The sequence below is a fragment of the Flavobacterium galactosi genome, assembly GCF_048158585.1.
Lineage (GTDB): Bacteria > Bacteroidota > Bacteroidia > Flavobacteriales > Flavobacteriaceae > Flavobacterium > Flavobacterium galactosi.
Genome location: NZ_JBLNKV010000001.1, coordinates 519,044 through 576,714, shown reverse-complemented (window position 1 = coordinate 576,714; position 57,671 = coordinate 519,044). Strand labels below are relative to the sequence as shown.

Annotated in this window: 55 protein-coding genes and 1 tRNA gene (2 of these 56 running past the window's edge); 32 read left to right on the top strand and 24 right to left on the bottom strand. The window is 35.6% G+C overall.

Annotated features, from left to right (window positions below; genetic code table 11):
• From ACM55M_RS02490 to sufD, 3 genes are all read left to right on the top strand, one after another.
• Positions 1-49: the final stretch of a Txe/YoeB family addiction module toxin gene (locus tag ACM55M_RS02490; protein WP_416855907.1), read on the top strand. The gene continues 224 nt to the left of window position 1, outside the view; only the last 49 of its 273 coding nucleotides appear in the window; the start codon falls outside the window, past its left edge; it ends in the stop codon at positions 47-49.
• 12 nt (positions 50-61) lie between these two features.
• Complete coding sequence (sufC, locus tag ACM55M_RS02485) at positions 62-814, top strand: Fe-S cluster assembly ATPase SufC (protein ID WP_416842285.1); 753 nt, start codon at positions 62-64, stop codon at positions 812-814.
• Between the two features lie 81 nt (positions 815-895).
• Positions 896-2,212: a Fe-S cluster assembly protein SufD gene (sufD, locus tag ACM55M_RS02480; RefSeq protein ID WP_416855906.1), complete on the top strand. Its 1,317-nt coding sequence runs from the start codon at positions 896-898 to the stop codon at positions 2,210-2,212.
• A gap of 62 nt (positions 2,213-2,274) precedes the next feature.
• On the opposite strand, the gene ACM55M_RS02475 is transcribed toward sufD, so the two are convergent.
• The gene (locus ACM55M_RS02475) at positions 2,275-3,621 is read right to left on the bottom strand and encodes a serine hydrolase domain-containing protein (protein ID WP_416855905.1); all 1,347 of its coding nucleotides are present in this window, start codon (positions 3,619-3,621) and stop codon (positions 2,275-2,277) included.
• 253 nt (positions 3,622-3,874) lie between these two features.
• Here ACM55M_RS02475 and ACM55M_RS02470 point away from each other — a divergent pair, with 253 nt between their 5' ends.
• From ACM55M_RS02470 to ACM55M_RS02440, 7 genes are all read left to right on the top strand, one after another.
• On the top strand, positions 3,875-5,089 hold the full coding sequence (locus ACM55M_RS02470; protein WP_416855904.1) for an aminotransferase class V-fold PLP-dependent enzyme: 1,215 nt from the start codon (positions 3,875-3,877) through the stop codon (positions 5,087-5,089).
• Positions 5,090-5,099: 10 nt separating this feature from the next.
• Positions 5,100-5,534, top strand: coding sequence for a hypothetical protein (locus ACM55M_RS02465; RefSeq protein WP_416855903.1), 435 nt, complete (start codon positions 5,100-5,102; stop codon positions 5,532-5,534).
• Complete coding sequence (locus ACM55M_RS02460; RefSeq protein WP_416855902.1) at positions 5,534-5,953, top strand: SufE family protein; 420 nt, start codon at positions 5,534-5,536, stop codon at positions 5,951-5,953. Before ACM55M_RS02465 ends, ACM55M_RS02460 begins: the two co-directional genes overlap by 1 nt.
• Before the next feature lie 6 nt (positions 5,954-5,959).
• A complete protein-coding gene (locus ACM55M_RS02455) occupies positions 5,960-6,286 on the top strand; it encodes an SUF system Fe-S cluster assembly protein (RefSeq protein ID WP_035669120.1) in 327 nt (108 codons plus the stop codon).
• Positions 6,287-6,367: 81 nt separating this feature from the next.
• A complete protein-coding gene (locus tag ACM55M_RS02450; RefSeq protein ID WP_416855901.1) occupies positions 6,368-6,877 on the top strand; it encodes a DUF2480 family protein in 510 nt (169 codons plus the stop codon).
• 50 nt (positions 6,878-6,927) lie between these two features.
• Positions 6,928-7,773, top strand: coding sequence for a DUF3078 domain-containing protein (locus ACM55M_RS02445; RefSeq protein ID WP_416855899.1), 846 nt, complete (start codon positions 6,928-6,930; stop codon positions 7,771-7,773).
• Between the two features lie 248 nt (positions 7,774-8,021).
• Positions 8,022-8,492, top strand: coding sequence for a nuclear transport factor 2-like protein (locus ACM55M_RS02440; protein ID WP_416855898.1), 471 nt, complete (start codon positions 8,022-8,024; stop codon positions 8,490-8,492).
• Between the two features lie 303 nt (positions 8,493-8,795).
• On the opposite strand, the gene ACM55M_RS02435 is transcribed toward ACM55M_RS02440, so the two are convergent.
• The 11 genes from ACM55M_RS02435 to hflX all read right to left on the bottom strand — a co-directional run bounded on the left by ACM55M_RS02435 (position 8,796) and on the right by hflX (position 16,347).
• Positions 8,796-9,254, bottom strand: a complete 459-nt coding sequence (locus tag ACM55M_RS02435) for an SRPBCC domain-containing protein (RefSeq protein ID WP_416855896.1) — start codon at positions 9,252-9,254, stop codon at positions 8,796-8,798.
• A 250-nt stretch (positions 9,255-9,504) separates the two neighbouring features.
• A complete protein-coding gene (locus ACM55M_RS02430; protein ID WP_416855895.1) occupies positions 9,505-10,032 on the bottom strand; it encodes a GNAT family N-acetyltransferase in 528 nt (175 codons plus the stop codon).
• A gap of 280 nt (positions 10,033-10,312) precedes the next feature.
• Complete coding sequence (locus ACM55M_RS02425) at positions 10,313-10,762, bottom strand: VOC family protein (protein WP_416855893.1); 450 nt, start codon at positions 10,760-10,762, stop codon at positions 10,313-10,315.
• Positions 10,763-10,997: 235 nt separating this feature from the next.
• On the bottom strand, positions 10,998-11,474 hold the full coding sequence (locus tag ACM55M_RS02420; protein ID WP_416855891.1) for a YybH family protein: 477 nt from the start codon (positions 11,472-11,474) through the stop codon (positions 10,998-11,000).
• A gap of 142 nt (positions 11,475-11,616) precedes the next feature.
• Complete coding sequence (locus ACM55M_RS02415; RefSeq protein WP_416855890.1) at positions 11,617-11,868, bottom strand: hypothetical protein; 252 nt, start codon at positions 11,866-11,868, stop codon at positions 11,617-11,619.
• A gap of 41 nt (positions 11,869-11,909) precedes the next feature.
• Positions 11,910-12,137: a hypothetical protein gene (locus ACM55M_RS02410; RefSeq protein ID WP_416855889.1), complete on the bottom strand. Its 228-nt coding sequence runs from the start codon at positions 12,135-12,137 to the stop codon at positions 11,910-11,912.
• Positions 12,138-12,335: 198 nt separating this feature from the next.
• Complete coding sequence (locus ACM55M_RS02405) at positions 12,336-12,818, bottom strand: hypothetical protein (protein WP_416855888.1); 483 nt, start codon at positions 12,816-12,818, stop codon at positions 12,336-12,338.
• Positions 12,819-12,820: 2 nt separating this feature from the next.
• Positions 12,821-13,279 carry a hypothetical protein gene (locus tag ACM55M_RS02400; RefSeq protein ID WP_416855887.1) on the bottom strand — a complete coding sequence of 153 codons (459 nt, stop codon included), beginning with the start codon at positions 13,277-13,279 and terminating at the stop codon, positions 12,821-12,823.
• Positions 13,280-13,285: 6 nt separating this feature from the next.
• Positions 13,286-14,095 (bottom strand): hypothetical protein, encoded by an 810-nt coding sequence (locus tag ACM55M_RS02395; protein WP_416855886.1) that lies wholly within the window; start codon positions 14,093-14,095, stop codon positions 13,286-13,288.
• 121 nt (positions 14,096-14,216) lie between these two features.
• Positions 14,217-14,672, bottom strand: a complete 456-nt coding sequence (locus tag ACM55M_RS02390) for a hypothetical protein (protein ID WP_416855885.1) — start codon at positions 14,670-14,672, stop codon at positions 14,217-14,219.
• A 424-nt stretch (positions 14,673-15,096) separates the two neighbouring features.
• Positions 15,097-16,347, bottom strand: coding sequence for a GTPase HflX (hflX, locus tag ACM55M_RS02385; protein WP_416855883.1), 1,251 nt, complete (start codon positions 16,345-16,347; stop codon positions 15,097-15,099).
• Between the two features lie 273 nt (positions 16,348-16,620).
• Between hflX and ACM55M_RS02380 the strand changes: the two genes are divergently transcribed.
• Complete coding sequence (locus ACM55M_RS02380) at positions 16,621-18,267, top strand: DUF6377 domain-containing protein (RefSeq protein ID WP_416855881.1); 1,647 nt, start codon at positions 16,621-16,623, stop codon at positions 18,265-18,267.
• A gap of 314 nt (positions 18,268-18,581) precedes the next feature.
• Positions 18,582-20,699, top strand: a complete 2,118-nt coding sequence (locus ACM55M_RS02375; protein WP_416855880.1) for a glycoside hydrolase family 97 protein — start codon at positions 18,582-18,584, stop codon at positions 20,697-20,699.
• 82 nt (positions 20,700-20,781) lie between these two features.
• On the opposite strand, the gene ACM55M_RS02370 is transcribed toward ACM55M_RS02375, so the two are convergent.
• The 3 genes from ACM55M_RS02370 to ACM55M_RS02360 form a co-directional block, all read right to left on the bottom strand.
• Positions 20,782-21,243 (bottom strand): FKBP-type peptidyl-prolyl cis-trans isomerase, encoded by a 462-nt coding sequence (locus tag ACM55M_RS02370; protein ID WP_416855879.1) that lies wholly within the window; start codon positions 21,241-21,243, stop codon positions 20,782-20,784.
• A gap of 83 nt (positions 21,244-21,326) precedes the next feature.
• Positions 21,327-22,679, bottom strand: a complete 1,353-nt coding sequence (locus ACM55M_RS02365) for a DUF5689 domain-containing protein (RefSeq protein WP_416855878.1) — start codon at positions 22,677-22,679, stop codon at positions 21,327-21,329.
• Between the two features lie 78 nt (positions 22,680-22,757).
• Complete coding sequence (locus ACM55M_RS02360) at positions 22,758-25,595, bottom strand: carboxypeptidase-like regulatory domain-containing protein (RefSeq protein WP_416855877.1); 2,838 nt, start codon at positions 25,593-25,595, stop codon at positions 22,758-22,760.
• Positions 25,596-25,636: 41 nt separating this feature from the next.
• Between ACM55M_RS02360 and ACM55M_RS02355 the strand changes: the two genes are divergently transcribed.
• Positions 25,637-25,840: a hypothetical protein gene (locus ACM55M_RS02355; protein WP_416855876.1), complete on the top strand. Its 204-nt coding sequence runs from the start codon at positions 25,637-25,639 to the stop codon at positions 25,838-25,840.
• Between the two features lie 255 nt (positions 25,841-26,095).
• Here the strand turns inward: ACM55M_RS02355 and ACM55M_RS02350 are convergent, their stop codons facing one another.
• The 3 genes from ACM55M_RS02350 to ACM55M_RS02340 form a co-directional block, all read right to left on the bottom strand.
• Positions 26,096-27,310, bottom strand: a complete 1,215-nt coding sequence (locus ACM55M_RS02350; protein WP_416855875.1) for an MFS transporter — start codon at positions 27,308-27,310, stop codon at positions 26,096-26,098.
• Positions 27,311-27,759: 449 nt separating this feature from the next.
• Complete coding sequence (locus ACM55M_RS02345; RefSeq protein WP_416855874.1) at positions 27,760-28,800, bottom strand: Gfo/Idh/MocA family oxidoreductase; 1,041 nt, start codon at positions 28,798-28,800, stop codon at positions 27,760-27,762.
• A gap of 194 nt (positions 28,801-28,994) precedes the next feature.
• Positions 28,995-30,065 (bottom strand): NADH:flavin oxidoreductase/NADH oxidase, encoded by a 1,071-nt coding sequence (locus tag ACM55M_RS02340; RefSeq protein WP_416856280.1) that lies wholly within the window; start codon positions 30,063-30,065, stop codon positions 28,995-28,997.
• A 200-nt stretch (positions 30,066-30,265) separates the two neighbouring features.
• Between ACM55M_RS02340 and rseP the strand changes: the two genes are divergently transcribed.
• The 3 genes from rseP (at position 30,266) to ACM55M_RS02325 (ending at position 32,501) form a co-directional block, all read left to right on the top strand.
• On the top strand, positions 30,266-31,609 hold the full coding sequence (gene rseP, locus ACM55M_RS02335; protein ID WP_416855873.1) for an RIP metalloprotease RseP: 1,344 nt from the start codon (positions 30,266-30,268) through the stop codon (positions 31,607-31,609).
• A 138-nt stretch (positions 31,610-31,747) separates the two neighbouring features.
• A tRNA-Asn gene (locus ACM55M_RS02330) sits at positions 31,748-31,821 on the top strand.
• Positions 31,822-32,111: 290 nt separating this feature from the next.
• On the top strand, positions 32,112-32,501 hold the full coding sequence (locus tag ACM55M_RS02325; protein ID WP_416855872.1) for a Dabb family protein: 390 nt from the start codon (positions 32,112-32,114) through the stop codon (positions 32,499-32,501).
• A gap of 119 nt (positions 32,502-32,620) precedes the next feature.
• Here the strand turns inward: ACM55M_RS02325 and ACM55M_RS02320 are convergent, their stop codons facing one another.
• Positions 32,621-33,688, bottom strand: coding sequence for an SDR family oxidoreductase (locus ACM55M_RS02320; protein WP_416855871.1), 1,068 nt, complete (start codon positions 33,686-33,688; stop codon positions 32,621-32,623).
• Between the two features lie 95 nt (positions 33,689-33,783).
• Positions 33,784-34,347, bottom strand: a complete 564-nt coding sequence (locus tag ACM55M_RS02315) for a Crp/Fnr family transcriptional regulator (protein ID WP_416855870.1) — start codon at positions 34,345-34,347, stop codon at positions 33,784-33,786.
• A 353-nt stretch (positions 34,348-34,700) separates the two neighbouring features.
• Here ACM55M_RS02315 and ACM55M_RS02310 point away from each other — a divergent pair, with 353 nt between their 5' ends.
• From ACM55M_RS02310 to ACM55M_RS02295, 4 genes are all read left to right on the top strand, one after another.
• On the top strand, positions 34,701-35,090 hold the full coding sequence (locus tag ACM55M_RS02310; protein ID WP_416855869.1) for a Dabb family protein: 390 nt from the start codon (positions 34,701-34,703) through the stop codon (positions 35,088-35,090).
• Between the two features lie 171 nt (positions 35,091-35,261).
• Positions 35,262-36,131 carry a chromate resistance protein ChrB domain-containing protein gene (locus tag ACM55M_RS02305; protein WP_416855868.1) on the top strand — a complete coding sequence of 290 codons (870 nt, stop codon included), beginning with the start codon at positions 35,262-35,264 and terminating at the stop codon, positions 36,129-36,131.
• Between the two features lie 55 nt (positions 36,132-36,186).
• Complete coding sequence (locus ACM55M_RS02300) at positions 36,187-36,687, top strand: hypothetical protein (protein ID WP_416855867.1); 501 nt, start codon at positions 36,187-36,189, stop codon at positions 36,685-36,687.
• Positions 36,688-36,780: 93 nt separating this feature from the next.
• Positions 36,781-37,947, top strand: a complete 1,167-nt coding sequence (locus ACM55M_RS02295) for a chromate transporter (RefSeq protein WP_416855866.1) — start codon at positions 36,781-36,783, stop codon at positions 37,945-37,947.
• Positions 37,948-38,102: 155 nt separating this feature from the next.
• Here the strand turns inward: ACM55M_RS02295 and ACM55M_RS02290 are convergent, their stop codons facing one another.
• The 3 genes from ACM55M_RS02290 to ACM55M_RS02280 all read right to left on the bottom strand — a co-directional run bounded on the left by ACM55M_RS02290 (position 38,103) and on the right by ACM55M_RS02280 (position 42,884).
• Entirely contained in the window at positions 38,103-39,875 is a 1,773-nt protein-coding gene (locus ACM55M_RS02290; RefSeq protein WP_416855864.1) for a glycoside hydrolase family 13 protein, read from the bottom strand.
• 271 nt (positions 39,876-40,146) lie between these two features.
• A complete protein-coding gene (locus ACM55M_RS02285) occupies positions 40,147-41,796 on the bottom strand; it encodes a DUF6377 domain-containing protein (RefSeq protein WP_416855863.1) in 1,650 nt (549 codons plus the stop codon).
• Positions 41,797-41,987: 191 nt separating this feature from the next.
• Positions 41,988-42,884 (bottom strand): helix-turn-helix domain-containing protein, encoded by an 897-nt coding sequence (locus ACM55M_RS02280; protein ID WP_416855862.1) that lies wholly within the window; start codon positions 42,882-42,884, stop codon positions 41,988-41,990.
• Between the two features lie 174 nt (positions 42,885-43,058).
• Here ACM55M_RS02280 and ACM55M_RS02275 point away from each other — a divergent pair, with 174 nt between their 5' ends.
• The 12 genes from ACM55M_RS02275 (at position 43,059) to ACM55M_RS02220 (ending at position 55,928) form a co-directional block, all read left to right on the top strand.
• Positions 43,059-43,976, top strand: coding sequence for an MBL fold metallo-hydrolase (locus tag ACM55M_RS02275; RefSeq protein ID WP_416855860.1), 918 nt, complete (start codon positions 43,059-43,061; stop codon positions 43,974-43,976).
• Positions 43,977-44,147: 171 nt separating this feature from the next.
• On the top strand, positions 44,148-44,513 hold the full coding sequence (locus tag ACM55M_RS02270; protein WP_416855858.1) for a putative quinol monooxygenase: 366 nt from the start codon (positions 44,148-44,150) through the stop codon (positions 44,511-44,513).
• Between the two features lie 225 nt (positions 44,514-44,738).
• Complete coding sequence (locus tag ACM55M_RS02265; protein WP_416855857.1) at positions 44,739-47,069, top strand: glycoside hydrolase family 3 protein; 2,331 nt, start codon at positions 44,739-44,741, stop codon at positions 47,067-47,069.
• A 553-nt stretch (positions 47,070-47,622) separates the two neighbouring features.
• Positions 47,623-48,387: an SDR family NAD(P)-dependent oxidoreductase gene (locus ACM55M_RS02260; protein WP_416855855.1), complete on the top strand. Its 765-nt coding sequence runs from the start codon at positions 47,623-47,625 to the stop codon at positions 48,385-48,387.
• Positions 48,388-48,436: 49 nt separating this feature from the next.
• The gene (locus ACM55M_RS02255; protein WP_416855854.1) at positions 48,437-49,291 is read left to right on the top strand and encodes a fumarylacetoacetate hydrolase family protein; all 855 of its coding nucleotides are present in this window, start codon (positions 48,437-48,439) and stop codon (positions 49,289-49,291) included.
• Positions 49,292-49,311: 20 nt separating this feature from the next.
• On the top strand, positions 49,312-50,325 hold the full coding sequence (locus tag ACM55M_RS02250) for a zinc-binding alcohol dehydrogenase family protein (RefSeq protein ID WP_416855853.1): 1,014 nt from the start codon (positions 49,312-49,314) through the stop codon (positions 50,323-50,325).
• A 20-nt stretch (positions 50,326-50,345) separates the two neighbouring features.
• Positions 50,346-51,143, top strand: coding sequence for an SDR family oxidoreductase (locus ACM55M_RS02245; protein WP_416855852.1), 798 nt, complete (start codon positions 50,346-50,348; stop codon positions 51,141-51,143).
• Positions 51,144-51,153: 10 nt separating this feature from the next.
• A complete protein-coding gene (locus tag ACM55M_RS02240; protein ID WP_416855851.1) occupies positions 51,154-51,990 on the top strand; it encodes an amidohydrolase family protein in 837 nt (278 codons plus the stop codon).
• Positions 51,991-52,004: 14 nt separating this feature from the next.
• Positions 52,005-52,817: an SDR family oxidoreductase gene (locus ACM55M_RS02235; protein ID WP_416855850.1), complete on the top strand. Its 813-nt coding sequence runs from the start codon at positions 52,005-52,007 to the stop codon at positions 52,815-52,817.
• A gap of 166 nt (positions 52,818-52,983) precedes the next feature.
• Positions 52,984-54,174: a mannonate dehydratase gene (gene uxuA / locus ACM55M_RS02230; protein ID WP_416855849.1), complete on the top strand. Its 1,191-nt coding sequence runs from the start codon at positions 52,984-52,986 to the stop codon at positions 54,172-54,174.
• Positions 54,175-54,350: 176 nt separating this feature from the next.
• Positions 54,351-55,475: a PQQ-dependent sugar dehydrogenase gene (locus tag ACM55M_RS02225; RefSeq protein ID WP_416855848.1), complete on the top strand. Its 1,125-nt coding sequence runs from the start codon at positions 54,351-54,353 to the stop codon at positions 55,473-55,475.
• A gap of 3 nt (positions 55,476-55,478) precedes the next feature.
• The gene (locus ACM55M_RS02220) at positions 55,479-55,928 is read left to right on the top strand and encodes a c-type cytochrome (RefSeq protein WP_416855847.1); all 450 of its coding nucleotides are present in this window, start codon (positions 55,479-55,481) and stop codon (positions 55,926-55,928) included.
• A gap of 124 nt (positions 55,929-56,052) precedes the next feature.
• On the opposite strand, the gene ACM55M_RS02215 is transcribed toward ACM55M_RS02220, so the two are convergent.
• On the bottom strand, positions 56,053-57,671 hold the 3' portion of the coding sequence (locus tag ACM55M_RS02215; RefSeq protein WP_416855846.1) for an MGH1-like glycoside hydrolase domain-containing protein. Its footprint extends 1,024 nt past the window's final position; the window shows 1,619 of its 2,643 coding nt (coding positions 1,025-2,643); the start codon falls outside the window, past its right edge; the stop codon is at positions 56,053-56,055.

Sequence of the window (57,671 nt, the reverse complement as noted above, 5' to 3'; positions counted from 1 at the left end):
TACAATTGAAATATTAGACATTTTGTCATTAAAAGGTCATTACGAATAAACAAAGAAACAAATGTTATCAATAAAAAATTTACACGCCTCCATTGGAGACAAAGAAATATTAAAAGGAATCAATCTTGAAGTAAAAGCGGGAGAAATTCACGCGATAATGGGGCCAAACGGTGCTGGAAAAAGTACCCTTGCTTCAATCATTGCAGGAAACGAAAACTACGAAGTAACCGAAGGGGAAATCTCTTTAGACGGAGAAGACCTTTCTGAATTGGCTCCAGAAGAAAGAGCGCACAAAGGTGTGTTCTTATCGTTTCAATATCCAGTAGAAATTCCAGGAGTTTCGGTAACGAACTTCATCAGAACAGCGATCAACGAAACGCGTAAAGCAAACGGTCAGGAAGAAATGCCTTCTAACGAAATGCTAAAAGTGATTCGTGAGAAATCAGAATTATTAGAAATTGACAGAAAATTTCTTTCCCGTTCTTTAAACGAAGGATTTTCTGGTGGAGAGAAAAAACGTAACGAAATTTTCCAAATGGCAATGTTGGAACCAAAATTGGCTATTCTTGACGAAACCGATTCTGGACTTGACATTGATGCCTTGCGTATTGTTGCAAATGGCGTTAACAAACTAAAAAGCGACAAAAATGCAATCGTGGTTATTACGCACTACCAAAGATTATTAGACTATATCGTTCCTGATTTCGTTCATGTATTATACAATGGAAAAATTGTAAAATCCGGTGGAAAAGAATTAGCGCATGAACTGGAAGAAAAAGGATACGACTGGATTAAACAAGAACAAGAAGCATAAATTTTGTTTAAAGTTCAAAGTTTAAAGTTGCCACAAGATAACTTTAAACTTTGAAACCTTAGACTTTAAACAATAAAGAATATGGAATTGAAAGAAAAATTACTATCGTCTTTTATGGCTTTCGAAGAGCGTGTCGATGTTCAATCTGAACTTCATGACGTGAGAACTTCAGCTATAAAAAACTTTGAAAATAAAGGTTTCCCAACCAAAAAAGACGAAGCTTGGAAATACACTTCGCTAAACGCCATCTTAAAAAATGACTTTACCGTTTTTCCAAAGAAAGAAAATGCAATTGAATTTAACCAAGTAAAAAAATACTTTTTACACGAAATAGACACTTATAAAGTGGTGTTTATTGACGGGATTTTCAGTTCGCATTTATCGTCAACAACACACGACGGAATCGATGTTTGTTTGATGTCATCGGCATTGAACAAACCAAAATACAAAATGGTTATTGATACGTTTTTTAATAAAATAGCGAGTACCGACGAAAGTTTGACCTCTTTGAATACGGCTTTCGCCAATGAAGGAGCGTATATCCACGTCCCAAAAAGTAAAGTGGCTGACAAACCTATTGAGATTATGTATTTCTCAACTGGAAACGAAGCGGCACTTTTAGTTCAACCAAGAAACTTGGTGATTGTAGGAGAGAATTCCCATGTTCAAATTATCGAGCGTCATCAAAGTTTAACCGAAAATCCAGTGTTAACGAATTCCGTTACCGAGATTTTTGCCCAAAAACGTGCTATCGTTGATTATTACAAAATTCAAAACGATACCCTTGAAGGAAATTTAATTGACAACACCTACGTTTCTCAAAAACAAGAAAGTCACGTTTCTGTTCACACCTTCTCTTTTGGAGGAAACTTAACGAGAAACAACTTGAATTTTTATCACTTTGGTGAACGATTGACAAGCACTTTAAACGGAATAACGATTATCGGTGAAAAACAACATGTAGATCATTATACTTTGGTGAAACACTCCGCTCCAAATTGCGAAAGTTTCCAAGATTATAAAGGAATCTATTCCGATCGTTCTACAGGAGTTTTCAACGGAAAAGTGTATGTGGAGAAAGATGCTCAAAAAACGAATGCGTTCCAAAAAAGCAACAATATTTTATTGAGCGACAAAGCAACTATAAATGCAAAACCACAATTGGAAATTTTTGCTGATGACGTAAAATGTTCTCACGGTTGTACTGTTGGACAATTGGATGAAACAGCAATGTTCTATATGCAAGCACGTGGAATCCCTAAAAAAGAAGCCAAAGCGTTATTGATGTATGCGTTCTCGAATGCTGTTATCGAAAATATCAAAATACCGGAACTCAAAAAACGAATTACTACAATTATCGCTAATAAATTAGGCGTAAAATTGGGATTTGATTTGTAAGACTTCCTAAGAAAAAAGTTCTATAATAACCCTTTCTGAGTTTAAAACTCTGAAAGGGTTATTTATTTCTTCAAACTCCCTACAATCCCACTCAACATTCCATTAAAATCAAAATTAGAGTCTTTTTTTAAACCCATTCGTACAATCACTAAATCAAGTGACGGAATAATCGCCACCATCTGACCTTGAAAACCACTACAGTAAAACATATCTCTGGGAACATCGGGAAAATGTCCGCCGGCATTGAGCCAAAAGTGTCCGCCGTATCTTCCGTTTGAAGTATTCGTGGGAGTTGCTGTATATTTCACCCAACTCTTGTCTAAAATTTGTTCGCCATACCAATTGCCTTTATGCAAATACAACAACCCAAATTTCGACCAATCTCGGGTGGTTGCCCAACCGTATGACGAACCCACATAATTTCCTGCCATATCCGTTTCTACAACCATCGAGTTCATCCCTATTTTATCAATTAAAGCCGAATACCAGAAATCTAAATATTCCTGATGCGTTTTGAATTGTTGCCGTAAAATCCCGGAAAGCAAATTTGTCGTTCCAGAAGAATAATTCCAATGTGTATTTGGCTTGAATGCCGCTGGTTTCTCGAGTTGTACCCGCGACATGTCTTCGACCTCAAAAAGCATTTTTGTCACATCACTAATTTTATCATATTTCTCTTCCCATTCCAAACCGGAATTCATGTGGAGCAAATCATTGGTGGTAATGATTTTTCGCTCATCATTTTGCCACTCCTTAATGGAAGCCGGTTTGTAAATGTTGTATTTTCCTTGTTTTTGAAGAACTCCAAACAACGCGCTCGTGATACTTTTAGTCATCGACCATCCCAATAATTTACTGTTTTTATCGAAACCCGTATCGTATTTTTCGGCAATGATTTTATCTTTATAAATTACTAATATAGAACGTGTTCTTTTCTTGATTTCACCTCTTTTATCGAAAGCATTGGCGACAGCCGTATTTAATTTGGCGTAATCAACGGCACTAAAAATCGTGTCTTTTGGTTCGTTATTGCCATACGGAAAAGGCAAATTATTGTTTAGTTTTGTTCTTTTGGGGACCAAATACGGTTTCGTAACATCAAAATCATCATTGATTAAAGTCACTCCCAGTCCTTCCCGGTAAATCGCTTTTCGCTCTTTCAAACCATACACTGAAGCGGCGGCATATTTTCCGATATCCTCGATTTTGTTTTTGGCCAAATCAATCAAATCGATATCATTGTCGCCTTTCTCAATCATTTCCTGGGAACGATTGTCAATAAAATGTCCCGAAGCGATGCTTTTGGCCGAAAAGCCAGAAATCAAATCCAGTTTTGGATAGGTGGTGAACCCAAAATAAAAGATTCCGATAAAAGAGGTAAAACCAACAAACTTGAAAATTTTTTTCATGGTAGCTAATTGTAAAACAATGCAATATAATTATTTTTTAGCCACGGATCCTTGAATTTCATGTTAATAAAACACTGAAATTAATAGAAGTAAATTGGTGAATTCATGGCTAAAACAATTTAGTTTTTATTACTTTTGTATTTAGAAAAATTCTAAATAATGATACGCCAATAACAAATTGGATTATCTAAAAAAATGTTGAATATTGGCGTTCTATCTGACCAATAAAAAACAATAAAAACAAGCAGATAAAATGTTAGATATAAATAAAATCAGAGCCGATTTCCCAATCCTTTCCCAGAAAGTAAACGGAAAGTCGTTAGTTTATTTCGATAACGGAGCTACTTCGCAAAAACCACAAGTTGTAATTGATGCAATTTCAAAATATTATCAGGAAATTAATGCCAATATTCATCGTGGTGTTCACACTTTGAGTCAACTAGCAACCGATGCCTACGAAGCTTCCCGTGGCAAAATACAAAATCACATCAACGCAAAATTCGCACATGAAGTGCTTTTTACTTCAGGAACAACGCATGGAATTAATTTGGTTTCCAATGGATTTGCCTCTATTCTAAAACCGGGCGATGAAGTTGTCGTTTCGGCATTGGAACACCACAGTAATATTGTGCCTTGGCAGATGTTATGCGAGAAAACTGGTGCGACTTTACGCGTAATTCCAATGAATGAAGGTGGTGAATTGATCCTATCCGAATATGACAAATTGCTTTCGAATAAAACTAAAATCGTTACCGTAAATCATATTTCGAATGCATTGGGAACTGTCAATCCCATTAAATATATGATTGACAAAGCGCATGAAGTTGGCGCTGCGATTTTGATTGACGGCGCGCAAGCCGTTCCGCATTTAAAACCCGATGTTCAGGAATTGGATTGTGATTTTTATGCTTTTTCGGGACATAAAATGTGTGGTCCAACAGGAACTGGGATTTTATACGGAAAAGAATCGTGGTTGAATAAACTGCCTCCCTATCAAGGTGGAGGTGAAATGATCAAGGAAGTAACTTTCGAAAAGACAACTTATGCTGATTTGCCGCATAAATTTGAAGCTGGAACCCCTGATATTGCCGGCGGCATTGTCCTGGGGACTGCCGTAGATTATTTGAATGAGATTGGTTTTGAAAACATTCAACAACAAGAATTGGAGTTATTGAAATATGGAACCCAACGTTTATTAGAAATTGAAGGTTTGAAGATTTACGGCACATCGGCAGAAAAAACTTCCGTAATTTCATTTAATATTGCTGGAATTCATCCATATGATATTGGTACGATAATTGACAAATTAGGAATAGCCGTACGAACCGGTCACCATTGTGCGCAACCGATTATGAACTTCTTTTGCATTCCGGGAACGATACGAGCTTCATTTGCTTTTTATAATACCAAAGAAGAAATTGACAGTATGGTTGAAGCCATAAAAAAAGCGCAGCTCATGTTGTCTTAAAATTTAAAATATGAAAATACTATCTATTTTGTTCCTCTCTATTTTTCTTGGAAAAGGATGCGAAGCCCAAAAAAAACAGGATATTGAAACTGCGATAATTGAATATGTTGCCAATACCAGAGGTTCTTATCAAAAAATAACGGTGAAAAATCAGATGGTAACGGTTTCAAAAGACAGAAATGGAAACGACAAACCGGTACCCACAAAAATAACCGAAGCAGACTGGAAAGAATTAGTGGAATTTTTTAAAAGCGTGAAATTGGACAGTTTGGCAAAATTAAAAGCCCCTACCGAAAAACGTTTTTATGACGGTGCGGCTATCGCCAATTTGAAAATCACCTACAAGGACAAAGGGTATGAAACAACTGGTTTTGATCATGGTTTTCCACCAAAAGAAATTAAGAAGTTCGTAGATAAAATAACTTCATATGCTAAAATAAAATAATGAAAATTAAAGACATACAAGAAGAAATCGTTGATGAATTTTCTATGTTCGATGACTGGATGGAACGGTATGAATACATCATCGAATTAGGTAAAAATCTTCCTTTAATCGAAGAAGAATTCAAAACAGAAAATAATCTGATAAAAGGATGCCAATCAAAAGTATGGCTGCACGGAGAAAAAAACGGTGACAAAATTGTCTTCACTGCCGATAGCGATGCCATTTTGACAAAAGGGATTATTGCCATATTAATTCGTACTTTTTCGAATCAAAAAGCCTCCGATATCCTGGAAGCTGACATGAGCTTTATTGATGAAATAGGGTTGAAAGAACATTTATCACCTACTCGCGCCAATGGATTGGTATCCATGATAAAAAATATAAAAATGTATGCTTTGGCATTCAACACGCAAAATTAAATAAAAATGGAAGAAACAATTATAGACACTGCCGAATTAGGAGAATCAATCGTAAAAATATTAAAGACTATTTACGATCCTGAGATTCCTGTAGATATTTACGAATTAGGATTGATTTATGATGTCATGGTCAATACGGATTATGAAGTAAAAATCCTGATGACGCTTACTTCTCCAAACTGTCCTGTTGCGGAAAGCTTACCAAGAGAAGTAGAAGAAAAAGTAAAATCAATTACTAATGTAAAAGATGCAGAAGTAGAAATTACTTTTGATCCGCCTTGGAGCAAAGATTTAATGAGCGAAGAAGCAAAATTAGAATTGGGAATGCTTTAAATTAGTCCTAATGCCAAAAGTCATAAAGTCTCAATGCAGATGACCTTATGACTTTCGACATTCGACTTTAAGACTTCATAAATGGAAATAATAAATAAAGTTGCGAATAGTGTTTTGGAAGTTTTCGATCTCGAAGATTATTATCCAAAAGGGATTCGTGCGCAAATAGATATTTCGCAATGGCTATTGGAAGGTTTTTTATTGAAAGAAAAAGACTTTAGAGAGCAGCTAAAAAATCACGATTGGTCACAATATCAAGATCAGTATGTTGCTATTAATTGCAGTACCGATGCTATTGTTCCTGCTTGGGCTTCGATTCTGGTTGCCATTCAATTAGCGCCATTTGCAAAGAAAATCATCAATGGGACATTTGAAGATTTAGACGCTTCTCTATATGAAGAATTGTTGCCTAAAATTGATTATTCGATGTATGAAAATAAACCTGTCATTATAAAAGGATGCTCCAGAAAACCGGTTCCGATGCGAGCTTATGTATTGGCAGCCCATTATTTACAGCCTTTTGCACGAAGTATTATGTATGGCGAAGCATGTTCAGCCGTTCCATTGTATAAAGCACATAAAAAAGAGTAGTTTATTTATGTTTATTTTGTACTTTTAAAGTAGAATTTAAATCTAAAGCCATGAAAAAGATAGTGTTTTCTTTAGTGTTGCTCCTAGTTGTGAATTTCATTAATGCTCAGGAAACTTCAAATGACACTATAAAACTTTGGACAAAAAAAGGGAATATTTCTTTGCTTTTTAATCAGACTGCTTTCAACAGTAAATGGTTGGGCGGTGGAACTTCAAACCTTGCGGGGAATTTTGGTCTGAATTATGATTTCAATTATAAAAAAGGGGACGTAATTTGGGATAATAAATTCATAGCCGCTTACGGATTAACCAAAGTAACGGGTTCAAAAATATCAAAAACAGATGATCGCTTAGAATTGAATTCTCTTTGGGGCAAAAAAGCCAAAGGAGATTGGTATTATTCGCTGTTTTTCAATTTCAAAACACAAATGGATGTTGGCTATGATAAGGATGGTAATACCATTTCTCATTTCTTTTCGCCCGCTTACATTCAATTTGGACCTGGGATTTGGTGGAAAAAAAGTAATAATTTAAGCGTCAATTTTTCTCCAGCTACCGCAAAATTAATTGTTGTTCATGATCATTTTACTGATTTCGGCCCTTCTTTTGGTGTATTGCAAGGAGACAATTCCCGATTAGAATTTGGCGCCAGTATTTCAGGTTATTATAAATTTAATGTAATGACAAATATTTCTGTCGAAAACAGGGTAAATTTATATTCTAATTATTTAGACAAACCACAAAATATTGACATTGATTATCAAATGAACATTCTTATGAGAATCAACAAATACATAACGGCAAATTTAGCTTTACAGGGAATATATGATGACAATACAATCAAAGCGGTTCAAGTACGGGAAGTATTTGGTTTAGGTGTTAATTACGGTTTCTAATAAAACGCATTTTTTAATTCTTATTTATTGACAATCAATAACTTAAGATAAATATTTATTAATAAAAAGCGCAAACGTACTATCTTTTTTAGTACTTTTATTCTCCTATTTAACCTACTAAGACATAATGGTAAGCATTTTAAACTAACACTATTATTTTAAAACTTCACCTTATGAAAAAATTAATTTTAATCGTCCTGTGTGCGACCCTTTTTGTAGCATGCAAAAAAGAAGCTACACCGAAAGCATTGTCAACTTCTGAAACACCTGACACACCGCCACCTCCAACAGAGTTTGCCGACAGCAAATATTCCGATATAGGGAAAAAAATGTTAGCGGATTTATCCAAAAACGACATGGATTCCTGGACAAACAGCTTCGCCGAAGATGCCAAGTATTACTGGAATAGCGGAGACAGTTTAATAGGAAAACCAGCCATAGAAAAATATTGGAGAGACCGAAGAGGTAACGTTATTGAAACCATCACTTTTGAAAAAGAAATTTGGTTGCCAGTCAAAGTAAATGAGAAAGGCAACATTCCAATGGATGGCATCTGGCTTCTTGGCTGGTACAAAACCACCGCAAAATACAAAGGCGGCAAGAGTATGACTCAATGGATTCATTCTACGTATCATTTTAATTCAGAAGATAAAATTGATATGGTTGATCAATATCTCGATCGAGTGCCTATCATGGAAGCAATGCCACCGAAGAAATAGTTTTTTAAGTCCCAGTTTACAGAACTCAGAATGTATCTCATAAAAAAACGGCACTCTTTTAGGGAGCCGTTTTTTATGGTTTTCATTTAATCCTTACAACTTACACTTGTCTATTATTTTAAGTAGGTTAACGTGGACAAACGAGCACCAGTTGGGGGCGATTTTCACGACAAATGTTGGTGCGGAGAACCAATGTTTGATTAACCACAAATGTGTCTGCGGAGTACTGAACCGCCACTTTTGCCAAACCCGTGTTATAGTCTGTGTTTATTTCTTTGTCTTTTTAAGATATTCTTGAAATTATTATTTTTCACAAAGTTCTTTCAACTTGTCTAGTGCTTTTGGGTAGGTCTGGTTCATATAATCTAAAAAATCTTCTGTGGTGTCTAAGTCAACAGTAACGGTTGTAGTCCCATTGTTTTCTTCGAAGGTATAGTTTTCAAATCCGTTTGCCCATTTTTCTACTTCTGGTCCTTCTGTAATTTCCTTGTCAGCTTTTAAAAGACCATAATGTTGAATAGAAACAAATCGGTTGAGAATGTTTTCAGCTATCTTGGAAACCATACCTCCCTTTTCTCCTTTTTCATCTATTCCAATAAATAGAATTTTATTTCCCTTGTCCCAACTTCCTTCATAGGTAGATGTCGGGTTAAACAAAGAGGTCCATTGTTCATAAGTTGATTTACTGTTAATGCCAAGCATAAAATCATATATCTTGGTTACAGGTGCATTGATGCTTACTTTGAATTGTAACTTTTTCATAATATAATATTTGTTTAAATTAATCTTTCGAGTTGTTATTTTCTGTCATACTTAGCAGTCGTTTAACATGTCCTATAATGTTCTTGTACTACAGCGGGTTTGGGACTAAATTAAGCCTTGTCTTCGGATTTGCCTAAACATCCCAAATACAAAACCAACTTCCCATTAAGCCAATTGCCCAAATCTCTTGTAGCAAGTGTTAGCGGTTCGGGCTTTTGTTTTATTATGTTTTGCTTTCTTGTTGTCAATGTTATTGTGTCAAAGTGAAAATATTTAAGTTAGGATTTTCTTTGTCCGTTTCTAATGATTTTACAAAATTGAATTTTAACAGTAGATTGGTTGAATTCAGATTCTCATAATGTGTAAAGGCGAGTATTTTTTTAAACTTTAAAGTCTGAAACACGTAGTCAATTAGTACTTCAGTAGCTTCTTTCATTATTCCTTGTCCTTGAAATTTCGTCATAAGTTCATATCCGATTTCGCAACTATTTTTTTCGTTTGAAAAGTCAAAAAGACAAATTGTCCCAACAAATGTTTTTGTACTTGTCAAGCTAATTACCCAATAAATAGAGTTGTTATTTTTAATGTTATCATTAACCCTCTTGATAAAATTTATTGCATCATCAATTGTCTTGCTTGGTTCTCTGTCAAGATATTTGTTTATTTCTGTGTCTGAACGCAAAGCAAAAATATCTTGCTTGTCATCAATTAATAATTGTCTAAGAGTTAACCTTCCAGTTGTCAAAATTGGAAAAGGTGTGAAATTTCTGTTTACCATTCTGTCATATTTACTTTGCCTAATTAGTAGTGTCGTAGCCTGACCGCAAACGTCCCGAGACTTTGAGCAGGCGGGGAGTTGAGAGATCCGCGTTGCAAACGCTATAATTTGAATATTAATTTAAGTAGATACTCGTTGCAAACAAGCACCAGAGAACGCGGACAAACGAGCGCCAGTTGGGGTAGGTACTCGTCGCAGACAAGCACTAGTGCGAGGTTCATACGAAGCACATCAACCCACCTTTTTACCAAACCGCTGTTAGTCATTCGTTGTTTTCTAATTATACTTTTCCGTTATATTTTGGGTCAAAATCTACCATCCATTCAATACCGAATTTGTCTCTAAACATCCCAAAATAGGAACCCCAAGGACTGTCGCCAATAGGCACTTCAATGTTTCCACCTGCTGAAAGTCCGCTAAATAACGTGTTGGCTTCTTCACGACTTTCTGCGCTAATAGATATTTTAGATCTGTTTTCATTTTCATTTACTTGACCCATACTTTCTGGAACGTCATTGGCCATTAAAATATTTTTGCCAATAGGCAAAGCAATGTGCATTATTTTATTTGCATCATTTTCTGCTACTGGATATTCAGTCCCTAAGTTTCGGGATGATATATCTTTGAAACGCATAATCTTTGCGAACTCTCCACCAAATACTGATTTGTAAAAATTGAATGCTTCTTCGGCATTTCCGTTGAAGTTAATGTAAGGGTTGATAAGTGCCATAATTATAATTTTTTAAGTTGTTGTTTTTATTTCTTATTCTAAATGGCTGAGTGCAGGGTGTCACCTACTTACTTGTCTGAACTAAATAAAGCGTTTGCAACGCGGCTAATATAAACAGATTACCATAAAGGTTCGACATTTACATTACAAAAAACAGTCGTGTCTTCTTCATAATTCCTATAGCTACTATTTACATAATCTCTTTCATGAAAAACGATTTCGGCTTCAACAGGAGTTAAAACCCTTGTCTTTCACCTGTCACTGGCATTCCCGAATAATGTACATGAACGATTCGCCATTGATTGTCTATCTTTTTTAGAATCTGTGTTTCTCTTCCCTTGGTTTGCATTGCTTTTCCGTCAGTAAACGAAGCATCAAATATCCAATAAAACTCTACCCATGCTACGTCGTTATAAACATTTATTATTTCGTTGGAACTTTTTAAATCTCGTGTTTTAAACATTATTCTGAACATTCCATAGAAAATAGCTTTTACACCTTTCCAACCTTTTTCGTGCCCTCGTGGATGAATAAATGAAACTTCGGGAACATCGGCCCATACATTTGCACCTAAAAGTGTATCGGCTTTGTTAATTGAAACTTTGTAATCTTCAATTAGTTGTTTAATTGCAACTTCTTCTTTCCTTGGATTTTGGGCAAAGCAAGAAACAGAAGCTAATAATATTATGATTGAAAGAATGATATTTTTCATTTTATAGAATTTTAATAATAAAGAGAGAATTAGAATTTTCCGTTACTATTTTTCCAACGTCCACTGGTGCTCGTTTGCAACGAGTACCTACTTACTTGTATGAACTAAATAAAGCGTTTGCAACGCGGCTATTATAAACAGATTACCATAAAGGTTCGACATTTACATTACAAAAAACAGTATTGTCTTCTTCATAATTCCTATAGCTACTGTTTACATAATCTCTTTCATGAAAAACGATTTCGGCTTCAACAGGATTATAATGTATGTAGTTTACACGCTGCTCTATTTTTTCTAAAGTATCCAATATAACCGGATGAAAACCATCTTGCCATACTTTATAATTTTTAGCTCTTCCTGATTTTTGATCTTCAAAACTAAATTTCCGTAACAACCATTCTCGCCTGCTCTCAGGATATTCTTTTATCGATTCTATCAGTTTTTTGAGGTGAATTTTTTAAAATCCCGAATAACATTTTGTAACTCACCATCAAATGCTGTTACAATTAAATGAATATGGCTAGTCATATATACATAAGCATGCACACTCAATCCTTTTTCCTTGATACAATAATTTAAGGATTCATCTAAAATAGAACAATAATTAGGTCGCACCAATAAATCTACCCAATCTACAACTGTTATAGTAATAAAAGTAGGCACTGTACTATCGATAACTTTGTAATTTTCAGAAACGCTATTATAAAACAGTCGTATACTTATTTAAAGGTACTCAGTTTTAGCGATCCGCGTTGCAAACGCTATAATTTGTCTCTTAATTTAAGTAGGTACTCGTCGCAGACGAGCACCAGATAACGTGGACAAACGAGCGCCAGTTGGGGACGGTCGGGATTTAACAATTTAAACAGTAAATAGCCCAACGAAAATTAATAATTTATGAGTAAAAAAATAAATTATAATTGATAAAATTAACAAAATCCATTGATTAAATATATATTTAAATCCTGTTTTCTTAAACCAAAATATAAAACTCATAACTATATTATTTACGATAATAAAAATAATAGTATAAGCGGGATATAGTAAATATAAAGCATGTTGTTCTATAAAACCAAAATATAAAAACGTTGACAAACCAATTAATGTAGCAATTATGTTTAATATTTTTAAATATTTAAATTCATTAATATTTATATCCGACATTATAAAATAAATATATAGGGTCGCTAAAAAAACAAAGGAGAAAAAAGCTGTAGTAACCAAGTATAGCCCGCTTTGATCTTTGATACTTATATGTAATAATAAATCAAATACAATTGTTAAAATTGTTAATAATCCTGTCACTAAAAATATAATCTTTAATTTTTTAATTGTCTTTTCCATAATTAATAGCATCCTAATTCACTAATTGATATTTCGCCTTTTAAATATTGTCTTACTTTATACCAATCCGGTCTCCAAATTTTATTATCACTTTGTAAAGAAGTAATAGAATTACCATTATTATTTTGTACAAAATTATGAATTTTGTTCTTAAAACTATTCCATAATAAATCAGGATTTTCAAATGGGTTTGTAAAAACACTACTGTTCTGCATTAAAAAAGACTCGAAACCATCTGTCATTCGATCTACTCCTCTAGTATAAAATGTATATGACCCATCTGGATTTTGTATAATACCAAATTCCCTGTTTCCACTTACAGGATGTACCCCATCTTGTCCTTGATTAAGTCCCCAAGGAACTTCAATAGTTGTAAAAATCCAAGAGTTGCTGGTATACTCCGAACAAACTACTGAGCCATCGCCCGCAGTAGGTATGTTAATATGTATGATCGCTCCCACTGGATTTTAGGAGTTCCATATAGCTGACTCATTAATTCCAGTTATTGTTGATGGAGAAAAACTTGAAATATTTGTATTAACAAAATTGTTTATATTTAACCTGACGTAATTTAAGAATTGACTGGGAGTGAATTGATTTCCAGTTTGAGGATTAGTTGGCATTTGATTAATGGTTACTGGAAAATAATCTAAATTAATTGCAGCTCCTGCAGCATGATCTAAGTATTGAATATTATAATCTGTAAATATACTTTGATTATTCAAACTTTCAATTTTATTTTTCACTGATTGGGGTGGTGAAAATTGGGTTAGAATTTTCCATTTTGGTATTTCAGCACAAGGGATGTTTAGAAGTAGATTTGGGTTTGTTACTAATTTGTCTTTTAATTTTATCCAATTATTAATAATCATATTACTTTCACTAGAAAACCCATTTTGTGCTAAAGAATTAAAAATATCAATATCAGTTCCAGCTGGTTGTTCATTAATCCAAAAAAAATTAAAATGATCTAAAAAATACTTAACCCTCGCTTTTGTTGGATCATCAAAATTATGTACTCCTAAATAATTGAAAATTATTTGTTGAGCATCAGACGATAAAGAAAACAAACCTTCTGGTGTATCAAAGTTTAAACTATTAATAAAAGTCATACCTGGTGTAATTACGAGTGTTGTAAATACACCACTAGGGCTCATAGTTGTATTTGTATTTACAAATGTTCCATTACCCCATCCTGTTTCTGAGATAGATATGTAACTACTATTATTTTCAATAATTGTTGTATAATCATCCGCACAATATTGTTCAGATGTCATTGTTTGTTCGTTGCATGTATATCCGTTTTCGTGCTCTCTAGTGCAACCACCATAATATATAGTATAGATTGTCAAACATAACTCAGTAGTTCTTGCATTTATGACTGGTTCATAAACTACTTTATGTTTTTTTATGTTTTTTTATGTCTTTTTTATAATCCTCTTCATTAAAATCATATTTAACTTTAAATACATCATATTCCCCATTTTCATTCTCAGTAAATAATACATTTTCAATTTTTTTATTTGCATCTTTATTATAAATTTGAAATGTATATGATTTATGACCGTCTACGGATATTATTTCCTTACCATTAGTGTCATCAAAATAGAAATCACTTTTTTTATTATATCTTTTTTTAGAAAGTATATTTTCATTTTTTAAATTAAGATTATCAACAGCTTTAAATAATTTTTCATTGTCTTTTTTTGATAATTCTCTTAAAGAAACTGTATTTGTATTTAATTCTTTTTTTTGTTGAATTGCGTCTTCATACAAATCTTTTTCGCAACTTAAAAATGTCATCATTATGATTAGTGAAAGAAACCGAGCTAAGAATTTAATTTTTAAATTCATATTAAATTGTTTTTTACCTTTTCATTTCGCATTTGCTGGGCAGTAAAGGATTTGTTAGCTCCCGTTATTCAGATTATTGCTCTTTTTTCCGGTGTTTCTATTTACGCAATTATGGAAATAAGGTTTTCTGTAATTTAGATATATGTGTGATCAAAATAAAAATCATTTATTTAACGAATATAACAAATAAAATACTACAAAATATTAAAAATCATTTTCATTTTAAACAATTAATCGCTATTGAACCAGAGCCGCATGAAGGATGGCAGCGGAAATCCTCCCGATTTTTTTTCGGGAGATTATAGCGTCCCGAAGCCTCGGGATCCTGACGCAGCTGTAACGCGGAGGAAGCTGAGACATGCCCAAAAAAAAATCCCTCTTGAGATATCAAAAGGGATTGGTGTATTTTATGTTTTAGGGGAAATTATTCGATTTCCTCCTCATCTTTGTCTTCTTTCTCAACAGCATCTTTATAATCCGGGTACAAAAACTTATTATACGGAAAACGGGTGATGTGAATGTGTCTTACCGCTTCATAAACTCGCTCTCTGAATTCCTCGAAATTTTCTTTGTTGGTTGCCGAAATAAATAACGCATTTTGTTCTCCGACCTTATTCATCCAAGTCGCTTTCCATTCTTCCAAAGTAAAATGTCTTGGCGTTTTTTCGGTCATTAAATCATCTTCGTCAATAGTCAGCGGTTTGTAAGCATCGATTTTATTGAAAACCATAATGACTGGTTTGTCATTACATTTAATATCTAATAAGGTCTTATTTACCGACTCAATCTGATCTTCAAATTCAGGATGCGAAATATCAACTACGTGCAGTAGCAAATCGGCTTCACGAACCTCATCCAACGTACTTTTGAAAGAATCTACCAATTGTGTTGGTAATTTTCGAATAAATCCTACGGTATCCGAAAGCAAGAAAGGCAAGTTTTTAATCACTACTTTTCGAACGGTGGTATCCAAAGTCGCAAAAAGTTTATTTTCTACAAAAACATCACTTTTCCCAACGGCATTCATCAAGGTTGATTTCCCCACATTGGTATATCCAACCAAAGCCACACGAACCATAGCGCCACGATTCCCGCGTTGCACGCCCATTTGCTTGTCGATGGTTTTTATTTTTTCTTTCAATAACGCTATTCGGTCACGAACAATACGTCTGTCTGTTTCAATCTCGGTTTCTCCAGGTCCACGCATTCCAATTCCCCCTTTTTGACGTTCAAGGTGCGTCCACATTCCGGAAAGTCTCGGCAATAAATATTGGCATTGCGCTAATTCTACTTGCGTTCTTGCATACGAAGTTTCGGCACGTTGCGCAAAAATATCAAGGATAAGGTGCGTTCTATCCAGAATTTTACATTCCGTAATAATTTTAGATATATTTTTTTGCTGTGAAGGCGACAATTCATCATCAAATACCAAAGTCGAAATGTCATTTTCTTTTACAAATTGATGAATCTCTTCTATTTTTCCTGTTCCTACAAAAGTCTTGGGATTTGGGCGTTCCATTTTTTGCGAAAAACGTTTCACCACTTGGCCCCCAGCGGTAAAGGTCAAAAACTCTAATTCGTCAAGATATTCGTTTAGTTTCTCTTCACTTTGATTTTGAGTTATAACACCAACTATAGCCGTTTTTTCGAAATTTATTACTTCTTTTTCTAACATGTCTTTGAATAAGCTACAAATTTAATGATTTGTCAGGGACTTATGTAATTATGGGTTTATAAAAAAGTCAGAAGGTGTGAATAATGATAGTTTTTGGTCGAGCCGGAAATTAGACTAAAGAAAAGTTTTGCCACGAATTAGTCTTTAATTTAAAAAAACTATTGAAAATTCGTGTAATTCGTGGCTAAAAAACAACTCTCCTGCGTTTGCCCTGCGTACTTTAGGAGTTACTTTGATTTTTAATTATTTTTACACGAATTTAATCCCATTTGAATGAATCGATTTCTGACATTATTTATTGCATCGCTATTTCCCGTTCTTCTTTTTGGGCAAAATAATTTTGATTCGCTGTTGGATGAATTAGATCAAACAGTAGGGGATTACCAATTGTATTCGAATAAAAAAGAGAATGAGATAAACAAACTCAAAGGACTGCTGCAATACACTGCTGCCGATCTTCAAAAATATGCCATTTACGGAAAATTGTATTCGGAATATAAATTATATCAGTCGGACTCGGCATTGATTTACGCCCGAAAGAGTTTTCAAATAGCCGAAAAATTAAAGGATGATAGAAAGCTAAATGATGCCCAATTAAATCTGGCTTCCATCATGGGAACATTAGGAATGTACAAGGAAGCAACCGACATCCTTAATACCATCAACATCAATACAACTCCCGATCTAAAAGGATATTATTTTACCGTGAACAGCGTGGTTTATGGGTATATGTCAGATTATGCGGCTTCACCCCAAGAAAAAGAAAAGTATGTTTTACTGACCAAGAAGTACCGTGACTCCTCCTTAAATTTTTATCCAACGCAATCAAGTGCCTATATTATGGCGAAATCCAGTACGCTTCTTGATGCTGGAAAACACAAGGAGATGCTGCATTTATTAGTAAACTATTTTCCAAATATTGCTCTTAATAGTCCTGACAAAGCTGTTATCGCCTATCTTATTTCGCAGGCGTATCGCGTAAAAAAAGATCCTATACAGGAGCAAAAATGGTTGACAATTTCTGCTATTTCTGATTTGCAATTAGCCAAAAAAGAATATATTTCGTTGCGTTCTTTGGCTTTTCTAATGTATGAAAACGGAGATATTGACCGTGCTTACAAATATATAAAACGTTCCCTCGAAGATGCCCTTTTTTGCAATGCGCGCTTAAGAACCTATGAAATATCTAAGATGATGCCCATCATCAACGAGGCGTATCAAAAACAAAATGAAACCAACCGGCTCCAATTAATTCTGTTTTTGATAAGTGCCAGTATCTTATCGGTGTTTTTGTTGGTGCTGCTTTTTTTACTTTTTAAGCAAATGAAGAAATTGTCCAAAGCGAAACAGGATTTAAGTTTGGCCAACACCAAGCTTTCTGAACTGAATACCGAATTAAATACTTTCAATGAAAAATTGAATGAGACCAATTATACGCTGACCGAAGCCAATCTTTTGAAGGAAATATACATTGGCCGTTACATGGACCAGTGTTCCGATTACATTGGCAAATTAGATGAATACCGTCGAAAATTGAATGTCATGGCGACTACCGGAAAAATGAACGACCTGATCAGTGCCGTAAAATCAAAACAGTTTATCGAAAAGGAACTTGCAGCGTTTTATACTACTTTCGACAAAACGTTTTTACAACTCTTTCCTAATTTTATCGAAGAGTTTAAAGCTTTGCTGGTTGATGATGAAGCAACACAATTGAAGGAAGGAGAACTGCTGAATACTGAATTAAGAATCTTTGCACTCATCCGTTTGGGCATCAAGGATAGCGCAAAAATTTCAATATTCCTCCGGTATTCGGTTTCTACAATTTACAATTACCGTTCACAACTCAAAAATAAAGCAGCGGGTCCACGTGAGGAATTTGAAGCAAAAGTAATGCGAATAGGAACTAGTTTAAAATAGAAAAAATCTATTTTTTAAGGCGGTCTTGCAGGTTAAAACAATCTGGGAGGCCTTTTTTTTATTATAAACACACTACTTTTTTTAAACAATAAATTTACATAATAAACAGTTATTCAGTATATTGCATATTAAAAACAGAAACATAATCTACTTTTTTAGAATGATGAAAATATGTAGCACATAAAGCGTTTACTTTTACTTTCTCGAAATTCGGAATTGGGATTAAAACTTTGAGTTTTTCAATAAATCGATTTCGTGAAAATCACATTCTATTACCAAACCTAAAAAATTAATTATTAAATTCTATTTAAAAAATGAAGCAATTTCTTTTTGCAGCCTTACTTTGGCTCGCTTTTTTTAACACTGCAAATGCACAGCAGTTAAAATCACCGAATGAAAAATTTGTAATGATCTTTTCATTACAAAATGACGGAACACCTAGTTACAGTTTAAATTACAAAGGCAAAGCGGTTGTGAAACCCAGTAAATTAGGTCTTGAGCTAAAAAATGATAAAAAATCATTGTTAAATGATTTTACTGTTATTGACACTATGACATCCACTTTTGATGAAAACTGGAAACCAGTTTGGGGAGAAGTTGCCTCAATTCGCAATCATTATAACGAATTGGCAGTAACCTTAAATCAAAAAGAAACCGACAGACAAATTGTTATTCGTTTTCGTTTGTTTGACGATGGTCTAGGATTCCGTTATGAGTTTCCTTCGCAAAAAAACCTTACTTATTTTGTAATCAAAGAAGAAAGAACCCAATTTGCAATGACAGGCGATCATACCGCTTTTTGGATTCCTGGTGATTATGATACCCAAGAATATGATTATACTACCTCAAAATTATCAGAAATTAGAGGACTTACTGAAAAAGCAACTACTGCAAATGTTTCTCAAAAGTCTTTTTCTACAACAGGAGTTCAGACTTCGCTTATGCTAAAAACAGGCGACGGATTGTATATCAATTTACACGAAGCAGCCTTAATCAATTATTCTTGTATGCATTTGAATCTGGATGATAAAAACATGGTATTCGAATCTTGGTTGACACCAGATGCAAAAGGAGATAAAGGATATATGCAGGCTCCAAGCCATTCGCCTTGGCGTACGATAATTGTTAATGATGACGCAAGAGAAATTCTGGCTTCAAAAATGACGTTAAACTTGAATGACCCTTGTAAAATTGAAGACACTTCATGGATAAAACCAGTTAAATATGTAGGTGTTTGGTGGGAAATGATTACTGGAAAAAGCTCATGGGCTTACACCGATGAATTCCCAACGGTACAACTTGGCGTTACTGATTTTGCAAAAGCAAAACCAAATGGCAAACATGGTGCTACTACCACCAATGTGAAAAAATATATCGATTTTGCCGCCAAAAACGGTTTTGATGCGGTTTTGGTCGAAGGTTGGAATGAAGGTTGGGAAGACTGGTTTGGACATTCAAAAGATTATGTTTTTGATTTTTTAACTCCTTACCCAGATTTTGATGTTAAAGGATTACATGAATATGCAAAATCAAAAGGAATCAAGATGATTATGCACCATGAAACTTCAGGATCAACTCGCAACTACGAGCGTTATATGGATAAAGCATACCAATTTATGAAAGACAATGGGTATGATGCGGTGAAAAGTGGGTATGTAGGGGATATTTTGCCAAGAGGCGAAAACCATTACAGCCAATGGATTGTCAATCATTATCAATATGCTGTCGAAAAAGCAGCAGAGTATAAAATCATGGTCAATGCGCACGAGGCTATTCGTCCAACTGGGATTTGTAGAACGTATCCAAATTTAATTGGTAACGAAGCCGCAAGAGGAACCGAATATCAAGCTTTTGGAGGTTCTAAACCAAACCACGTAACCGTATTGCCTTTTACCCGTTTAGTGGGTGGACCAATGGATTATACTCCGGGTATTTTTGAAATGGATTTAAGCAAAATCAATCCTGATAATAAATCACATGTCAACAGTACGATTGCGAATCAGCTGGCTTTATATGTAACCATGTACAGTCCGTTGCAGATGGCAGCCGATTTACCTGAAAATTATGACCGATTTGCAGATGCCTTTCAGTTTATCAAAGATGTAGCGGTAGATTGGACAGACAGTAAATACCTGGAAGCGGAACCAGGTCAATATGTTACCGTTGCGCGTAAAGCAAAAGTGACCAACAACTGGTTTATTGGGAATGTAAACGGAGATACTTCTCGTACTTCAAGGATCAAATTTGATTTCTTGGAAAAAGGAAAAACGTATGTAGCCACGATTTATGCAGATGCTAAGGATGCGCATTATAAAACAAATCCGCAAGCGTATACAATTCGTAAAATGACAGTGACCAACAAATCAAAACTAGCACAACTCAGCGCTCCAGGCGGAGGTTATGCCATTAGTATAGTTGAAACCAAAAAATAATTAAGTAAAAAGGCTGTCTTTTCAGACAGCCTTTTATTTTGGTTTTCGTTGAAAAAACCAAAGTGATTTAAACAATCAATTTCTAATTTATTGCAATAAGTTTAACTTCAAAAACAAGTACGGAACCACCAGGAATAGGACCACTACCACTACTTCCATATCCTAGGTGAGACGGTATTAAAAGAATACCGCTGCCTCCTACTTTAAAGTGAGGAATTCCCTCTGTCCAACCTTTTATTACTTGATTCAATCCAAAAGAAATTCCTTCCGCTTTACTTTCATCAAATACATTTCCGCTGGTAAAATAACCTTTGTACGCCACCGTTACATTAGACGTTGCGGTAGGTTGCGCACCGGTCCCAGCTTCATTAACCACATAATACAACCCTGAATCGCTTCTTTGAGCAGTTAAATGATTTTTGGCGATATAATCAACAATTTCTTTTTCGTTTTGAGCCGTATAATCAACCGGTTTAGATGCTCCACCATCTGATAAGCAAGAAACAAATAGTATAGAAACTAATGCTAATAAAATAGATTTCATAAATTTTAATTTAATTTGTAAGGCTGCAAATATATAAAATACACGTTATATAAATTAGGTTTTTCACTGCGATGTGATCAATATTATTTTCCAAAAATCTGCACATCATCCAACTGAAAAGCGCCATCCAAAGCCAGGTCTCTTCCTGAACCTATATATTTAAACGCTACATTAATTTTGCCTTTATAAGAAGATAAATCTATTGCACCACTTCCTATAAATTGATACCAAGGGGTTGCCTGTTTAGGTAATTTCGCCAAAATCGGAATCCAAGTCGCTGTAGCCACATTCAATCCGTCAAAATTAGTAGAAACATAAACTTCCAAAGAATTCAATTGGGAATCAACATCTAAGTGATGTTGGGCAGTTCTGAAAGTTAAGACTTCATTGATATGTTTGTCCATGTCTATTTTTGGAGAAATCAACCAAGCCACATTCGAAACTACCCTTGTGCCTGAAATATTAAATTCGGCGTAACCGTTTCCGGAATATACCGTCCCTTTCCAGGAAAGCGCTCCTTTTTGAACACTATTTGCCCAACCCGGAAGGCTCAAATTTGATTTATCTATCACCGTTTCAAAATCTTGAGAGAAAAAAGGAGCTACTCTGTTTCCTGTCATTACAACATCTTTTGCAGAGCGTGGTAATATTTGGTAATCAGTTCCATACTTTGTTAAAATCCCTCTTACTTTTCCACTCCCGTCGGGAACCAAATTACTGGAAAAATCAGCGAAACTGCTGGTTCTAAAATACACCTGATTCCCTAATTTATCCATCAAACCCCAATTGGTTGCGCCGCCCACATTATTGGTTTCCTCAAAATAATGGCGACCAATAGCATCCGCCGTAAACTGAACATCGGATAATTCGATCAAAGTATTCAGATTAGAATCATTCAATAAATCTTCCATTGAAATTGTCTTTACAAGAACTTCCTCCCTTAGCCTTGTACAAGAAGCATTCAGCACTTTTTTATAGTCATTTTGGGAAAGTCGCCCCACTCCGCCTTCATTGTATGAATTTACAAAAATGTTTCCTATCCGCATACCTCCAAATAAGATATCAGTGTACTGGTCTTTAAGTTTTAAATATACCTTATTACCCATTCTATAGTCAATATACAAGTTTGTTGCATCGACAGGAACACTAAAACCTACAGCTGGCTTTGTGGCTGTTGCCAAAGTTTGCAAGGAAATCGATTTGAAAAAATTACCTGATTCATCGCTGGAAACAACATACGCTTCTATAATGTCATCATACTTATATTGGGTTACTATTGCATTGGCATTTTCCCGAACTTCAGCAACGGTTCGGTTTACGGTTAAATCCGGTTGCGTACAACTTAGTTTCGGAATGTCAACGGCATCATTTACACAACTTGTAAAAAGGATGGCGATTACTATAGAAAAAAATAGGGAATTGAAAATTGGTTTCATAGATGACTATTTATTGTTAAAAATGATTTGTCTAAAATATACTGCATATAAATTTTAGAATATATTAATTGTCTGAATTTATAAATTGATGGAAAGATTGACGAAATAAGTCCTTCCGTACCCGTAAAAATATTTGTTGCCAAAAGATGGTGTTCCACTGGAAACATCCTGATTGCGTTGCCTAAAATTGGCATTTCTGGCCTGTTCATAACCGCCCGTTTTGTAAGTAACATCGAGCACATTATTGATGCTGACAAAAAGACCTACATACTTACCATAAATACGGCATGATTTTCCGCCAACTATATTTAACAATGTTGTTGGAGCAAATTTTTCCTGTTGCAATAATTCCTTGCCTCTTTCTTCTGTAGCTTCCGGAAAGGGAAATCCGCTGGCGGGATTGATAAAAAAGTGATCTGTTCTGGCAATGGGAGAAACATCAATATAACTATTTGTTAAATAATTTAGATTCACCCCAATCCACCAAAACTTAGGATCCCGATATTCAATTCCCAACGAATAGGCTTGTTGTGGCGAACCCGGTTGTTTGTAGTTTTTCAAAGCTGCGGTTCCAAAATCGAAAACAGGATTTGTGTTTTCTATTGAAGCTTCGGCATCATTTGTCACCATTACATTTGGATTGGTGTCATACGTATATTCTCCAAAACCCGCGGAAAAAGTGGTTTTCAATGTTGGGTTTATTTGGTACTCCAGACTTAATTCAGCACCCAGATTTTTCTTGTTCAAATGTGTTAGCGTCTGACTCACAAAAGCACTTGTGTTATTATATCCCGCACCATCATCAAAAATTCCTTCAGCGTAAAAGAAAGAAGTTTGCGTGGCATCTCTTATCAACGTATAAAAAGTGGTAAGTCTTCCTTTGAATCTTGGAGAACGATAGCTGTAACTCGCATCCAAACTGCTTATGTTTTCATTTTCCAAATCGTCAACAATCCTATTATTTAGACGGGAATTAGGGAATGTATTCCTGATTGTTGGGGCATTTGTCAAATGTGCTCCATTAAAAATTAACATTTGTCTCCCCGATATTTTATAGGTTAGTCCTCCTTTGAAACCAAAATTTTCGAATGTAGCTTTATCGCTTTTTCCAAAGGAATTGGTTTCGTAAATTCCATTTCTATACAATCCTTCCCTTTGATAATTGGTGCTTGAGAAACTTTGAGCCAAATAAAAATCGGCTTTATTGTACGAAAATTTGAATTGCGTAAAGGCATCGAGCGTATTGGCCACATAAATATAATTGTATCCGTATGCATCTCCAACCACCACTTGACGATTGGGATTATTCAAGTCAGATTGCGATTGGTTTCCGTTATAAAATCCATCAATGTCTTCAAAATAAGCACCTCCCAATAAATCTAAAAGCTTCTGATAATTGTGTGATTTCAAGTTTTTGAAAGATCCCCCAACATTCAAAATAACATTTTCAGTTAGCTGCGTATTGAATGTAGAAGTCGCCACCATTGTTTTATCATCGGTGCGATCTTCATACAAAACATAGTTGCTTTTGGTTGGTTCATAGCCCGAAATTATTCCGTTTGCATTTACAATCGGGGTTTGATTGGCTTGGTACATCGCGTTCCATTCCATTTGCTGATTGGCCATAAACAGTATTTTGCTTTTCTCTGCATTCTCTAAATCCGGTGTGAACTCCCCTGAAAATTCCCCGTTATCGGAATCGTAATGCGAGCTGTAATAACTGGGCAGTTTTCTATAATAGGTAGGGTCTGGACTATTCGCATTTTGATAATCGATGTTGCTGTTTCCAATTTTTCCAAATTGATACATCAGGCTGGTAGTTAGATTGGTTTTGTCGTTGACTTTAAAAAAATGGTTCAGCATTAAAATGGGTTCTTCGATGGTTTTCATTCTCGAATTTCTCTTATTCCCGTTTTGAAAACCCCAGTAGGAATTGTATTTTCCGTTGGTCAATTGGGTAACTTCGGTGGTATTTGGGGAATTTTTCCCTCGGGAATTTGGAGTATAAAAAGTAGTAAAATTTAAGGAATGATTCTCATTTAACTTCTTCTCCACACTTATAAAGGCAGAATTAGCATCGTAATTTGTTCCTTCAAAATAGCCTTCCTGCGCCCATCGCTTTCCTGCCGAAACTACAAATGCCCAGCCTTGTGCATTCATTCCGGAAGCATAGGTTCCCATCATACGCCAACTGTAATTAGTATTGGTTCCGGAAAATGAAATGCGGGTGCCGGGTCGGTAAATGGAAGCGCGGGTATTGATTTCCTGAGTCCCTAATATTCCTCCAAAGGTATAATCCGAAGGAGCGGTTCCTATGGAAAACTCTTGATTTCGGAGCGCATCGTTGAGTCCGCCCCAATCGCCCCATTGTGGTCTGCCATCGTACAATTTATTCATGGAAACGCCATTTATCATCATCGTGGAATGCTCACTATCCAACCCTCGAATCCTAAAACGGGCTTGTCCCCAATTGAAAGCCGCCGCTTGCTGAAAAGCATCTTTGGAGGATTGCAAAAGCCCGGAAGTACTTTCGGAGCCGCTGTTGTCGTCGCTTAAATCATTTTCGGAAAGTGCTATTAAACTGGTTTGCTCTTCTGAGGTTTGGTCTTCTTCTAATAGTATTGTGTCTAAATCGAGTATTTGCCCCGCTATGATTTCAACTGGAAATAAGGCGTCTTTATATCCTTGACTGTGAAATAAAACCAGTTGTTCACCTGCGGGAACCGTGTCAAATCTAAATTTCCCATCAACTGTTGTCAGCTGCATTAAATTCGTGTTTTGAATGGTGACTACAACATAAGGCAATGGTTGCTGCGTTTTGGAATCCATAACTTTTCCGGAAATCCCTGTTTTTTGTTGGGCAAAAGCTAAAGGTATTGAAACAAAAAAAAAGACAATAAGGGTAATTTTTTTCATAAGCATATTGAGGTCTTTTATGAGCGAATTAGAATATGCCAATGAATAAAAATTCTTTATTCTATTTCGACTTAACCAAATACGGTACTTTGAGAATCAACATTACGGATAATGATGATTTTTTTGAACAGCAGCGATTATTACTAAATAGAATAAAGAATAGAAAAATGGAAAAAATGTTTTTGGAAAGTGGTATTTTGAGACCGAATAAAATTCTGCTGAAAAATGTGGTATTAGAATTTTAAACTCAACTTAAATAGCGTACCATTTAAATTCTATGTTAAAAATAGGAAAAAAACTATTAAGTTGTTCTTTTTTTATAGAAAAAATCTTATATTTTTTTAAACCTCTGCAATGTGGAACTATTCTAAGAAATTAAAACGCAGTGAATAGCCCTGATGGCAGCAAGTATCCTTACTCTCGTTTTTTACGAAAAAAAGATACTGCGTACAGCGGGTGTGGGTACTCTTATAAAAACGGGATGTTGTGCTCCTAAAAAACTAGTCTTGAATTGCCTTGATTCTGGAAACCATCAGTGCAATGAAAAATCCAAAAATACCAATGAAAGCGAATGAAAATCGCAAACCAAATGCCTCGGCGATATAACCAATTATGGGTGGACCCATTAAAAACCCAAGGAAACTTACGCTGGAAACAGCTGTTAAGGCTTCGCCGGTTGGGATCGTTGGATGCTTGCCTGCAATGCTATAAAGAGTTGGTATAATAGTGGAAACTCCCAATCCTACAAACATAAAAGCGATTGTTGACGGAATTATGAATGGGAAGAATACGGCAGTAAATAAGCCAATAGAAATCATACAACCACTGATTTGCATTACTGTTTTTCGTCCAAATTTTTGAGTTAAACCATCCCCAAAAAAACGGCCACTTGCCATCATAATCATAAAAGAAGTATAGCCTAAAATTACTAATGGCCCAGGCGCTTTGACAATATCTTTGAAATAAACACCACTCCAATCAAACATAACACCTTCGCTGGCCATACAACAAAACCCAATGATTCCTAACATGACTAGAGATCTGTCTGGTTTTCTGAATCCTTTTTTCTTTTCGATTTGGATGGTTTCTTTGGCTTTAATTAAGAATTTGAAATTAAAAGCCATCAACAAAACTGCGATTGCCGCAACGATCAGAAAATGCGTATACGTATTGAGTTCCAGTGACAACATTCCCAAGCCGACTAAAGCCCCTGTAAATCCAGCTAAGCTCCACATCCCATGAAAAGAGGACATAATGGTTCTTTTAAAAAGCCCTTCTGTGTACACTCCTTGCGTATTTACGGATATGTTCGTTAAGTTTGCGAAAATTCCAAAGAAAAATAATCCAAGACCCAGTTGCCAAGCATTTTGGGCTAGTCCTAAAGTGGTCAAACTAAAGGCATACATTATAATAGAATAAGGGAGAATGCGATGGCTACCAAAACGAGTAACCAATTTTCCTGAAAAGGGCATCATGGCTAACTGTCCTAACGGAACGGCAAATAAAATGGTTCCCAAGTCGCCTTCACTAAGGTGTAATGCCGTTTTGATATCCGGGATTCGGCTTGCCCAAGTGGCAAAACACAAACCCATGCCAAAATAAAACATGGACACTGCCCAACGAATTCTGTTCAAATAAGAAACCTTAGCGTCTTTGTACGTTTTCTTGTATTTTCCCTTCGCTTTGAATCTGCCTAAAAAGTTTAAATCTATCAAAAGAATCAGTTTTAGAATTTCTTAGGTCAAAAGTACAAAAAGCAATCATTCATTATGTCGAAACAACACATTAACCAAGGAATATATCGTTATTGTTTATAAATTAGGCTAAAAAAGCATTCGTATTTAGAAGTTATTCGCCACAAATTTCTATTTAGGGACTAAAGGAATCCGTGTTTTCGTGTAATTCTATCTAACTCTTTTCAAATGTGTGGTTAAGAATTCAAAATAGTATTATGGTTTATAAAATCTGCTGAATCTGCAAAATCTGCGTGCTAAAAATTTTCACGCGGATTCAGCAGATTAATGTAGTAGAAAATTTATTTTTTTATCCTCTTTGATAAACCCATTTCATCACTGCGTATTTTCGGAGTTAGCAATTCTTTGTCAAAGTCCAACCACTTTCTTTAAATTTGTGGCAAAAATTTTTAAAGAACCATCATTCTGAACTACAAATCAATTACTCTCTTCTGTTCGCTACTTTTTATTGCGGCTTCAATGATTTGCATCACATGAATCCCATCCTGAGCAGTTACCGGCTCTGATGTATCATTTGAAATGGAATTGTAAACGCCATCAAAATAATCGTAATAATTGCCTTGAAGTGTTGGTACTTTGGCATTAAAGATGTCGTTCTCAATTTCAGTATGTAAAGTGCCTTCTTTACTCTCAGGCTCTTTTCCCCACGTGTCTAAATTTGGTTTTTTTTCAAGTTTTAAATCATCTTCCTGCACATCGCCTCGTGGTTTTAAGAAAGAACCTTTTTTCCCATGAATCATAAAAGACGGAACGGCTTCCCTTACAAAAAAACTAGCTTTTAATCGGACTCTAAAATCAGGATAATAAAGCAAAATATCCAGATAATCATCTACCAAAGAATGTTCTCGCGTGATTCTAATATCCGCAAAAACGGATTGGGGCAAACCAAATAAACACAAGGCCTGATCAATCAAATGCGGACCTAAATCCTTTAGAATTCCAGCCCCGGAATTGACCGTTTCTTTATGTGATTTTGGACTCAAAAGCGGATTGTAGCGATCAAAATGGAATTCGGCTTCCACAATATCTCCCAATTTCTTCTCCAAAATAATTTTTTGCACGGTTTTGAAATCGCTGTCCCACCTTCTGTTTTGGAAAACGGCTAGTTTCACTCCCCTTTCTTTTGCCAAAGCAGCTAATTCCTGCGCTTGGGCAACGGTGGTGGTAAATGCTTTTTCGACAATGGCATGTTTTCCCGCAAGCAATACTTTTTTGGCATATTCATAATGTGTATCCACTGGCGTATTTACAATTACCAAATCGACATCGTCTTCGAGTAAAGCTTCCATTGTGGCATAACTTTTAACTGAAGGATAATCCTCCCGTATCAGTTTTTTACTTCTTTCCCAAGAACCAATCAGTTCAAATCCTTCATGAAATGATATAAACGGAGCGTGGAATACTTTTCCTGACATTCCGTAGGAAAGCAAAGCAGTTCTTATTTTTTGCATGTGCTGTTTTTTTTAGTCGAACACGAATTTATAACTTTTAATTTTAAAAATCAGGGGAACTTATATTCCTTGTCTGGTTAAATTTTGAAACCCATAAGGAATCTAAGTTCATTGAAGAATTGGTTCTCGATACTTTTTTGTTCCGTTTCATTGCTCAAAAAACTACCATTGACGGTATTAATCACTCCAAAATATTATTTAATTTTTGCTCTTTCGTATTGTTTTGGCCATTGAATATCCGCCTGAAGTTCCTCGGCGAATTTCAATCCTAAATTAGGGTTTCTAAGCGATTCCCTTGCGAACAAAACCAAATCGGCTTTTCCGGATGCAATTATTTCTTCCGCTTGACCGGATGTTGTGATTAAACCTACGGCGCCTGTCAGTATTCCCGTTTCTTTTTTTATTGTTTCCGCAAAAGGAACTTGGTAATTGGGTCCCAACGGAATTTGTTGGTGTGACACCAATCCACCTGAAGAAACATCAATTAAATCCACTCCTTTTTCTTTTAGTATTTTCGAAAGCTGAACTGATTCTTCGATGTTCCAACCGCCTTCCGCCCAATCCGTAGCAGAAATTCTAACAAACAAAGGCAAATTTTGCGGCCATTCTGATTGTACTGCTTCCACAATATCTAACGTTAAACGAATTCGGTTTTCGAAACTTCCTCCATATTCATCCGTTCGAAAATTAGACAAAGGCGAAAGAAACTGATGTAATAAATAGCCGTGAGCCGCATGAATTTCCAATACTTGAAAACCAGCTTGAACGGCTCTTTTGGTAGTCGCTTTAAAATCGGAAATTACTTTTTCAATTCCCGATTTGTCTAATGCAATAGGCGTTTTTTCATTATCATGATAGGCGACCGCACTTGGCGCTACAGTATCCCAACCGCCTTGGGTTTCATCTAATTTTCTGCCTCCTTCCCAAGGCGCAGCGGCACTGGCTTTTCTTCCGGCATGCGCCAATTGAATTCCGGGAACTGAATTTTGACTCCTAATAAAACGATTAATCGCTTGCATTTTTTCGATTTGTTCATCTTTCCAAAGTCCCAAATCCCCGGGGGAAATTCTGCCTTCGGGGGAAACTGCAGTCGCTTCCTGAATAATTAATCCCGCTCCGCCACTGGCACGACTGCCCAAATGCACCAAATGCCAGTCATTAGCAAAACCGTCTGTTGCAGAATATTGGCACATGGGAGATATAACAATTCTATTTTTAAGCTTAATATTTTTTATTTGAAGTGGTGAAAATAATTTTGAAGACATATTATTGATTTTAATGTGTGTTTTTAAATGAAAATAACGGGAAAACCGTTTCATAAAAGTAAAGTTAAGGGACATAACCGAAAGTAAAAATTGTATTTTAATTAATTAACAAACATTTAAAACGGTATGGAACAATATTTGTAAATTAAACAAATAGAAAACCTTACTTTTGTACGTTGTAAAAGAACTAAAATTAAAAAATGGACATAGTTATCAAGCTTTCTCAATTTTTATTGAGCTTATCATTACTTATTATACTTCACGAATTAGGACATTTTATTCCTGCTAAATTATTTAAAACCAGAGTCGAAAAATTTTACCTGTTTTTTGATGTTAAATACTCCCTTCTAAAAAAGAAAATTGGCGAAACTGAATACGGTATCGGTTGGTTGCCTTTGGGTGGTTATGTGAAAATTTCCGGAATGATTGACGAAAGCATGGACAAAGAGCAAATGGCTTTACCCCCTCAACCATGGGAATTTCGTTCTAAACCAGCGTGGCAACGTTTGATTATTATGCTTGGTGGTGTTACCGTGAATTTTATTTTGGCGTTCATTATTTATATCGGAATGGCATTTGCTTATGGCGAAACCTATATTGCTAACTCGGATTTGAAAGACGGTCTTTTGATCGAAAATAAGGCCATGCAAAATGCAGGTTTCAAAACGGGTGACAGAATCATTTCTATAGATGGCGAAAAAGTAGAACGTTTTGATAATGGAATTAACGCTAAAGTGGTGATGGGAAAAGAAGTTCTAATTGAAAGAAATGGAACCGAGCAGTCTATAAAAATGCCCAATGATTTTGTGGATCAATTATCAAAACACGAAAAAGCACCATTAGTATCTATTAGAATGCCATTTGCTATTGGAGCTGTTGCTGCCGATTCGAAAAATACTGCTTTACAACCAAAAGATATTGTTATTGCTCTTAATGGTCAAAGAACAAAATACTTTGATGAAGCCAAAACAGTTTTAGAAAACAATAAAAACAAAACCATTAACGCCACTGTTTTAAGAAACCAAAAAGAAGTTCAAGTACCCGTTATTGTTTCTAAAGAAGGTACGTTAGGAGTAAATCGAGCTGGTATTAGCATGGAATCTCTAGAAAAACTAGGCTATTACAAAATTAGTAAGCAGGAATTTGGCCTATTAGAATCAATCCCTGTAGGATTAGCAAAAGGAAAAGACCAATTAGTAGGGTATGGAAAACAGCTGAAAATGATTTTCAGTCCAAGTACCGGTGCTTACAAACAAGTAGGTGGTTTTAAAGCTATATTTGATATTTTTCCTAATACTTGGAGCTGGGAAGTTTTCTGGACGATCACCGCTTTGTTATCAATTATGCTTGGTGTAATGAACTTATTACCTATTCCGGCACTTGATGGTGGCCATGTGATGTTTTTATTATATGAAATTGTTAGTGGTAAAAAACCAAGTGATAAATTCCTAGAGAATGCACAAATGGTTGGTTTCGTATTACTTATAACACTGTTACTATTTGCTAATGGAAACGACATTTACAAGGCAATTCTTGGGAAGTAAAAAAAATTAAAAAAAAAATTATTTTTGCTTGCAGAAATCAAATTAAGCCCTATCTTTGCACCGCTTTACAAGTGAAACAAACTTCGCTAATAAGCACACTAAAACGTTCATTCCTTACCAGAATAAAAATATACAGTTTCCTTCTTAGCTCAGTTGGTTAGAGCATCTGACTGTTAATCAGAGGGTCCTTGGTTCGAGCCCAAGAGAGGGAGCTTTTTAAAAAGACTTTACAGTGATGTAAGGTCTTTTTTGTTTTAGACTACAGTGGAATCAGTGCTTCACGAGATTTTTAACTTCCAATTTAATAGTATAGGTTTCCATTTATCACCAATATTGTCCTGGCTTTTGTTACGGGACAATTGTGCGGCTTTTTAATAAACCGTGACACAGAAAATGGAAGGAAACTTCATGCTCAACTATTTTAAAAATTAGGGATAAAATAAAAGGGTTATTTTATCTTTTCCATTTTTAAATTTTGATATTTACTATTAAAAATAAATTGATGATACGTAGAATATTTATTGGTTCCGCAGCTTTATTTGGAGTCGCAAGTATTATGGGCTTTGCACTGCGTCCAAAGAAAAAACCCTTGTTGCACTATGTGTTTTTTTGGTTAAAGAACCCTCACTCCGATGCTGAAAAGCAACAATTGATTTCCGGTTTGAAAACCTTAGCGGCAATTCCAACTATTCACAAAATTCATGTGGGCGTTTTAGCTTCTACAGAGAAGCGCGAGGTAGTAGACACTTCTTGGGATGTTTCAGAGCTTATGTTTTTTGATGATGAAGCCGGACAAAAAATATATCAGGATCACCCGATTCATCAGGCTTTTGCAAAGAACTGTTCTCATTTATGGGAAAAAGTAGTGGTTTATGATGCTATCGATGTATAAATATTGAAGGAGTTGGCTGCTGCCAATCCAAGTGGAAACACAAATGAAATTGGGGCTTCAAGAATTAAATCTTGAAGCCCAATTTTATGCGCACTATTTTAAGAAACTTCTTAAAATAACTACGGAATCAATCGGTCAGTACGAAGCTGTTCAAACAAATCATAAAATGAATCTTCAGTTCTTTGAAAAACAGGGAATCCGAGTGCACGGCTTTTAGACATATCAGTCATGACTTCTATTGGTCGTCCTAGGTCAAGATCAGTATGCCACGGAGAAGCGAGTTTGTTTAAATCAGACTCTTCAAGAGCATATTGAACGGCAATGTTTTTCCAAACCGGAGCTTCATCTATCATTTGCTCCTCAAGAGGATGAATCGTGCCGTCATAGCCTAATGCTTCAATACCGAATGATTCTGCTAATTTTTTCCAAAGCCATTTCCAGCGAAAAAAATCGCCATTGACAACGTTGAATGCTTCGTTACGAGCCGCTTCTGTAGTGGAAGCCCATATTAAATGTTCTGCCAATACTCTAGCATCCGTAACATCCGAAAGTCCATTCCATTGTGCTGCTGAACCCGGCCACTGAAACGGTTTTCCAGTTTCTTTACAAATGCTGGCATACACCGCGAGTGTAGTTCCAAGATTCATTAAGTTGCCTACCGCTTTTCCTATAACCGTATGCGGTCGGTGGATACTCCATGTAAAACCATCTCGCGCAGCAGCAACATAAACTTCATCTTCCTGGGCATAATAAAAATTTTCTAAATCAAGACGCGGTTGCTCTTCCCTAAGTGGCGTTTCGGGCAAAAATCCTTCTTTGGCGTAAGCCTCAAACGGCCCAAGATAATGTTTCAGTCCCGTAACAAGCGCTACGTGTTGCACTGATTTTTTAGAAGATAATGCTTCGAGAAGATTTCTGACCATTAAGCTGTTCACACGTATATTTTCGGCTTCAGAGTCCTGACGCATCCAACTTGTAATGTAAATGTGTGTGGGAGAAATATCTTTTAAAGCTATTTTTAAATTCTCCAAATCCAAAAGATCTGCAGCAACAGGCTGAAGGTTTTCTATATCTTTTCGTGGGTTTCTGGCTAAACCGAAAGTTATCCAACCTTTAGCAATAAGTCTTTCTGCGAGATTACTGCCTGTTATTCCGGTCGCTCCAACTACTAACGCTATATTTTCCATAATTCTATTTTAAAATTTTATGAATTACAAAATTCGAAAACATTCCATGGATTATAAAGGACATACATCACATATAATTTGTGACCTATATCACGTCAATGCGATAAACGACTCAATGTTTCTCTTGAAATACCCAGATAGGATGCTATCAAAGTTTTAGGAATACGGTGAATCAAATCCGGGTATAATTGGATAAACTGCGTGTATCGTTCCTCTGAATTCTTGCTCATAAGCGATAGAATTCGGTTTTGAAGCGCAATATTACCGGCAGTCATTTTCTGCAAAAAGAAGAATTCCATTTTCTGTGACTCGACACACAGCTTTTCTCTGTTTTCAAGAGTGATAGAATAGGTTTGTGCATCTTCTAAGCAGTCAATATTGAGCGTGGCATTCTGTTTATTATAAAAACCCTGGTTATCCGTTATCCACCAATCTTCCATGGCAAATTGCAGAATATGGTTCTTACCCGATTTGTCTATATAAAAAGATTTTAAGAGACCCTTTACTACGAAATGAACATCCGGAACGGAATTTCCCAGCTGCACAATGTATTGATGTTTTTTATATTTACCCACCGAAAAGTACGAAAGTACCAATTGAAATTCATCATCCGTTAATTTTACTATTTTCTCAATTTGTCTTCTTAAAATTGCTTCCATTACTTCTTTGTTAAAACCGTATAAAAATAATTAAAAAAAGGAAGGCTGGCTACAACTATTCCCCAGAAGATCTAATTAATTCATTATTGCACATTCATTTAGGGTATAGCCTTCTTTTTGTTTGAAAATAGGTATGAAATGGTATGGTTATTTAAATCCTAGCTCGCACAAAACGAAACAGGCGAAAGCATCCTTTGGTTGATTACTAAACGCAAATCAATATATGACTGGCACGACGAAAAAGAATTGGGGAATTAATTGTTTTAAAAATTTTAGGAATAAAATATAAGGAGTCATTTTGTCTTTTTTTATTTTTTAAATTTCGATATTTACCTTTTAAAATAAATAAATTGATGATACGTAGAAGATTTATTGGCTCTGCAGCTTTATTTGGAGTTGCAGGTATTATGGGCTTTGCAATGCGTCCAAAGAAAAAACCCTTGTTGCACCATGTGTTTTTTTGGTTAAAAAACCCCCAATCAGAGGCTGATAAACAGCAATTGATTTCCGGTTTAAAAACCTTAGCGGCAATTCCAACTATTCGCCAAATTCATGTGGGCGTTTTAGCTTCGACGGAAAAGCGTGAAGTAGTAGACACCTCTTGGAGTGTTTCAGAACTCATGTTTTTTGATGATGAAGCCGGTCAAAAAATATACCAGGACCATCCTCTTCATCTGGCTTTTATAAAGAACTGTTCTCATTTGTGGAAAAAAGTAGTTGTTTATGATGCTATAGATGTATAAAAGTTGAAGGAGTTGGGCTGTTGCCAATTCAAGTGGAAACACTACTAAAATAGGGGTTTCAAGAAATAAATCTTGAAACCTTTTTTTATGCAGAAATTAGATAAACCCGAAAGACAAAAAATCAGTACTTCAAAAGACCGCATTAAACAAAACCCTTGTAAATAATCACAGATGAAATGGATAACAAGAGAGCGACCTAAAATTGATAGAATAGCCAGTCCTTGGTTAATAAAAACATTTGTAGACAAAGAGGCTGAATTTATTTATGTCCCCTTCAGCGAAGTTTTGGATAAAGCAAAAAAACTAGATGCCATTCCATTTGATATTCCTAATGTAGAATTTACACATTACAAAGAGCAAAGTACCTTTGACTACATTGTGAAAAAATATAAAATTAAAGATCCTGCTATTTTAATTATGGCTGATATTGTTCGTGGTGCAGACACAGACAGACACGATATTGCAAAAGAGTCAGCAGGGCTTTGGGCAATTTCAGCGGGGCTTTCCTATAACATTACGGATGACTACACCTTATTAGAAACCGGTATGATCATTTATGATGCGCTATACAGTTGGGCAACTCATTTACATAAACAGAATCATTTGCAGAATAGTCCTTTTGAAAATATGTTACATGAAGTGTATAATAAATTTTTAAAAGAGAAAAAAACAAGCAATAAGAAAACACCTGCTTGGGTCAAAGATTTAAAAGCAATTATTCAGGATCAAATAGACAGCCAATTCACTTTTGACCTGAAAAAAATTTCCAATGACTTAGAACTTAACTCTTCCTATTTATCAAGAGAGTTTTCCAAGTATTTTGAAGACCTCAATTTTGGAGATTACGTTAGAAAATTACGAATCGAAAAAGCAATTACCCTTATTCAAAATTCAACCTATACTCTTACCGAAATAGCCTATATGACTGGCTTTTCGGATCAAAGTCATTTTACGAGAATATTCAAACAGAGTACAGGAAAAAATCCTTCTTCCTACCGAAAAAATTCTCAAAAAAGTAATCCAGATACAAAAGGTAAATAGCATACTATTTATACATCGTTAGCATCGTTAGTTTTGTTCTATAAATAAAAACGATATGATACAAGTTAGATTTGCTATTCTTTTTGCTTTGTTGGCATTAAATACCGCTGCTTTTTCTCAGACTACTTATCCAAAAATAACGGGTTATTTTGGTGTGGTTCATCCTATAGCAACTTTCAGTGAAAGTGAAACGACTTTAAACTTTAAAGATTATTATGCCGTTGGATTTCCAACAGGAATTAATATTTGGAAAAGCTCAAAAATTGGATTCTCTTTTGAAATAGTTCCTACTATAAAAGCAGAAGATGGCACTAGTAAAATGAATAGTTTGTTATTCCATCCTGGCATATTAGTAGCACTAGGAAACGGATACACATTTGCAGGGAGAGCCGCATTTGAAACTAATGGCAGGTATGGCATAACTCCAGTATTCAACAAAACTGTACTAAAAAACACAAACAGCAGCTATTATGTTGCCATTCCATTGCCAGTGCGATTTGGCAATGAACATCCTGCAACATTTGCTATAGGTTTCCAATTTGGCATCGCCTTTTAAAAACATTTTAAATTATGAAATTGCCATGATTTCAAAATCACAAATTGAAATGAAGAATGGTGGTATCGTATTCCATTAAAAAACAAAACACATATGAAAGAGAACCCAATATATACTTTAAAGGAATTAGCGTTTTATTTCCTGAAGTTAGGAACGATTGGTTTTGGTGGTCCAGTGGCATTGGTTGGCTATATGCACCGCGATTTAGTTGAAGATAGAAAATGGATTTCAGAAGAAGAATATAGAGAAGGTCTAGCTTTAGCACAATTAGCACCTGGCCCATTAGCGGCACAATTAGGTATTTACCTGGGATTTGTACATTATAGCTTTTTAGGCGCAACTTTGATAGGATTTGCCTTTGTTTTGCCTTCTTTTATAATGGTGGTATTATTAGGAATCGTTTATAAATTATATGGAGGATTGTCTTGGATACAAGCTGTTTTTTATGGTGTAGGTGCAGCTGTTATAGGTATTATCGTAATGAGTTCTTATAAGCTGACGCTAAAGTCTATCGGTAAATTCAATTTAGTGTCTTTTAAAACGAATTGGTTATTATGGTTGTTTTTTATTGTTGCCATACTTATAACATTAGTAACACAGCAAGAACAAGTCTTGTTATTTGTATTTGCCGGACTTTTATATATGTTTGTCAAAGCGCCTCCAAAATGGTTTAATAGTAAAACGGTCAATTCTATCGTTCTATTACAAATAGGCTTTTGGAACTATGAAAATACTACTCTGATGAAAATCGCCATCTTTTTTGCGAAAGCGGGAGCATTTGTATTTGGTAGCGGATTGGCGATTGTGCCCTTTTTACACGCAGGAGTTGTAATAGAAAATCAATGGTTGACGGAACAACAGTTTGTAGATGCAGTGGCTGTTGCCATGATTACTCCCGGGCCAGTTGTTATCACAGTTGGTTTTATTGGCTATTTAGTTGCAGGTTTTCCAGGTGCGATGATTGCGGCTTTAGCAACATTTTTACCGTGCTATTTATTTACAATTGCTTTAGCTCCATCTTTTAAAAAAATAGCACAAAATAAATCAATCAAAGCTTTTGTAGATGGTATTACAGCGGCTGTTGTTGGTGCATTAGTGGGAGCAGTTGGTGTGATTGCATCCAGAAATATTCTAGATATTCCAACAACGCTAATAGCTATTGCGACAATTTTTGCTTTACTTTATATTAAGAAAATTCAAGAACCTTATATTATTGCTGTTGCAGCAGTTTTAGGGATTATTATAAAATTAATGCTATAGAATTGTGTATAAAAATTGAATAAAGGTAATTCAATAAACATAAAAGCAAAAAGACAAAATATGTCCTTCATTAAAAATAATAATTTACTATATCGTCCTTATTTTTAAATGTAAAACTTAGACAATATAGTAAATTATTAGAAAATCACAGTGCCTTATTTCAACTCTAAAACAAGAGCTTCATAAGGTCTTAGTGTTGCTTTTTTTGATACCGTTGCATAATTATTAATCAAGACTTTTGCGTTTTTTAAGTTAATTCCAGTATTTGCCACTGCATTTTTGGCAGAAAAGTTTAATAACACCAACACTTTTTTACCCTCTAATTCTCTGGTGTACGCATACACATTTGGATTCTCTTTTTCTAAAAGAGTGTATTTCCCATAAACTAAAACGGGGTTCATTTTGCGAAGTTTAGTCATTTTTCTAAAGTAATTCAACACTGAATTTGGGTCTTTTTCTTGAGCCACTGCGTTCAAAACCGTGTGATTGTCATTTACTTTTAACCAAGGTTCCGCTGTTGAAAAACCTCCATTTTTAGAATTATCCCATTGAAAAGGAGTTCTTCCGTTGTCTCTTGCACCACCTGTTTTTTGATCTTCGATGAATTGTTTTAAATCACCGCCGGCAATTTTTACTTTTTCATATTCTGCAATCGTTTCGATGTCTCTATAATCTTCAATTTTATTGAATTTGGGATTCACCATTCCTATTTCATCCCCATTATAATAATAGGGTGTTCCTTTCATCGAAAGTAAAAAAGTGGTTAACATTTTTGATGAAACAGCGCTAAATTCTGGTGCGTCATTTCCCCAACGAGAAGTCATTCTAGGTTGATCGTGGTTTCCTAAATAAATGGTTCCCCATCCTTTTTGGTCGTAAACAGCATCCCAGTCAGAATAGATTTTCTTGAAATCAATTAAACTCCAATTTGGATTCATTTTTTTGAAATAACCCGGAATGTATCCTAAGTTGGTCCCTTCAAAATGATACCCCATGTCCAGTTCTTTTCTATCGGCATCCACAAAATCATGAGCTGATTTTAGCGTCATTCCAGCACCCTCTGCTAATGCCATTACATCATATTTACTCAAAACTTCTTTATTCATTTCTTTCAAATAATCGTGTAAATGAGGTCCACTGGCCATAAAAACATCCCAACGTCCTTGGTAGTTTTTATCTAAATCTGCTTGAGTAATCACCGGAAAAGTCGTGTCTTTTGCGATAAATGGAATCACGTCCATACGGAATCCATCAATCCCTTTTTGGAACCACCAATTCATCATGCTATAAATTTCCTGACGCAATTTTGGGTTTTCCCAATTCAAATCAGGTTGCTTATAGCTGAAGTAATGTAAATAATAAGAATCCGTTTGTTTGTCATATCTCCAACCACTTCCATCTGCTTCAAAAGCACCTGGGCGGAAAGCGGGTTTTCCTTTTTCGGCTGGCCACCAATGGTAATAATCGCGGTATGGATTGTCTCGGGATTTTCTGCTTTCCTGAAACCATTTATGCTCATCTGAACTGTGATTGACAACTAAATCCATTACTAATTTCAAACCTCTTTCATGCATTCCTTTCAATAATGCATCAAAATCTTCCATGGTTCCAAATTCCTTCATTATAGATTGATAATCCGAAATATCGTATCCGTTATCCGCATTTGGCGAACCGTAAATTGGATTCAACCAAACCACATCTATTCCTAGACTTTTGATATAATCTAATTTTTGAATAATCCCTTTCAAATCTCCTACTCCATCTCCATCAGTGTCTTTGAAACTTCTTGGATAAATTTGATACACAACGGCTTCCTTCCACCATTTGCGCTCAATTGTCGGTTTTTTTTCCTGCGCTGCAGATGGGTTTGTTACTAATCCAAAGCAAAACAATGCAATGGCCATTCCCTTTGATAATACTACCTTCATTTTAATTTTTTTAGTTAATGGTTTTTTGGGCGAAATCGATTTATTAAACACGTTGGAGTATTGCCTTATATTTCCAAAATTTCGATATAGTAAAAGTAGATTCTTTCCCTGCTTAAAATTTTACAGGTAAAAAAAAAGTAAATTATATTTTTTATAATTAATTTAAAATCAATAGTTTAAAATTAATTTATACACAAAAAAAGTGGCAGATTTATAAAATAAAAACGCAATAAATACTGCTTTTCAACAAGTATTAGTGAGGTAAAGGGTTTTAGTTTTTGCCCGATGAACCAATTAAAAGGACTTTGGATTCAAATTCTTCCCTGGGTCCTACCGATTTGTTTTTTATTTGGGAACGATAATTGTAAATCGTCGATACCGAATACCTTAAAAATTCTGCAATTTTTGTACTGTCTTTAATCCCCAACCGAATGAGTGCAAAGATTCTTAACTCTGTGTTTAAAAGTTCCCCTTGTTTCAAATGAAGTACCTCTTTATCTACTACCAATTTCAAAAAATCATCAATAAAATTGGGGAATAATTGTAAAAAAGTTTGATCAAAATTAGTATAAAATTCTTTTAATTCTTTCTCAATAGAAGTATTCGACTTCACTGCTTTTACAAGTTCATTCATTTTTCCCGCAGTAGCCATTACATTCAATTTTCGTCTGTATTCCTCCAATTTTGCAATATAATCCGAACATTGATCCATGTAGCGGCCAATATAAATTTCTTTCAATAAACTCGCTTCGGCAAGTGTTGCATTCGTTTGATTCAATTTTTCATTGATTTCATTTAATTCTTTGTTCAATACCGACAGTTTTGTATTGGCTAGACTTATTTCTTTTTGGGCATTCGCCAATTTTTTCATTTGTTTAAAAAGCAGAATCAAAACGACTAATAAGAACAAGGATAAAATACTGGCACATATTAAAAAAATGATTAGCTGCTTTCTATTGGTTTCATTCTTATTTTCATATGCCTCATTTATAATGGGCAACATTTTTGATATTTCGTAGGTTCTTAATTTAGCATTGCAAAAAAGAGCATCTTCTAGTGATCTTTTGGTGTATTTATAGGCACGGTCTATATCGCCTTGTTCATATAAGATGAAAGCTAATTTTCGCAAGGAAATATTTTCTTTTTTTACCAATTCTAAATCGGATATTGCAGAGATAATCAACCACTTTTCTTCCTGTTCTTTATCCTTTTTCAGTTGATATCCTTCCGAAATAATATAAGCAATAACAGCTCTGTCCGGATCTTGTTTTACTGTTTTTGAAAAGAATACATTCAGTAATTTAATCGCTTGATCCGGATGCCCATGTTCCAATAATTGGTCTGATTTGGCAATACCAAATTCTATGGATTTTGGCGAAAAATAAAGCATTGCCGAATCTCTGTATTTTTTCGTCAACGCATCATATTCCTTTTTTTCTTGACTGGAAGTGCCATAATCATTCAAATAACCATAGATAATACGATTCGTCCAATAATAGGTTCCCTTTAGATTTGGCGTCAAATGGATATTTATTGTTTCTAGTATATCAAGGGATTCCTTATACATTCCTAAAGTTCCCATTATGGAGGCAACGTTTAATTTTGCTTCGTTTACTTTGTCCGGATTTTTTAATTTTTGGGAAATCATTACGCTCTTTCTAGCGTAAATTAATGCTGAATCCGACTGGTATGCTTTGTATTGAACATACAATTCGCCATAAATATCGAATTTTTGCAGGTCTGTAGCAGTATAGTGTAAAAGTCCTTTAATTTTATTTATATCGGCCTCTTTTCGATTTAAATACAACCCATATTCATTGACGGTATTATCCAGTTCTTTTAATAATGAATCGTTTTTAACTTGACCAAAAAGAAAAATGGGCAATATTAATGCGATCAGTAAAGCTGAAAATTTATTCATTTTAGGTTGATTAGAATCATGTAAAAATAACTAAAAAACCAGTTTAACGGAATACCGGTTTTCAAATACTCCTTTTGGTTACCACTTTCTATATACTAGATTTTTTGTTTCTAGAATTCTCTAAAACAGCACTTTTATTATTTAAAACAAAAGTTCGAGTGTTTTTTGATGCTATAGATGTATTGTAGCTTTTAATTCATCGTTCTGTATTTGTAAGGGGAATAACCTACCCGTTGTGTAAATAATCTAGTAAAATGTTGTGGGTATTTGAAACCTATTTCATAAGCAATCTCGCTAATTGATTTATTGATATCAAAAAGTTTTTCTTTGGCAAGATCTATCACTTTTTCCTGTATGTATTCCTGAGCCGGTTTTCCGGTTTCTTTCTTCACCAAATCTCCAAAATAGTTTACTGACAAGTTAAGTTCTTCAGCAAAATGCCGTACCGAAGGTAATCCTAGCGTTTGTGGTTTACCCGATTGGAAATAGTCGTTCAACAAAGTTTCGAACCTCACTAAGGCATCTTTATTAATGTTTTCTCTGGTTATGAACTGCCGGTCATAAAAGCGAACACAATAATTTAAAAATAATTCAATATTGCTCACAATTATAGATTTACTGTGTTTGTCAATTGGATATTCTAATTCATGTTTTATTTTGTTAAAACATTCCAAAACAATTTGTTTCTCTCTTTCAGAGACATGCAACGCTTCATTTACAGCATAGGAGAAAAAATCATAGTCTTTGATGCGTTTAGCAAGTGAAGTTCCCCGTATTAGATCAGGATGAAATGCTAATGCCCATCCATTTGGCTGTATAATTTTAATATCCCTTTCAAATCCCAAAACCTGACCTGGTGCAATGAAAAGCAATGTTTCTTCTTGGTAATCATAATGGGTGCGTCCATATTTGAGTTCCTCACATTTCAAGTCCTTAAAAAAAATGATATAAAGTTCCGAAACGAAACGGGTTGCTGTTATAGGTTTTGACAATGATTGGTCCAGAACACTTACCTTGGGATGTAAGGTCTTTTGTCCTCGCTCAGAATTAAATTGTGCGATACTTTCCAATTTTACTATTTCTTTCATGACTTTTAAATTCAATTCATTCAAAATTAATATAAATATTTTTTACTTTTTTATTTTTATCTTTAATCAGTAATAATGGTAAGATATACAGTGATTTATATAATTTTATCATGAAAAATAGAAAGAAATTTGCATATCAGATACTCAAAATAGTACTAATTAATAAGAAGAATTATGAAAGCAAAAAATTGGATTTTTACAGTAGCGACTTTTTTAGTTTCAATACTAATTGTCCAGGCACAATCGCCTACAAACGGTAAGCAAAGTGCAGCATCAGAAAAGAAAGAGAAGAAATATCAAGCCCGACCAGGGAAAACACAAACTTTTGGCGCAGAGGCTTTTGAAGCATCTGATAAAACCACGCTAAGGTGGCTGGGTATGGCTGGCTTTTTTATCAATAGCCGAGGTACTATTTTGATGGTTGATCCTTTGTTGGAAGGTTTTGATATGCCACTTTTAATAGATTTTCCAATAGCGCCAAAAGATGTCCTTAGATTAGATGCAGTATTGGTTACGCATGCCGATAATGACCATTATAGTATTCCTACCAATCGCAACCTTTTGCGCGTGACAAAAGAATATCATTCGACAATATATGTTGATTCGCTGATGAAAAATGAAGGTTTTAAATCATTTGGTCACACTATCGGTGATGAATTTAAAATAGGCCGTCTAAAGATTAAACTGACTCCCGCTGATCATGCATATCAAAATGCATATCCGGGCATGAGTAAACGTGTCTTTAAAAATGAAGATGCATGTGGGTTTTGGATTGAGACACCTGATGGCACTATTTGGGCTCCAGGCGATTCTCGATTGATGAAAGAACACCTTGAGTTCGCTGCGCCAGATGCTATTTTGTTTGATTTTTCAGATAGCGAGTGGCATTTCACTTTAGAAGGTGCCGTGAAAATTGCAAATGCGTATCCAAATACGCCACTACTGCTTAATCATTGGGGATCAGTGGATTCACCTGATTTTGCACCTTTCAATGGTGATCCTGAAAAATTAAAAAAAATGGTGGTTAATCCGCAACGCATATATGTGCTTGTTCCTGGAGAAGCATTTACACTTAAAAAGATCAAGAAGTAAAGTGAAGCACGCGGATTCTTAGTATTGGTAATCAAAATTTATAAGAAATAGTCATATGAAAAAATAGGTGAAAAAGGGATTGTTAGCCTTTATTTTGAAGAAATTAAACTAACACTATTATCAAAAAAAATGAAAAATAAAAAAGTATTATATCAAATTATAGCAATGATAATGATGACAACCCTTTTAAGCGGCAGTGCATTTGCTCAAAATAAGAATATGGTCGTACGTATTGCAAAACTCGAAATTGATGTAGCCCAACTGGAAAGCTATAAAAGTATATTGAAAGAGGAAATGGAAACTTCGGTTCGTGTAGAACCTGGAGTCCTTTCACTATATGCGGTATCTGATAAAGCTAACCCTGCCATCATCACCGTATTTGAGATATATGCCAATGATGACGCTTACAATACCCATATACAAACCACTCATTTCAAGAGATATAAAAATACTACAATGGTAATGGTCAAATCCCTGGAACTCCTAAACACAGACCCTATTGCCCTCGAGGCAAAGAAGAAATTACAATTGAAATAGTTTGTGTTTTGTAAAATTAGACAGCAAGGTTAGGCTTTTTTGGATTTTGGTTTTGGAAAAAAACTAAAGGGTTACACGATGTAAAATGCGTATTTTTAATGTCTTATAAAATGTTTTTTAATTTCATTGTGTTGTTGTGACGCATTATTTTATATATTTGAAACCGTTTTCGTTGCATAACGAAGAAAATTTACCTGTTTACTTACCAAATATAACAACCAAAATATGAAAAAAAGAATAGTATTACCTGCGTTAATTTTACTTGTTGGAACGCAAACGTATGCACAAAAAAAATGGACGGAAACCCCTAAAAATTCTTACTCTATTGTTCAAAATAAAGGAGGCCAAACATTAGGATATTCACCCAAATCAGGAGTTAAAATCATACAAGCAGATGGTTTAGCTTTTAAAGACTTGAACAAAAACGGGAAGTTAGATATCTATGAAGATTGGAGAAAACCGGTAGCGGAACGTGCCAAAGATCTTGCCACCAAAATGACAGTGGAGCAAATGGCCGGATTAATGTTATATAGCAGACATCAATCTGTCCCGGCGCAGGAAGCAGGAATGTTTACCGGAACGTATAATGAAAAACCATTTTCTAAAAGTGGCGCAAAACCTTCGGATTTGTCCGATCAACAAATTGCGTTTTTAACCAATGATAATTTGCGTCATGTGCTAATGACTTCGGTTCAAAGCCCGATAATTGCGGCACAATGGAATAACAACATACAAGCATTGGTGGAAGGTATTGGAATGGGAATTCCATCCAATAATAGTTCTGACCCAAGAAATGGAGCCAATAAAGATTCCGAATACAATGCAGGGTCTGGGGGTTCCATATCACAATGGCCTGAGGAATTAGGATTGGCCGCAACATTTGACCCCGCTATTACGGAAAAATTTGGATATATTGCTGCTAAGGAATACAGAGCCCTTGGAATTACTACAGCCTTATCTCCACAAATTGATTTAGCTACAGAACCAAGATGGAATCGTTTTGTGGGTACTTTTGGCGAAGACCCAAAATTAGCAACAGATATGGCAAGAGCCTATGTGGATGGCTTTCAAACCTCAACAAAATCAATTGCTGTTTATCAAGGATGGGGCAATCAAAGTGTCAACGCAATGGTAAAACATTGGCCAAGTGGAGGTCCGGAAGAAGGAGGTCGCGATGGACATTTTGCGTATGGAAAATTTGCAGTGTATCCAGGAAATAATTTTGAAACCCATTTAAAAACCTTTTTAGAAGGCGCTTTTAAATTGAATGGAAAAACTAAAAAAGCATCGGCGGTTATGCCATATTATACGATTTCGTATGGTCAGGATAAAAAATACGGCGAAAATGTTGGAAACGGATTTAGTAAATACATCATTACTGATTTATTGAGAAACAAATACGGTTATGATGGAGTAGTTTGCACGGATTGGTTGATTACAGCAGATGAAGGAGCTACACCTGATGTCTTTGCAGGTAAATCATGGGGTGTTGAAAAATTAAGTGTTGCCGAAAGACATTACAAAGTTATGATGGCCGGTGTGGATCAATTTGGCGGAAATAATGACATTAAGCCGGTGCTTGAAGCGTACCAAATGGGTATAAAAGAACACGGAGAAACGTTTATGCGCAAGCGTTTTGAGCAATCAGCGGTTCGTTTACTTTTGAACATTTTTAGAGTGGGATTATTCGAAAATTCTTATTTAGATGCTAATGAGACCAAAGCAATTGTAGGTCAACCTGAATTCATGAAAGCCGGTTATGATACACAATTGAAATCAATTGTGATGATTAAAAATCAAAATAAGACCTTGCCAATCGCAAAAGGAAAGACCGTATATATCCCGAAAAGAGTTACTCCTGCAGGTATCAACTTTTTTGGTCAACCTTCTCCTGAAAAAATTGAATATCCTATTAATTTAGAATTGATTAAAAAATATTATACCGTAACAGATGATCCTGCTAAAGCTGATTTTGCCATCGTGTTTATCAAAAGTCCTATCAGTGGCGGATACAGCAGAGCCGATAGAGAAGCGGGTGGAAATGGATATGTGCCTATCAGTTTGCAATTAAAAGAGTATACGGCTGTAGATGCCAGAGCGCAAAGTATTGCTGCCGGAGATCCTGTGATTGATCCTACAATCACAAACCGCTCGTATTTGAATAAAATGTCTAAATCAAATTCGTACCCGGATTTAAATACGATTCTTGAAACTAAAAAAGCGATGAAAGGGAAACCCGTAATTATTTCAATAAACATTTCTAACCCAATGGTTTTTGGAGAATTTGAAAAAGACGTTGATGCAATTGTTGGAGAATTTGGTGTACAAGTAGAAGCTTTAATGGATATTGTTTCTGGAAAAACAGAACCTTCTGGATTGTTGCCTTTACAAATGCCTTTGAACATGTCAACCGTTGAAAAACAAATGGAAGATGTTCCTCATGACATGACTCCTTATATAGATACTAACGGGAATGTGTATGATTTTGGTTTCGGATTAAACTGGAAAGGGGTAATCAAAGATGCCAGAACCGAAAAATACAACGTTAAGAAATAATAAGATATACTAAATTGTATTTGAACCACCTATAACTCTGTAGGTGGTTTTTTTATGCCCAGTCCACAAATTTTTAGTAGATTATTCTTTTTTAAAAACTTTTTTAAAAAGAGTAATAAGAATTCAACCAATTAATTTTAACCCGAAATAAACGAAAAAAACAACCGTTTTGAAAAGATGATCTTTTATTTTTTCATTTTTGTTAAAAAACAAAGATAATTAACAATTAAACAATAATAATTTTGAACTAAAAAGGATAATTTAATCACTATATCTTTATATCTTTCGCCTTCTAAATTATTAATTAATTTTATTAAAATATTTTTATCACTAATCATGCAATCGATTACGCAAATAAAAGTGTTTTTGACAAATATAAAATTACTTGCTGCTCTTTATTTTTAATTATCTGTATATTCTTTTTCTTTGTTTTTACAGGAAAGTTCCGGATAATGTTCCAAAAGCAGCGCAGTTAAATCAAGACGATTCTGTTCCATAGCAATGTGGAATATCGCTATAAAAAGTTTTAAATTTTAAATCTAAGAAAAAAAGTATGTTTTCATTACAAAATAAAAAAGCAGTGGTTACCGGTGGAGGAAGCGGAATAGGAAAGGCAATTTCAGCCTTATTCGCAAAGCAAGGAGCTGAGGTTCATATTATTGAATTAACTGATGAAAGTGCTCAAACAGCCGTTGCCGAAATACGTGCAACTGGTGGAAAAGTGTTTTCTCATGCTTGTAACGTTGCCAATCAGCAAGAAGTATTGGCAGCATTTGAAAAAATTGGCAACATCAATATTCTTGTCAACAATGCAGGAATAGCACATGTGGGTAATGTGGAAACCACTCCAGAAGCCGACTTTGATCGTATTATGAATGTGAATGTAAAAGGAGTTTACAATTGTTTGCATGCAGCAATACCGCAACTGCGCCATTCTGAAGGTGGCGTTATTGTGAACATGGCTTCCATTGCAGCTTGGGTAGGTATTCCAGATCGATTTGCTTATTCCACGGCCAAAGGAGCTGTAATGGCTATGACTTTATCGGTTGCCAAAGATTATATGGCCGAAAATATCCGCTGTAATTCCATTTCTCCTGCCAGGGTACATACCCCGTTTGTGGATGGATTCATTTCTAAAAATTATCCGGGTAAGGAAGCCGAAATGTTTGATAAGTTATCTAAATCACAACCTATTGGTCGCATGGGGAAACCGGACGAAGTAGCGGCTTTGGCGTTATTCTTGTGTAGTGATGAAGCTGGTTTTATTACCGGTTGTGACTATCCTATTGATGGAGGATTTATTAAATTAAATAACTAAGGTCACCTTATTTATATCATAAAAACAATTATACTAAAAAATAGATAAAATGAAATTAATACGTTTTGGAGAAGCCGGTAAAGAAAAACCAGGTGTTTTAATTGGAGAAAAAAGATTTGATGTATCGGCAATTGTTGCGGATTATAATGAAGCCTTTTTTGAAAAAAATGGATTAGAAACATTAGAAGCAGCTTTAAAAAACAATCCTGTTTTACCTGAAGTGGATGCTTCTGTACGCTTGGGTTCCCCAGTTGCAAGACCATCTAAAATAATATGCATTGGATTAAACTATGTGGATCATTGTAAAGAAACTGGTGCGCCAATACCGGAAGAACCAATTATCTTTTTTAAATCGACTACTGCCTTATGTGGACCAAATGACGATTTAATAATTCCAAAGAACAGCGATAAAACCGACTGGGAAATTGAATTGGTCTTTATTGTAGGCAAAAAAGCCAGTTATGTTGAAGAAGCAGATGCTATGGACTACGTAGCAGGGTATTGTTTGCATAACGATTACAGCGAAAGAGCTTTTCAATTGGAACGTGGCGGACAATGGGCCAAAGGAAAAGGATGCGATACATTCGCTCCACTTGGGCCCTTCATGGCAACAAAAGATGAAATTGCAGATGTAGATAATTTGTCGATGTGGTTGACAGTAAACGGAAAAACATTCCAAAATAGCAATACTTCAAATTTAGTTTTCAAAATTCCTTTCTTGGTGCATTACCTGAGCCAGTTTATGACATTGCTTCCGGGTGATGTGATCAGTACAGGAACACCTCCTGGAGTTGGTTTAGGAATCAAACCAAACCCTATTTATCTTAAAGCCGGAGATGTGGTTGAATTAGGAATGGAAGGTTTAGGAACAAGCAAACAAGTGGCGGTGGCGTACAGCAAATAATTATTTAAAAAAATTAAGAGATGAAATACATTGTATGCGAAAAACCCCATCAGTTTGAATTAAAAGAAAAAGCCATGCCGGTGCGCAAGGATGGTGAAGTATTATTAAAGATTAAAAAAATAGGCATTTGTGGTACAGATATTCATGCTTTTGGTGGAACACAGCCCTATTTTGAATATCCTCGTATTTTAGGACATGAGCTCGCTGCCGAATACATTGAAGGCGAAGCGGAAGGCTACAAACCGGGGGATAAGGTAACTTTTATACCTTACTTTCATTGTGGTGAATGTGTGGCTTGCAGAAATGGACTTACGAACTGCTGTGCAAAAATCAAAGTTTTTGGCGTTCATATCGATGGTGGAATGGCTGAATACATTTCCTTTCCTGAACAGTATTTATTGCATGGTGAAGGATTGGATTACGATCAACTGGCACTGGTTGAGCCGCTTGCAATAGCTGCGCATGGTGTAAGAAGAGCTGCCGTAAATGCAAAAGATACGGTACTTGTTATGGGAGCCGGTCCGATAGGAATTGGCCTGATACAGTTTGCCAAAATAGCTGGCGCAAAAGTAATCGCCATGGATATCAACGAATACAGGTTGCGTTTTTGTAAAGAAGAACTCCATGCTGATGCTACGATAAATCCTGCAAATGAAGATGTCACGGCAAGACTTATGGAAATCACAAACGGCGATATGCCGACAGTTGTCATAGATGCAACCGGTAACCGTAATGTGATGAACAGCGCTTTTAATTACATCGCCCATGGTGGACGATTTGTTTTAGTGGGGCTTCAAAAGGGTGAACTTAGCTTTAGCCACCCTGATTTTCACAAGCGGGAATCAACTTTAATGAGCAGTAGAAATGCAACAAAAGAGGACTTTCTCTACGTGATCGAATGCCTGAAAAACGGTAAAATAGACCCCAAGAAATACATTACCCACAGGGCCCCTTTTACAGAAATGATAACTGAATTTGAAAAGTGGATTGATCCAAAAAACAACGTTATCAAAGCATTGATAGAACTGGATTAAACTTAATAACTAAAAATAGTATGGATTTAGGATTAAAAGGTAAAATTATAATCGTTTCAGGATCGGCAGGAAAGGAAGGAAGCATTGGTGAGACCATCATAAAAAGATTGGCTGACGAAGGTGCAATACCTGTACTTGTAGACCGTAACGATAGAGGTTTTGGTTATGCCGAAGAACTTCAAAAAAGAGGTTTGGATTCCTTATTTGTGCAAACGGACGTAACTAATCCGGAGCAAATGGAAGCTGCTGTACAAAAAATTGTTACAAAATACGGACGAATAGATGCCGTTATCAATAATGTTGGCGTAAACGATGGCGCAGGATTAGACGCCAGTTATGAGGAGTTCATGGACTCGTTAAAACTGAATCTGGTAAGCTATTTTTTATTGACTAAATATGCGCTTCCTTATCTAAAGGAATCAAAAGGTAATATTCTTAATATTGGTTCTAAAGTTGCCTTAACAGGACAGGGAGGCACTTCCGGATACGCTGCCGCAAAAGGGGGAGTATTAGGTCTTACCAGAGAATGGGCCGTTGATTTAATTCAATACGATATCCGTTCCAATGCGGTTATCATTGCAGAAAGCTTTACTCCTGCTTATGATGATTGGTTAAAAACATTACCGGATGGCGAAATGGTCTTGGCAAAAATAAATAAAAGCATCCCATTTGAGGCAAGGATGACAAGCCCTGAAGAAATCGCAGACACTGCGTTGTTTATTGTTTCTGATCGTTCTTCGCACACTACCGGACAATTCGTTTTTGTAGACGGAGGATATGTACATTTGGATCGATCATTAATTAATGATGTAAATTAGAAAAAGCTTTATGCATAAACGTATTGACGCCCATCAGCATTTTTGGAAGTTTGATCCTATTCGGGATAGCTGGATTGATGCATCGATGCAGAAAATTCAAAAAGATTTTTTACCAGAAAATCTTCTGCCGTTACTGAACGAAAATAAATTTTCCGGTTGTGTTGCGGTACAGGCTAGCCAATCGGAAGGTGAAACTAATTTTCTGCTTGACTTAGCGGCAAAAAATGATTTCATCAAAGGTATTGTGGGATGGGTAGACTTATTAGATGAAAATATCGCCGAGCGACTGGCTGCTTTTTCGACTCAAAAAAAGCTGAAAGGCTTTAGACACGTTGTACAAGGAGAATCTGATGATTTTATGCTACGAAATGATTTTCGTAACGGTATAAGCCAATTGAAACCGTTTGATTACACCTATGACATTCTCGTTTTTCATCGGCAGTTGCCCGCAGCAATAAATCTGGTCAATCATTTTCCGGAGCAAGCTTTTGTATTGGACCATATTGCAAAGCCTGACATAAAATCAAAGTCGATTCAATCCTGGAAAAAGAACATCAAGGAATTAGCAAAAGCAGAAAATGTGATGTGTAAAATTTCGGGGATGGTTACGGAGGCGAACTGGTATTCCTGGACAGCAGACGATTTAAAACCGTATCTCGATGTGATTTTTGATAATTTTTCGAAAGAAAACCTAATGTTTGGTTCTGATTGGCCCGTTTGCAATCTTGCCGCAAATTATAATCAGGTTGTAAAAACGCTGGAAGAATATATTTCGCAATTACCAACTCAAGAGCAAGATCTGATTTGGTATGGCAATGCCAACACTTTTTATAAACTTGATCAATAAAAATAATAAATAACATGGATAATTTATTCAATTTAAAAGGAAAAGTAGCTTTAATCACTGGAGGATCTGGGGTTTTAGGAGGTCAAATGGGGGAAGTTTTGGCGAAAGCCGGAGCAATAGTAGGGATAATGGGATCAACCCTAGCCAAAGCCGACATAGTAGTTAATAAAATAAAGGAAAATGGTGGAGAAGCTTTTGCTGTAGCTGCCAATGTACTGGATAAACCATCACTTGAAAAAGTAAAAGATTTAATACTGGAAAAATACGGACGCCTTGATATTTTAATCAATGCTGCCGGAGGAAATGTCCCAGGTGCAACTATTGCCCCGGATAATACTATTTTTAATATGCAAACTGTAGATTTAGAAAAGGTATTGGACTTAAATATTATTGGTACTATAGTGCCAACACAAGTTTTTTCAGAAATTTTTGCGAACCAGAAACAAGGGGTAATCATTAATATTTCTTCTGCAACAGCGCAACGTCCTTTGACACGTGTAGTGGGTTACTCTGCGGCAAAAGCGGCAATCGATAATTTTACCAAATGGATGGCTGTTGAAATGGCTACTAAATTTGGGGAAGGAATACGAGTAAATGCGATAGCTCCAGGATTTTTTATTGGAGAGCAAAATAGAGCTTTATTGTTGGAACCGGATGGAGGTTTAACAGCCAGAGGAAAGAAAATCATCGAGCAGACGCCCATGCGAAGATTTGGTAATCCGGAAGATTTAGGTGGAACTCTAATTTGGTTGTGTAGCGATGCTTCAAAATTCATTACCGGAATCATTGTAAATGTTGACGGTGGATTTGGAGTTACAAGTATCTAAAGTAATAGGACTGTCCTTAATTCATCCCAAGTCTTTTTTTGCCACAAATTTATAAGCATTATGAAAGGAATCTGTGAAAATCTTTTTAATCTGTGGCTAATTTTATCACTTTGGTACTAGTCACGGACAGTCATAAAAAGTAAAATATAAATAAAAAATACTGAAAATGGAACAAACATGGAGATGGTTCGGACCTAATGATTCCGTTAAATTAGCTGATATAGCACAAGCGGGAGCTACGGGGATTGTGACTGCATTACATCATATTCCTAATGGGGAAGTATGGGAAATAGCCGAAATTTTAAAAAGAAAAGATACAATTACTTTTAAAAATTCTGAGGTTGACAATACATTAACAGGGCTTACCTGGTCTGTTGTGGAAAGTATTCCGGTACATGAAGACATTAAAAAACAAACCGGAAATTACCTGCAATATATTGAAAACTACAAGCAAAGTATCAAAAACCTTGCTGCTTGCGGAATATATACCGTGTGTTATAATTTCATGCCGGTATTGGATTGGTCCAGAACTGATTTAGCGTATGAAATGCCTGATGGGTCAAAAGCATTGCGATTTGACATCAATCAATTTACGGCTTTTGATTTATTTATTCTTAAAAGAACCGAAGCGGAGAAAGATTATTCAGCAGAACGAATTGCTGCTGCAACTGCTTGTTTTAAAGCATTGAGCGAAGCGGAGAAAGTGAAACTACAGCAAAATATTCTTGCGGGTTTACCCGGTGCCGAAGAAGCCTATAGTGTACAAGAATTTCTGAAGGTTTTAGATGGTTATAAAAACATTGACGCGTCTACGCTAAAAGCAAATCTTTATTATTTCCTGAAAGAAATCATCCCGGTTGCGGAAAGTGTTCAGGTAAAAATGGCCATTCATCCGGATGATCCTCCATTTCCAATCCTTGGTTTACCTAGAGTGGTAAGTACCGAAGCCGACTTGATAGCAATGTTAGCCGTTGTCGATTCTCCTTCAAACGGTTTTACGATGTGTACCGGTTCTTATGGAGTACGACCGGACAATGATCTTGCCGGTATGATTGATCGTCATGGGGATAAAATGAATTTTATTCATTTGAGAAGTACCCAAAGAGAAAGTGACGGAAGTTTCTATGAAGCCAATCATTTAGAAGGTAATGTCGATATGTTTGCTGTTGTAAAAGCAATACTCAACAAAGAAAAAGAGACAAAAAATACAATCCCGATGCGTCCCGATCACGGACATCAAATGTTGGATGATTTAAATAAAAAAACAAATCCAGGCTATTCTGCAATCGGTCGTTTACGCGGTCTTGCTGAATTAAGAGGATTAGAAATGGGAATCAAAAAAAGTTTATTTAATTAAAATTATTTTATCTGATGCTTTGTGTGATATTCCTGTCTAACAACCTCAAATAAAAATACTTACCTATACCTTTGCAATCATTTTTTATCAAAGTTTAAAAAATGATTGCTTTTTTAGATTCTGTTTTTACTATCTTTAAAAAAGATTTCTATTCAAACAGGACTAAAATTAAACTCATGAAAAAAATCACACTGGTTACACTTTCGATTCTTTCTTCCATTTTTTTCAGTTGCGAAGCGCAAGTAAAACCAAACGATATTCCCATTCAGGAAGAAGTGAAAAATTATACTCTTCAAACAGTTGCCTCTGATATTGCGATACCATGGGGAATGACTTGGTTGCCGGATGGAACGATGCTGGTTACAGAAAAAAGCGGTGTCCTTTACCAAATCAAAAACGGCACAAAAACCGAAATAAAAAATGTTCCTAAAGTATATTCTCGCGGACAAGGTGGGTTATTAGACATCGTTTTACACCCCAACTATGCTAAAAATGGTTGGTTGTATATGACCTATGCCTCCAGTGAAGGTGAGGGTGAAGGCGGTAATACCAAACTCATTCGAGCAAAATTACTGGACGGAAGTCTAACCCAAATAGAATCACTTTATAAAGCTACTCCCAATACCACAAAAGGGCAACATTTTGGCTCCAGAATTGCATTTGATACCGACGGTTATTTGTACTTCTCAGTGGGAGAGCGCGGCAACCATTTTGTAAATCCACAAGATATCAAACGCGATGGTGGAAAAATATACCGATTAAATGATGATGGAACCATCCCTAAAGACAATCCTTTTGTAGGACAGGCAGGAGCGAAAGAAGCCATTTATACTTTTGGTAACAGAAATCCTCAAGGAATGGCAAAAAACCCGATAACAGGAGCCATTTGGGCACACGAGCATGGACCTCAAGGCGGAGATGAAATCAATATTATAAAAAAAGGAGCTAATTACGGCTGGCCGGTTGTTACGTATGGCATCGATTATGATGGAACTACCATTAGCAAAGAAAAGGAAAAACCAGGCATAGAAAAACCCATTTACTATTGGTTGCCTTCTATTGCACCAAGTGGAATGGCTTTTGTAACCAGCGACCGTTATCCCGATTGGAAAGGACATTTACTCGTTGGATCCTTAAAATTTCAATATCTTGAATTGGTAAAACTGAAAAGTGACGAAGTAATTGGACGACAAAAAATTGCCACAGACATCGGGCGGGTGCGCAATGTGGCACAAGGTCCGGATGGTTATATTTACATCGCTGTTGAAGGAAAAGGAATACTCAAAATTATACCTAATTAATCTATGTTGACAAGTAAACTATTTTTTGGCTTTAGCCTGCTTTTATTGGGCTATTTTTATGTTGAAAATCCCATTTCACGAAATCATTATTTTATTGCCACCGATACAAATAAAGACAAAACGGTTGTACAAAGCCAAGCAGCAGGAAAAGAAATCTATACTGATTTTTGTATCCAATGTCATGGTGCGAATGGCAAAGGTGACGCTAAAAATTTCCCACCCTTAGATGGATCTGACTGGCTCACAAAAAAAAGAGCTCAAAGCATCCATGCCATTAAATTTGGACAAAGTGGCGAAATTGTTGTTAATAAAAAGAAGTTCAATAGCACGATGCCTGCCATGGGACTCTCCAATCAAGAAGTGGCGGATGTGATGAATTATATAATGAAATCCTGGAGCAACAAACAAAGCAAATTGGTTACCGAAAAAGAAGTGGCAACAATTAAGCAGTAAAAATCAAATCAGCATTTGGCTAAGCCTAATAAAAAATTGGGGTTTTGATTCCAAATTTCAAGACGCTAACAGAAATATTTTAAAAAGACGATCCTTGGGGATCGTCTTTTAATTTTATATCAGCTTATTTAACATATAACTGTCGGATAATTTCTGAGATTAGTCCAGTCCAACCGGTTTGATGATTGGCTCCTAAACCTTTACCGGTATCCCCGTCAAAATATTCAAAAAACAAGTGGTTTTTGTTAAAAATTGGGTCATTTTGAAATTTTTCATATTCCCCATACATTGGAATTTTTTTGTTTTCACCCGGAATAAAAAGAGATAATAATCGCTTAGAAACTCCTTCGGCAGCTTGTTTTATACTCATCATCTGTCCTGAGTTTGTAGGGAATTCCACTTCATAGTCGTTTCCGTAATAGCTCGAGAATTTTTCTAAAGAGTCTAAAATCAAATAATTCATTGGAAACCAAATAGGGCCTCTCCAATTTGAATTTCCTCCAAACATATCTCCTGTAGCCTCGGCTGGAGTATAATCGACCTGAACCGTTCCTCCTTCATAAGTAAATTTATAAGGATGTTCTTTATGATATTTCGATAACGAACGAATTCCGAAATCGGATAAAAACTCCGTTTCATCAAACATTCGCTTCATAATCATTTTCATTCGATGGCCACGAAGAATGGAAAGCAAACGAGTTTCGCCTTTTCCGGGATGATACCAACTGGAGATTAAACTTGCTAAATCAGGACGGTTATTCAATACCCATTCGACACGGCGTTTAAAATCCGGTAATTTTTCTAACAATTCAGCGTTTAAAACTTCGACCGCAAATAAAGGGATTAACCCTACCATGGAACGCACTTTTAAAAGTTCGGCCTCACCATTTTCTTTGTGAAGCATGTCATAGTAGAACTGGTCATCTTCATCCCAAAGATTTAATTGGTCCCCACCGATGGTCTGCATCGCCCCTGCAATATGCAAAAAGTGTTCGAAGAATTTAGAAGCCATATCTTGATAAACAGGATTTTCAAGAGAGATTTCACAAGCAATTCGCAACATATTTAAGCTGTACATCGCCATCCAACCAGTTCCATCGGCTTGCTCTAAATGTCCCCCAGTTGGCAAGGCTGCGGAACGGTCAAAAACCCCAATATTGTCCATTCCAAGGAATCCACCACCAAAAATGTTATTTCCTCCTTCGTCTTTCAGATTCACCCACCAAGTGAAATTTAATAATAGTTTATGGAAAATACGTTCCAAGAAAACAATATCTCCTTTTCCGCCATTCATTTCCTTGTCAATTTCATAAACCTTCCAAGTTGCCCAAGCATGAACTGGCGGATTTACATCTGAAAATGACCATTCATAGGCTGGAATCTGACCGTTAGGATGCATGTAATATTCCCTCAAGATAACCGACAATTGTCTTTTTGCAAATTCAGGATCAAGACGGGCTAAAGGCAGCGTATGAAATGCTAAATCCCATGCCGCAAACCAAGGATATTCCCATTTGTCCGGCATCGAGAGAATATTGGAAGTATACATGTGTTTCCAAGAACTATTTCGTCCATTCTTTCTGTTTACATCAGGTTTTGGCATGGATGGATCGCCCTTTATCCATTCCAACACATTGTAATAATACCATTGTTTAGTCCAAAGCATTCCTGCATACGCCTGACGTTGTACAGATCTCAATTTTTCCTCTTCAATTCCTTTTTGAAGACTGGCATAAAATTCAT

Bases quoted from the DNA above. Each gene is read 5' to 3' on its own strand.
- ACM55M_RS02220 (WP_416855847.1), top strand. From the start codon at position 55,479: ATGTTGACAAGTAAACTATTTTTTGGCTTTAGCCTGCTTTTATTGGGC.
- ACM55M_RS02390 (WP_416855885.1), bottom strand. From the start codon at position 14,672: ATGAATTTAAAAATTAAATTCTTAGCTCGGTTTCTTTCACTAATCATA.
- ACM55M_RS02340 (WP_416856280.1), bottom strand. From the start codon at position 30,065: ATGTCTTCAAAATTATTTTCACCACTTCAAATAAAAAATATTAAGCTT.
- ACM55M_RS02290 (WP_416855864.1), bottom strand. From the start codon at position 39,875: ATGAAGGTAGTATTATCAAAGGGAATGGCCATTGCATTGTTTTGCTTT.
- ACM55M_RS02270 (WP_416855858.1), top strand. From the start codon at position 44,148: ATGATGACAACCCTTTTAAGCGGCAGTGCATTTGCTCAAAATAAGAAT.
- ACM55M_RS02475 (WP_416855905.1), bottom strand. From the start codon at position 3,621: ATGAAAAAAATTTTCAAGTTTGTTGGTTTTACCTCTTTTATCGGAATC.
- ACM55M_RS02460 (WP_416855902.1), top strand. From the start codon at position 5,534: ATGAAAATTAAAGACATACAAGAAGAAATCGTTGATGAATTTTCTATG.
- hflX (WP_416855883.1), bottom strand. From the start codon at position 16,347: ATGTTAGAAAAAGAAGTAATAAATTTCGAAAAAACGGCTATAGTTGGT.
- ACM55M_RS02260 (WP_416855855.1), top strand. From the start codon at position 47,623: ATGTTTTCATTACAAAATAAAAAAGCAGTGGTTACCGGTGGAGGAAGC.
- ACM55M_RS02395 (WP_416855886.1), bottom strand. From the start codon at position 14,095: ATGACATCTGAACAATATTGTGCGGATGATTATACAACAATTATTGAA.
- ACM55M_RS02245 (WP_416855852.1), top strand. From the start codon at position 50,346: ATGGATTTAGGATTAAAAGGTAAAATTATAATCGTTTCAGGATCGGCA.
- ACM55M_RS02225 (WP_416855848.1), top strand. From the start codon at position 54,351: ATGAAAAAAATCACACTGGTTACACTTTCGATTCTTTCTTCCATTTTT.
- ACM55M_RS02325 (WP_416855872.1), top strand. From the start codon at position 32,112: ATGATACGTAGAATATTTATTGGTTCCGCAGCTTTATTTGGAGTCGCA.
- ACM55M_RS02315 (WP_416855870.1), bottom strand. From the start codon at position 34,347: ATGGAAGCAATTTTAAGAAGACAAATTGAGAAAATAGTAAAATTAACG.
- ACM55M_RS02370 (WP_416855879.1), bottom strand. From the start codon at position 21,243: ATGAAATCTATTTTATTAGCATTAGTTTCTATACTATTTGTTTCTTGC.
- ACM55M_RS02435 (WP_416855896.1), bottom strand. From the start codon at position 9,254: ATGAAAAAGTTACAATTCAAAGTAAGCATCAATGCACCTGTAACCAAG.
- ACM55M_RS02355 (WP_416855876.1), top strand. From the start codon at position 25,637: ATGAATAAAAATTCTTTATTCTATTTCGACTTAACCAAATACGGTACT.
- sufD (WP_416855906.1), top strand. From the start codon at position 896: ATGGAATTGAAAGAAAAATTACTATCGTCTTTTATGGCTTTCGAAGAG.
- ACM55M_RS02240 (WP_416855851.1), top strand. From the start codon at position 51,154: ATGCATAAACGTATTGACGCCCATCAGCATTTTTGGAAGTTTGATCCT.
- ACM55M_RS02255 (WP_416855854.1), top strand. From the start codon at position 48,437: ATGAAATTAATACGTTTTGGAGAAGCCGGTAAAGAAAAACCAGGTGTT.
- ACM55M_RS02375 (WP_416855880.1), top strand. From the start codon at position 18,582: ATGAAGCAATTTCTTTTTGCAGCCTTACTTTGGCTCGCTTTTTTTAAC.
- ACM55M_RS02295 (WP_416855866.1), top strand. From the start codon at position 36,781: ATGAAAGAGAACCCAATATATACTTTAAAGGAATTAGCGTTTTATTTC.
- ACM55M_RS02320 (WP_416855871.1), bottom strand. From the start codon at position 33,688: ATGGAAAATATAGCGTTAGTAGTTGGAGCGACCGGAATAACAGGCAGT.
- ACM55M_RS02235 (WP_416855850.1), top strand. From the start codon at position 52,005: ATGGATAATTTATTCAATTTAAAAGGAAAAGTAGCTTTAATCACTGGA.
- sufC (WP_416842285.1), top strand. From the start codon at position 62: ATGTTATCAATAAAAAATTTACACGCCTCCATTGGAGACAAAGAAATA.
- ACM55M_RS02450 (WP_416855901.1), top strand. From the start codon at position 6,368: ATGGAAATAATAAATAAAGTTGCGAATAGTGTTTTGGAAGTTTTCGAT.
- ACM55M_RS02405 (WP_416855888.1), bottom strand. From the start codon at position 12,818: ATGGAAAAGACAATTAAAAAATTAAAGATTATATTTTTAGTGACAGGA.
- ACM55M_RS02310 (WP_416855869.1), top strand. From the start codon at position 34,701: ATGATACGTAGAAGATTTATTGGCTCTGCAGCTTTATTTGGAGTTGCA.
- rseP (WP_416855873.1), top strand. From the start codon at position 30,266: ATGGACATAGTTATCAAGCTTTCTCAATTTTTATTGAGCTTATCATTA.
- ACM55M_RS02365 (WP_416855878.1), bottom strand. From the start codon at position 22,679: ATGAAACCAATTTTCAATTCCCTATTTTTTTCTATAGTAATCGCCATC.
- ACM55M_RS02380 (WP_416855881.1), top strand. From the start codon at position 16,621: ATGAATCGATTTCTGACATTATTTATTGCATCGCTATTTCCCGTTCTT.
- ACM55M_RS02285 (WP_416855863.1), bottom strand. From the start codon at position 41,796: ATGAATAAATTTTCAGCTTTACTGATCGCATTAATATTGCCCATTTTT.
- ACM55M_RS02430 (WP_416855895.1), bottom strand. From the start codon at position 10,032: ATGGTAAACAGAAATTTCACACCTTTTCCAATTTTGACAACTGGAAGG.
- ACM55M_RS02250 (WP_416855853.1), top strand. From the start codon at position 49,312: ATGAAATACATTGTATGCGAAAAACCCCATCAGTTTGAATTAAAAGAA.
- ACM55M_RS02445 (WP_416855899.1), top strand. From the start codon at position 6,928: ATGAAAAAGATAGTGTTTTCTTTAGTGTTGCTCCTAGTTGTGAATTTC.
- uxuA (WP_416855849.1), top strand. From the start codon at position 52,984: ATGGAACAAACATGGAGATGGTTCGGACCTAATGATTCCGTTAAATTA.
- ACM55M_RS02420 (WP_416855891.1), bottom strand. From the start codon at position 11,474: ATGAAAAATATCATTCTTTCAATCATAATATTATTAGCTTCTGTTTCT.
- ACM55M_RS02280 (WP_416855862.1), bottom strand. From the start codon at position 42,884: ATGAAAGAAATAGTAAAATTGGAAAGTATCGCACAATTTAATTCTGAG.
- ACM55M_RS02265 (WP_416855857.1), top strand. From the start codon at position 44,739: ATGAAAAAAAGAATAGTATTACCTGCGTTAATTTTACTTGTTGGAACG.
- ACM55M_RS02345 (WP_416855874.1), bottom strand. From the start codon at position 28,800: ATGCAAAAAATAAGAACTGCTTTGCTTTCCTACGGAATGTCAGGAAAA.
- ACM55M_RS02470 (WP_416855904.1), top strand. From the start codon at position 3,875: ATGTTAGATATAAATAAAATCAGAGCCGATTTCCCAATCCTTTCCCAG.
- ACM55M_RS02305 (WP_416855868.1), top strand. From the start codon at position 35,262: ATGAAATGGATAACAAGAGAGCGACCTAAAATTGATAGAATAGCCAGT.
- ACM55M_RS02300 (WP_416855867.1), top strand. From the start codon at position 36,187: ATGATACAAGTTAGATTTGCTATTCTTTTTGCTTTGTTGGCATTAAAT.
- ACM55M_RS02465 (WP_416855903.1), top strand. From the start codon at position 5,100: ATGAAAATACTATCTATTTTGTTCCTCTCTATTTTTCTTGGAAAAGGA.
- ACM55M_RS02360 (WP_416855877.1), bottom strand. From the start codon at position 25,595: ATGAAAAAAATTACCCTTATTGTCTTTTTTTTTGTTTCAATACCTTTA.
- ACM55M_RS02425 (WP_416855893.1), bottom strand. From the start codon at position 10,762: ATGGCACTTATCAACCCTTACATTAACTTCAACGGAAATGCCGAAGAA.
- ACM55M_RS02455 (WP_035669120.1), top strand. From the start codon at position 5,960: ATGGAAGAAACAATTATAGACACTGCCGAATTAGGAGAATCAATCGTA.
- ACM55M_RS02275 (WP_416855860.1), top strand. From the start codon at position 43,059: ATGAAAGCAAAAAATTGGATTTTTACAGTAGCGACTTTTTTAGTTTCA.